Below are 57671 nucleotides of genomic sequence, written 5' to 3' on the forward strand. Positions count from 1 at the left end.
GTCAGTTGGACGAAGCCGCAGGATACCTGCTGCGCAAGGCGCTGACCGACAAAGGGATCACCGTCAAATGCAGCGCGAATTCCAAAGAGATTGTCGGCGAAGACGGCAAGGTCAAAGCCCTGATGCTGGACGATGGCACCGAGTTGCCCTGTGACCTGCTGGTCATGGCCGTGGGTATCCGCCCCAACGTTGGTCTGGCGCAGGAAAGCAATCTGGCGGTGGGCCGGGGCATTCAGGTCGACGACCAGATGGTCACCTCGGACGAAAACATCCTCGCCGTTGGCGAATGTGTCGAACATGACGGTCAGGTTTTTGGTCTGGTCGCACCTCTGTACGACCAAGCCAAAATCGTCGCGAAAACGTTGCAAGGTGAAGACGCCACATATGTCCAGAAATCGCTGTCGACCAAGCTGAAAGTCACCGGTTGTGACCTGTTCAGCGCAGGCGATTTTGCCGATGGCGAAGGCCGCGAAGACATCGTCTTCCGCGACCCGGCGCGCGGGGTCTATCGCCGTTTGGTCATCGAAGAGAACAAGATCATCGGTGCCGTGTTCTATGGCGACACCTCGGACAGTGCGTGGTTCTTCGGCCTGCTGAAAGACGGGACCGATATCTCGGACATGCGCGACACGCTGATCTTTGGACCGGCCTACCAAGGGGGTGCCGCTGCGGACCCTATGGCGGCCGTTGCAGCATTACCGGATGACGCAGAGATCTGCGGCTGCAACGGCATTTCCAAAGGCACAATTGTTGAGGCCATCAACAACGGTGCCACCGATCTGGCCGCGATCCGCGCCACGACCAAGGCGTCTGCCTCTTGCGGGACCTGCACGGGGTTGGTTGAACAGGTTCTCGGGGCCACTTTGGGCGACGATTTCGTCATCCCCGCCGCGCAATCGGTCTGTGGATGTACGGACCTAAGCCACGAGGACGTTCGCCGTCTGATCAAGTCGCAAGAGCTGAAGTCTCAGGCCGCTGTCTGGCAGGAACTGGGGTGGACCACGCCCAATGGCTGTCACGTCTGCCGCCCGGCGATCAACTATTACCTGCTGGCTGACTGGCCGGTAGAGTATCAGGACGACCCGCAGTCGCGTTTCGTGAACGAGCGTAAGCACGCCAACATCCAGAAAGACGGCACCTTCAGCGTTGTTCCGCGGATGTGGGGTGGGATCACCACCCCGAACGAATTACGCGCCATCGCGGATGCGGCGGACAAATACAACGTCCCGACCGTCAAGGTGACCGGTGGCCAGCGGATCGATCTGTTGGGCGTAAAGGGCGAAGACCTTCCTGCGATCTGGTACGACCTGAACCAGGCGGGCATGGTCTCCGGCCATGCGTATTCCAAAGGTCTGCGGACGGTGAAGACCTGTGTGGGCTCTGATCACTGCCGGTTCGGGACGCAGGATTCGACTGGTCTGGGCGTGAAGCTTGAAAAACTTCTGTGGGGCTCTTGGACACCGCACAAGGTGAAGCTGGGCGTCTCTGGCTGCCCGCGGAACTGCGCGGAAGCGACCTGTAAAGACGTGGGGATTGTCTGTGTGGACTCGGGCTATGAAGTCTCTGTCGCCGGTGCCGCTGGTATGGACGTGAAAGAGACCGAGCTTCTGGCCAAGGTCCCGACCGAGGAAGAAGCGATCGAGGTGACCACCGCCTTCATCCAGATCTACCGCGAAAACGCCAAGTATCTGGATCGTGGTTACAAATGGGTTGCCAAAGTGGGGCTGGACTGGGTCAAGGAGCAGGTCGTTGACGATCTGGAGCAGCGCAAAGCGCTGGTTGATCGGTTCGAACTGTCTCAATCAATCTATCGCAAAGACCCGTGGGCCGAGCATGCCCAACCCGAAAAGGCGCGCACCTATGCGCCGATGGCAGATCTGACACTGGAGGCGGCGGAATGAGCTGGCTTGATATTGGTTCCCTGAGTGACATCCCTGAACGCGGTGCCCGCATCGTCAAAACTGCTGTTGGCTGTGTCGCGGTGTTCCGCACCGCCGAGGACGAGGTCTTTGCCACAACCGACCGCTGCCCGCACAAGGGCGGGCCTCTGTCGGAAGGGATCGTTCACGGCAAGTCGGTGACCTGCCCGCTGCACAACTGGGTGTTCAGTCTGGAAACGGGCGAGGCGCAAGGCGCGGATGACGGTCATATCCGGACCTATCCGGTCTCGGTGCAGGACGGGCGCATTCTGATGGATGTCTCAGACCTGTCCAAGCTTTCGGCCGCCTGATGGATGGCGGAGCAGATCCAATCGTGACCCCAAAACCGGCGAATTTGGACGGGGTCACAACCCGAACAACCTGTGCCTACTGCGGGGTAGGTTGCGGTGTTCTGGCCACGACCGACAGCGCCGGTAGGGTCACCGTAAAGGGCGACCCTGACCACCCTGCCAACCTTGGGCGTTTGTGCTCGAAAGGGTCGGCCTTGGGGGAAACCATTTCGCTTGAGGGGCGCTTGTTACAGCCTCAGGTGGACGGCGTGGCCACTGATTGGGATCGTGCTGTCGCAACAGTCGCCGAAAGGTTCAAAGCCACCATCGCCGAGCATGGCCCCGACAGCGTGGCTTTCTATGTCTCTGGACAGTTGCTGACAGAGGACTACTACGTCGCCAATAAGCTGATGAAGGGCTTCATCGGGTCGGCCAATATCGACACGAATTCGCGGCTATGCATGGCTTCATCCGTTGCGGGTCACAAACGGGCTTTTGGTGCCGATACCGTGCCCGGCCAATACTCCGATCTGGAAGAGGCCGATCTGGTGGTGCTGGTAGGGTCGAATCTGGCGTGGTGCCACCCGGTTCTGTACCAACGTCTGGCCGCAGCCAAGGCGGCGCGTCCAGGCATGAAGGTCGTGAATGTCGACCCGCGTCGTACCGCGACCTCGGACCTTGCTGATATGCATCTGGCCTTGCGCCCCGGCAGTGATGTCGCGCTGTTCAACGGCTTGCTGGTGCAGATCGCCGAACAGGACGCGGTTAACACCGACTATGTGAATTCTTTTGTGAACGGTTTCGACGCGGCACTCGTCGAAGCCCGAATGGCGGACATTTCCGTCACCGGCCTGCAGCTGGAGGAGTTGCAGGCCTTTTATGACCTGTGGGTCGGGACAGAGAAAGTCGTCACGATCTATAGCCAAGGTGTGAATCAGTCCTCCGCCGGGGCCGACAAGGTGAATGCGATCCTGAACTGTCATCTGGCCACGGGCCGGATTGGCAAGCCGGGAATGGGGCCGCTGTCGGTCACCGGTCAGCCCAATGCGATGGGCGGACGCGAGGTGGGCGGTCTGGCCAATATGCTGGCCTGCCACCTTGATATCGAGAACCCCGCGCACCGCACCGCCGTGCACGAGTTCTGGGACAGCCCCGTCATCGCCGACAAGCCCGGCCTGAAGGCCGTTGATATGTTCAACGCCGTGGGCGAGGGCAAGATCAAGGCGCTGTGGGTGATGTGTACGAACCCCGTCGTCTCGATGCCCGAAGCCGACAAGGTGAAAGCCGCGATCAAGGGCTGCGACTTTGTCGTCGTCTCGGACATGTTCGCCGATACCGACACGGCAAAGCTGGCCGATATCGTCCTGCCCGCCACAGGGTGGGCGGAAAAAGATGGGACCGTCACGAACTCTGAACGCTGTATCAGCCGTCAGAAAGGCTTTCTGCCCGCCCCGGGCGAGGCGCGTCACGACTGGCAGATCATGTGCAACGTGGCCAAGGCCATGGGCTGGGCATCGGCCTTTGATTTCCATTCGCCGGCCGAGGTCTTCCGCGAGTATGCCGCTATGTCCGGCATCTCGGGCCGATTTGGACGGGACTTCGACATCTCGGGTCTGGCTGACGTGTCCGAGGCGGAATACCAGTCACTGAAACCCACCCATTGGCCGATTACCAAGACCCGCACCGGGGGGCGGTACTTTGCTGACGGCAGTTTTTTCACCGGTACTGGCAAGGCCAACATGCTGGCGGTGTCCTATCGCCCGCCGCAATCGATCCCGACAGAAGATGCACCTTATATCTTCAATACGGGCCGTGTGCGCGACCATTGGCACACGATGACCCGCACCGCGCGGTCTGCGCGTCTTAGCCAGCACTTGGCAGAGCCCTATCTTGAGGTTCATCCCGAAGACGCGCTGAAGCTGGGTCTGAAACCAGCCGATCTGGCCGAGGTCAGCAATGCTCACGGCCGCTCGATCCTGCGGGTGCTGGTGACAGACCGTGTCGCCCCGGGGCAGGTCTTTGCCCCCATGCACTGGACGGGTCAGACCTCATCCAGCGGGCGGATCGACACGCTGGTCACGGCGAATGTGGACCCTGTCTCGGGGCAGCCAGAAAGCAAAGCCGCCACCGTCGCCATCGCGCCCTACAAGGCCGGTTGGTACGGGTTTGCCGTCTGTGGCGATGCGCTGACCCCCAAAGCGGAATACTGGGCGCTTGCCAAGACAAAGTCCGGCTATCGGGCCGAACTTGCCGGCCGGAAAGCCCCCGCTGACTGGGAGGCTTACGCCCGCCAGATTTTTGACCTGCCCAATGCCCAAGTCGTCACTTACATCGACGAAGCGCGGGGTCTTGCACGGCTGGCGTTTTTGGAAGAGGGTGTCTTGCGCGCCGCCTTGTTCGCAGCGCGCGAACCGGTGGCATTGGCGCGTAGCTATGTGGCCGATCTGTTGGGGCAGGGCGCCAGTCCTGCGGTCCTGTCGGGCCGCCCCGGTGAAGATCAGCCCGATCCCGGCGCCACGGTTTGCGCTTGCTTTGATGTAGGGATCAACACCATTCTGACCGCCATCGAAACCAAGGGGCTGACCTCTGTCGATGCCATCGGCGAGGCGCTGAACGCGGGCACCAACTGCGGGTCGTGTAAGCCCGAGCTGGCCACGCTTCTGGTCAATGCCCTGACACCGAAAGCTGCCGCCGAGTGAGCCTTTCGAAATTTGTACATGCCATGGGGCGCGGTCCGGGCCGTGCCCGGTCTCTGACGCAGGAGGAGGCGTCAGAGGCCATGGCCTTGATCCTGTCCGGAGACGCCGACCCGCATGCGGTTGGCGCGCTCTTGATGCTCATGCGGTTTCGCGGTGAGATCGCGCCCGAGATTGCCGGGTTTGTCACCGCCATGCGCGCCGAGATCGCACCTTGGACGGGCACGCGTCCCGCCATCGACTGGCCCAGCTACGCGGCTGGTCGGACACGAGGGGTGCCATGGTTCCTGCTGGCGGCGAAGCTTGTTGCCCAGGCCGGGCATCCGGTGTTGTTGCATGGCTGGAACTCGCACCAAAACCCGATTGCCGATGTGCGTGGGGCGTTGCCCGAAGCGGGGATCAAGCAGGCCGGGTCTGTTGCGGACGCGGGTCAGATCATGGCCGCAGAAGGTATCGCCTATTTGCCGTTGGAAGCCTTCGCCCCAGAGCTTTTACGCCTTTTACGCCTGCGTGAAGTTCTAGGCCTGCGCTCGGCGGTCAACACGTGTCTGCGGGTGCTGAACCCCGGCGGGGCTGCGGTGTCGGTTCAAGGGGTGTTTCATCCGCCTTACCGAGAGTTGCAGATGGACGCCGGGGCGATCCTTGGCCAACCCGCCATGACCGTTATCAAGGGCGGTGGCGGAGAGTTCGAGCGTCACCCGTCCAAAATCATCGAATTGTTTGGTTTGAAGGACGGCACGCCGTGGCAGGCAACCGCTGCGCCGATCCTTGACGAAACACGCCGCCTTGCGGATGCCGAACACGCTCCCGCTGACTTGGCGCGCCTGTGGAGTGGCGATCTGGATGACCCATTCGCTGAAGCGGTCGTTCTGGGGACAGCCGCGCTGGCGCTGGAAGCCGCAGGAGAGCCGGAAGGGCTGGCCAAGGCGCGGAACCTTTGGCAAAACCGGCCCAAGGGCTAGGATATACCAGATGAAAACCTTTCCGATGTTTCTGCAAATGGCAGGCCGCCGCGTTGTTATCGCGGGTGGAGGCGAGCAAGCTGCCCAGAAAAGTCGCTTGATGCTGAAGACCGAAGCCGAGATCACATTGCTCGCGCCGGAATTGGACGATGAACTGGCGTCTTTGGTTGACCACAAACGCGCCAAACATGACGCGGGCCCGATCACCCCGGCCACTTTTGCGGATACCGCGCTGACCTTTATCGCAACAGGTTGCCCCGGCTGCGATGCGGCTTTGCACGCTTTGGCGAAAGAGGGCGGCGCGGTTGTGAATGTCGTCGACCAACCAGAGCTGTGCGATGCGGTCACGCCGTCGATCGTGGACCGCGATCCGGTGGTTGTCGCCATCGGGACCGAAGGCAATGCACCTGTGCTGGGCCGTCAAATCAAAACTCAGGTCGAAACGCTTCTGGAACCTGGCCTTGGCCAATTCGTAGCTTTGGCCGGGCGTCTGCGCGGTGCCGTAGCCGCCCGAGTGCCACGAGAACGTCGGCGCGAGTTCTGGCGCTGGGTTTTTGCAGAAACACCGCGTCGTCGCCATGCAGCAGGTGCAGAGCGTGAGGCAGCCATGATGGTGAAAGACGCCATTGCAGCCGGAGGCGCGCCAGATGATGCGGGGAAGGGAGTTTTGACCGTCATGGCCATCCCGCAAGCCGCTGATCTTCTGACCCTGCGCGCCGTTCAGCGCCTGCAAGAGGCCGACGTGATCTTCCACGACCCAGATGCCTCTGCAGCGCTTGAATTGGCGCGCCGGGACGCAGAGCGCATTGGGTCCGCTTTTGACACGCCGTCCAAGCGTACGGCTGCGCTTGCGATGTCACGCGCTGGTCAGCGCGTCGTCTGGCTGGGCGAAGGTGGCAGCTTGCGCGACGAAGACGGGGTTGAGGTTCTGTAGTCGTCGCTTTTCAACGCGGCCTGAACCTCTGGCGGCAATAGGGCCGCAGTCCGTTTGGACGGACCCAGCCCGAAGGTGCCACGTAAAACTTCACTCGCAGGCGCAAACCCGCCACGCAACGCCAACTGCAGCGCCTTGCCAATGCCGAACGCCTTGGCCCTCCAACTTGGACCCGATCCCCAGATTCGCAGGAACCGCATCCGGCTGCGATGAAGAAAATAGGCTGACAGTGGCGAGGGCATCCGCCCCGGAACAGCGGACCCAATCGCCGCGCCTGCGTGGTGCTCGACAGTGAACCCATCGCAGTACTCGATCGGGAAGGTTCCCCGCCGCATGGCCCAGTCACTTTCTTCGTAATACAGGAAGAAACCTTCATCCATCAGGCCCACGTCTTGGACAAATCGGCGAGATACAAGAAGGCTGGCGCCCGAGGCAAAGTCGATTTGCTCCGGATCAGGCGAGGGGCATCGCAGGGCTGAAAGGTTCTGGTGCAGGTTATGTGTCACGCCCGTCTTCCAGTTCACAGTGCCGCCGTCAGTCTGAATTCGATCCGATGGCTCTACATAAGCGACGCGTCCACCGGTTAGCCCGGCCCCCTTACCAGCCTCTAGAAATTGGATCAGGCGGCTGACTGTCCCGCCAGACACGATGCAATCTGGATTGAGCAGCCAGAAATGCGTGATCTCCCGATCCCGAAGCAGCTGTTGAAGCCCCAGATTAACGCCGCCCGCGAACCCTATGTTGCCCGAGGCCCGGATAAGGTCGATCTGGGGATTTTGCTCCGACAAACCCATCACAACATCCCGGGTTTCGTCGGTCGAACAATTGTCTACAATCACAATCCGCATCCGGCTGTCCGGACAGGGCAAAAGACTGTTCACGCAAGGCCCAACTGTCTGGGCTGCGTTATAGGTCACGATAACCACACCTATCTTCGGAGATAACATCGCAATGCTCCTTCCGGCAAAGCTTGTCGGACATTGGATTAATGTCGGATTAAGCCCGTAGCATCGAATGTGGAGAAATTTTTCACTGCAGCGCCGGATTCCCCCTTGACCCTGTTGGCGCGCTCCCTTAGCACACCGCTCACTTCTGGCGGAGTAGCTCAGTTGGTTAGAGCAGCGGAATCATAATCCGCGTGTCGGGGGTTCAAGTCCCTCCTCCGCTACCATTTCCCCGCAGGTCTGGTGAGAAATCGCCGGGCCTTTTGTTTGGGTAGGGTGGTGCTCAAACTGGTAGAAACGCCGCGTTATGGCCTTGTGCCACCTACAGCGGCGAATTCGACGGGAACCTCATAGCCGTCATCATCACATCGACAATTGGATAAACGTACTTGGGAGACAGTTCCAAGCAGTTCGTGGGGTCAAATGTCGTCTGGCGTTTGCTGTAGATCAATGCAGCATTCTGGATAAAGTTTAGTTTCGTATCAGTTTAGCCGATCTATTGACGAACCTTATTGGTTCTCCGCTGTGTGCCGAGAGCGGCTGGCTTACTGCAAACTAAATGCAAAACAGCAAGGGAGGAAAAGGTTATGGGAGAATTTGCAAATTCCGTGAGATTTTCGGTGAAACCCGACTGTGTTAGCGAGTTTCTGGCAGCGTTTGACCAAATGGAGAAGTGGACAGGACTGGAATCTCATCGGTTGGTTCAAACCGGCGAAACCTCTTTTGTGTCCTTCGGCGAGTGGGAAAGCGAAGCTGCGCTTGTGGCGGCTCGGCCATCCATGATTGCGTTTCTAGACACATTTCGAGGTTTCCTTGAGGAGATTTCTCCAGCGTTGGGCGTAACTGACCCCGTTTCTGGTGCAATAGTGAAGTCGCGGTAGTGGGCAGCCGCATCCGACCGGTCTAGTTTGATCGTTAGTGCATGATTTGTCTGAGGACGGTTACAACGAGCGGCCGCTCGACTGGTCGAACAGTTTTGCCTTTGACATGTCGACTTCAAAGCTGAAGGGGGTTCCCGGGTCGCGGGCGTCCTCTGGGCGAACTCGGGCAATCAGTTCAACTGACCCGATGCCAAAGACGATCATGGTATCTGGTCCAGTCGGTTCCACGACTTCGACGGGGCGCTCAAAGATGAACCGATCTGCGCCTGGCAGTTCGGTTCCAGCGGCAAAGATGGCTTCCGGTCGCAACCCCAATACGACTTCATGCCCATTGCCAACTTCAATCCGGTTGGCAATCGCGTCTGGCAGGGGAAAGCGAACTCTGGCTTCATCGTCCCCAGTTTCGACAAAGACTTCGTCGCCGGTTCTAAGCAACCGACCGGGCAGCATGTTCATCGGGGGAGAGCCCATGAAGCCAGCAACGAACAAGTCTACCGGGTTCTCATATATCTCTTCCGGAGGGCCGTATTGTCGTATTCGCCCTTCATCCATGACCGCGATCCGCGATGCCAGCGTCATGGCTTCAATCTGGTCATGGGTCACATAGACAACGGTCTTGCCCAATCGGAGATGCAGTTTCTTGATCTCGGTGCGCATGTCGATGCGGAGTTTTGCATCAAGGTTCGACAAGGGTTCGTCAAAAAGAAATACGTCGGGATCGCGTACCAGGGCACGGCCCATGGCAACACGCTGGCGCTGACCGCCGCTCAATTGCCCCGGTTTCCGATCTAGCAGGTGGTCGATTTGCAAAAGGCCACTAAAGGCGGCGACTGCGGCGTCCTGCTCGGCTTTTGGGACCCGCCGCGCCTGCATTCCGAAGGTGATATTGTCGCGCACGGTCTTGGTGGGGTAGAGCGCGTAGGACTGAAAGACCATGGCTATGTCTCGATCGCGCGGCGGGGTGTTGTTGACCACCTTTCCGCCGATTGTGACGTCTCCTCCGGACAGGGTCTCTAGGCCAGAGATTAGATTTAGCAACGTTGACTTTCCGCACCCAGACGGTCCAACCAGTACGACGAATTCTCCGGGTTCGATATTAAGATCTATGCCCTTGATGACCTCGGTGTTGCCGAAGGATTTCTGCACGTTTTTCAACTCTATCCCGGCCGCCATACTTTATCCTTTCATTGATCCCGCCGAGAGGCCGCGCACGAAATACGCACCGGCGACCACATATACGAGCATGGTTGGCAAAGCTGCGATGATCGCCGCCGCCATGTCGACGTTGTACTCTTTCACGCCTGTCGAGGTGTTGACGACGTTGTTCAGCGCGACGGTGACAGGGTTGCTGTCGCCGATGGTGAAGGCGACACCGAACAGGAAGTCGTTCCATATCTGGGTGAACTGCCAAATCACCGTGACAACGATCGCCGGGATCGACATCGGTAGCACGATCTTGAAAAAGATACCGAAGAACCCGGCCCCGTCGATCTGCGCTGCCTTCACGATCCCGTCCGAGACGCCAATGAAGAAGTTGCGGAAGAACAGCGTTGTGAAGGCCAGCCCATAGACCGTGTGAACCAAGATCAATCCCGGGACAGTGCCCGCCAACCCAAGTTGGCCGAGTGTGCGTGCCATTGGCAAAAGCACGACCTGAAAGGGAATAAATGCGCCAAAGAGGATCAGTGCGAAGATCCAGTTCGCCCCCGGAAACCGCCATTTCGTCAAAGCATAGCCATTTATCGCGCCAAGTGTGGTGGACAGCAGCACCGCAGGTACCGCCATGGCGATTGAGTTCCACATGAAGGGCTTCAGCCCGTCGCAGCGCACACCGACACACGCCGATTCCCAAGCTTTCGACCAGGCGTCAAAAGTGATCTCTCTCGGCAGGCTGATAAGCGTTCCCTCCCGGATCTCGGTCAGCGATTTCAGCGATGTTGAGATCATCACGATGAGAGGGATCAGGTAGTAGAGGCAAAACAGGCCAAGTACGAGGAAAAGGAGCCCGCGGAGCACGGAGCTTTGCAATGTCCGGGGGCGGACGATGCCGTTGGTTGTTCTAGGTCTCATTGGCCCGTCTTCCTGAGTTCCGAGTAAAGATAGGGGACAATGATCGCGGTGATCGTCATCAGCATGATCGTGGCGCTGGCCGCGGCGACCCCTAGTTCGCTTCGCTGGAAGGCGAAGGCGTACATGAAGGTCGCGGGCATGTCGGTTGCGTATCCTGGTCCCCCCCCAGTGAGTGCGACGACAAGGTCGAAGCTTTTGATCGCGAGGTGGGCAAGGATGATAACCGTCGACAGGAACACCGGACGCAAAATTGGCAGCACGATGCTGGTATAGGTCTTCCATGAGCTGGCCCCGTCGACGGCGGCGGCCTTCAGGATCTCGTCATCGACAGAGCGTAAGCCTGCCAGAAAAAGCGCCATCGCATAGCCCGAGCTTTGCCAGACAGCTGCAATGACCAGAGTGTAAATTGCGTAGTCCGAGTTGACGAGCCAGTCGAAAGTGAAGTCTTCGAATCCAGCCTTGCGAACAAGGTTCTCGATGCCAAGGCCGGGATTGAGTATCCATTTCCACACAGTCCCTGTCACAATGAAGCTAAGCGCCATGGGGTAAAGATATATGGTGCGGATCAGGCCCTCGGCCCGAACCCTCTGGTCGAGCAAGATCGCAAGAAGGATCCCGATAGCCATAGAGATGACAATGAACAGGCTGGTGAAGACAAAGAGGTTCGTGATGGCAACGTACCATCGCGGCGTGGCCCAGAGCCGTTCATACTGAGCGAACCCCTGCAACTCATAGTTCGGCATGATCCCGGACGGCGTCAGCGAGATATAGGCCGTCCAAGCGATGAAGCCGTAAACGAAGAACAGACTCAGCGCGAAGAGCGGCAGGACGACAATCTTGGGCAGATGCCGTTCGAACCAGTGGCCGGTTCTTAGACTGAAGGAAGGTGCATCAGACATCTCTGAAAACCGGCCCGGGCGGTGTCGCCCGGGCCTCTCGATCATTTACATTGCGCGAGCGACGGCTTCGGCCAGACGTCGCGTTGCGTCCTCTGAGGACATGTCCGAGTTGAAGAACTCGGTCACGAGATCAAGGAACTCTCCCCGCACCGAACGCGAGATCGCCATCTCATGCGCCATCGATGGGACGAGGGAGTTATTCTCAATCGCGGCGATCAGGTCGGCATGCGACCGCTGTGCGCACATATCGAACTCGTCAAGCGGCACGTCTGTCCGCGCCGGGATTGAGCCCTTCGCAAGGTTGAACGTTTTCTGGAATTCCGGCGACATGATCAGGCCTGCCAGAACCCGCTGGCCTTCTAGATTGTCCTCTCCCGAGACCTTGAAGAAGGTGAAGCTGTCAGAGTTCAGGACAAACCCGTTGCCGGGCGTCGGTGCGCAAACAAAGTCTTTGCCCGGCACTTTTCCAGCGGCCAGAAACTCGCCTTTTGCCCAGTCGCCCATGATCTGGAATGCCGCTTCGCCACGCATCACCATCGCGGTAGCCAGGTTCCAGTCTCTTCCGGGGAAGTTGGGATCGACATAGCCCCGCAGTTTGCGGAGTTGGTCGAAGGAGGCGACCATTGTCTCTGAGGTCAGCGCCTCTTGGTCAAGTTCGACGAGGGCTTTGCGGAAGAATTCGGCCCCGCCGATGCCAAGCACGACGTCTTCAAAAACTGTGGCGTCCTGCCAAGGCTGTCCGCCATGGGCAAGCGGTGTGATGCCTGCCGCCATCAGCTTGTCAGCAGCGGCGTTGAACTCGTCCCAAGTGGTCGGCATCTCGGTCACACCCGCCTGTTCCAGCAGCGCGGGATTGGCCCAAAACCAGTCAACCCGGTGAATGTTGACGGGCGCGGCCACGTAGTTGCCATCGAACTTCATGATACCAGCCAGCGCGGGCGGCAGGACGGCATCCCAGTTATCGCTTTCCGCGACACCCTGCACATCGTTAAGCGCACCCTGCTGGGCCCACTCCTGAATTCCTGGCCCTTTGAGCTGAACGGCAGTGGGTGGATTTCCGGCTACGACACGTGCGCGCAGCGCAGTCATCGCGGCATCACCGCCGCCGCCTGCAATGGGCGAGTCATTCCAGGTGCCACCCTGGTCTTCAAACGCAGACTTGAGCGTTCCGACCGCCTTTGCCTCGCCGCCCGATGTCCACCAATGCAGAACCTCCACGGTTCCGTCAGCCAGAGCGGAGTTGCTCAGCAGCGCTGCTCCCAATGCGCTAATTGCAGCGACTTTGCGAATCTTAATCATACTTAGTTCCTCCCAAATATAACGGTTGCAGATTGAACGGCTTGCCGAAGTCCGACGACGTCGCAACACCGAAAGGACCACTCAAAAATTGTGAGCTCGCAGGAACGTATATCGCTCCGCCTGTCATCGCGCCTTGATGAAGATCAATTGAGGAATTTTTGCGCGGCCGCCCTTCGTGGATGGCGACTAACTTTGTCCAGTTTCATGGGGTTTCCCGTTTACTGAAAGCACAAGACAAGTCCCGTCTTCAGAATGCGGTCAATCGCACTCGGACAGCTCTGTTCGCTCAGCAACCAATTACCTAGAAGGTGGTTCTGGTAGGCAATCCCTCCCATACAGTGATGATGGATGTATATGGCCCCCTGGTCGAGAGCCCGGAAAATGTTGTGGAGGTGTTCAAAAAGCTGGATAGTGATCCGCTGTTGGCTTGATTTCTCATGCTGAAGCACACCGGGGTTTCCAGTTTATGTTGCCACAATACAATTCGGAAACCCGAGAAGCAGGGGTAATCATAATCCGCGTGTCGGAGGGGCAAGTCCCTGCTCCGTTACTACTTCCCCTCAGCTATGGTGCCTCTTCGTTCTAAGGTGAGCGCCTGATCAAGCTTTAGGATCGGGCACTATTCCTTTCGGTGCGATTGTACGTCTTGGAGCATTTCGATGCGGGTCAATTATGGTCCCTACAGTCGAGAAAGTACTGCGGTCAGAACGCGCTCGGCTGCTTTGCTGAGAGAGCCAAACCGGTTTTCAATGATGAAGCAGGGCGAGACCGTCATTGGGGCCGCAACATCCAATATAGCAATTTCAGCCTGAAGCGGTCCGCTTGATAACAGTGTGGCGACTTCCTGAGTTTGCGGCGAAATCGTGTTTGGGCTTTCAAGAAGCGACAGGACCACAAGCAAGGACGACGAGTTTGTGACCCTTGGTGGTGTCGGAAGGCCTTGGTGTAGAAATGCGGACTCGACTGCCTGCCGAATGGGAGAGCCAAGCTCTTGGATGACCCAGTGGTAAGAAAGTGTTTCTTCCAGGGCAACGCTGGGCTTACCGACGAGTTCATGGTCGGGGTGCGCGAGAAGTGATACCTTCTCGCTGCGGGCGGGGTGAAGTTTGAAGTCGCGGCTGTCGTATTCGGGTGGAAGTCGGGCAATAACAAAGTCGAAGCGTCCTTCGCTTAATCCCCTGACAAGATCTGTAGAAGGCCCGACTTCAATGGTTAGTTCTATCTCTGGTGTCTCGGCTCTGATTTGACGCACTGCCGGCATCAGGCTGCCAACTGCTGGGCCGGTTACCGAGCCAATACGAACATGTCCAACGTCCCCCTTTGAAATTCGCGTGGCCTCGATCTCTAGTTCATCCAGAGTTTCAAGAATGACTTTTGCATGCCGAACGAAAACCTTGCCGATTTGGGTTGTTTCCATTCCTTTCGGATGGCGAATGAAAAGCGGATTACCTACCAGAGTCTCGACATCCGCAAGAATGCGGGACGCCGCCGGTTGCGACATAGCGGCTTTGTTCGCGGCAAGTTGAAGCTGTCCGGTTTCGGCGATTTTCACCAACAACCATAACTGATGCGGCTTAAGTCTTCGTGCAAAGTCCATGTCGGATGCATATCATAAATGGTATGCAAATTGCTAGAATTGCGAATTGAAAGATATGTTGACCAAGGGTTACCTCTTCCCCGAGTTCATCCGAGCTCATCAGGGAGGCCGCGCCATTACAAAATGGCGCATCCAATTGGAGGAAAATCATGAATTTCAAATCACTGCTGGCAACCGCCAGCACAGCCATTTTGCTGGCCTCTGGGGCCTATGCCGAAGGAACCGTAGGTATTGCAATGCCGACCAAGTCGTCTGCCCGCTGGATTTCTGACGGCGAGTCGATGGTCGAGCAATTCGCTGCGGCTGGTTACGAGACAGACCTGCAATATGCAGAAGACGACATTCCGAACCAGCTTGCCCAGATCGAGAACATGATCACGAAAGGCGTCGATGTACTTGTGATCGCCGCCATCGACGGCACGACCTTGTCGAACGCACTTGAAAATGCGGCAGCCTCAGGCATCAAAGTCATCGCATATGACCGTCTGATCCGCGACAGCGGGAACGTCGACTATTACGCCACATTCGACAATTTCAAGGTTGGCGTGCTGCAGGCGACCAACCTCGTCAACGGTTTGAAAGAGCGGTATGGCGATGTCAAACCTTGGAACGTCGAACTGTTTGGCGGTTCGCCGGACGATAACAACGCCTACTTCTTCTACAACGGTGCGATGAGCGTCATCCAGCCGCTGATCGACGTTGGATCGGTCAACATCGTGTCGGGCCAGATGGGCATGGACACCGTGGGCACTCTGCGTTGGGACGGTGCGGTTGCACAGGCGCGCATGGATAACCTTCTGTCGGCGCACTACACCGATAAGGAAGTACACGGCGTTCTGGCACCCTACGATGGCCTGTCCATTGGTATCCTGTCGTCGCTGAAAGGTGTCGGCTATGGGTCGGGCGACATGAAAATGCCAATCGTGACCGGTCAAGACGCCGAAGTTCCCTCGGTCAAGTCGATACTGGCTGGCGAGCAATATTCGACCATCTTCAAGGATACGCGAACACTTGCTGGTGTAACCGTCGGTATGGTGGACGCGGTCCTGAAAGGCGGCGAACCTGAGATCAACGACACGTCGACTTATGACAACGGCGTCAAAGTTGTTCCTTCATACCTGTTGGAGCCGCTGCCGGTGACGGCCGCCAACTGGGAAGAGCGTCTGATCGGGTCGGGTTACTACACCATCGACCAGATCAAGTAACCAAAGCTTCAATCTTCCTGGCTTGCCCGGACTGCGGTCCGGGCAGGTCCAGACTAACCACAGGGGTTGGCAATGTCCGCGCTTCTGGAAATGCGATCGATCACCAAGACCTTCCCGGGCGTCAAGGCGCTGGACGAGGTCAACCTGACCGTCAAGGAAGGTGAGATCCACGCGCTTGTCGGTGAAAACGGCGCCGGAAAATCCACACTTATGAAAGTCCTGTCCGGGGTCTATCCCGCAGGCAGCTATGACGGCGAAATCCACTATGATGGCCAGTTGGCAGAGTTCGGCGATATCGCGGATAGCGAACGGCGAGGGATCATCATTATTCATCAGGAACTGGCTTTGGTTCCGCTTTTGTCGATCGCCGAGAACCTGTTTTTGGGAAACGAACTTACCAAGGGCGGGATCATTGATTGGCAGGGTACCTTCAAGCGCACCGAAGAGCTTCTTAAGAAGGTCGGGCTCAGCGAGGCGCCCACAACTCTGGTAGATAAACTGGGGGTGGGCAAACAGCAGCTGGTCGAGATCGCCAAGGCGCTGTCCAAGGAAGTCCGCCTGCTTATCTTAGACGAGCCCACCGCGGCCTTGTCCGAGGCAGACAGTCAGGCGCTATTGAATCTGATGCTGGAACTGAAGTCGCATGGCGTGACCAGTATCATCATCAGTCACAAGCTGAACGAGGTTCGTCGTGTGGCGGACAGCGTGACGGTGATCCGCGATGGCACAACCGTGTCGACGATGGATGCCAAAACGCAGCCGATCACCGAAGATGCCATCGTGCGCGACATGGTCGGGAGGGATATGGCACACCGCTATCCGGACCGCGAACGGCGTGCTGGCGATATGTTGCTGGAGGTGACGGACTGGAACGTCTGGCACTCAGAGCATGTGGAACGTCAAGTCATCAAGAACGCCGCCTTCAATGTTCGCGCTGGAGAGGTCGTAGGCATCGCGGGCCTTATGGGCTCTGGCCGTACCGAATTGGCGATGAGCCTGTTTGGCCGATCTTATGGGCGCAATATCTCTGGCTCTGTCGCGATCAAGGGGCAGCCTGCCGATGTCTCTAGTGTGCCAAAGGCGATTGATGCGGGCTTAGCCTATGTCACTGAAGACCGTAAAAGTCTTGGGTTGATCCTGGAAGAGACCATTCAGCGCAATATTACCTTGGCAAATCTACCGGGAGTGTCCTCGGGCGGCATCTTGAATGAAAACGAGGAAACCGAGGTTTCCGAGAAATACCGCAACGCGATGAACATCCGCACACCAAGCGTGTTCCAGAAGGTGATGAACCTGTCTGGGGGGAACCAGCAGAAGGTCGTTTTGTCAAAATGGCTGTTTGCGCAGCCTGACGTTCTTATCCTAGACGAACCCACCCGCGGCATCGACGTTGGCGCGAAGTTTGAAATCTACGGGATCATCAATGATCTGTCCGCGCAGGGCAAAGGCGTTCTGATGATCTCGTCCGAGATGCCCGAGCTCTTGGGCATGTGCGACCGCATTTACGTAATGAACGAAGGGGCCCTTGTCGGTGAACTGACCGCCGAAGAGGCTAGCCAGGAGCGCATCATGTCGCTCATCGTGACCGAATAAGGAGACCCGGGGATGGCAATGGCTGAGACCACGGATATGGAAACCGAAACCAAAGGCATCGGCGAATACCTTAAAGCCCACCTGCGGGAATATGGCCTTCTGTTTGCGCTGATCGCAATCATGGCGTTCTTCCAGATCGTCACCGGCGGCACGCTGCTGCGCGCGGTGAACATCACCAACCTGCTGCTTCAAAACAGCTATATCATCATCATGGCTCTGGGGATGCTCGTCGTCATTGTCTCTGGCAATATTGACCTCTCGGTGGGCTCTGTAATGGGGTTCATCGGGGCCTTGGCGGCCGTGATGATCGTGAATTACGAGATCAACACCTACCTGACGATCCTTGTCTGTCTGGTGTGCGGGACGCTGATTGGCGCTGCGCAAGGCTACTGGGTGGCTTATTGGAAAATCCCATCCTTCATCGTGACTTTGGCGGGGATGCTGGTGTTCCGTGGCTTGTCCTTGTGGCTGCTGGAAGGTCAATCCGTCGGCCCTTTCCCGAAAGAGTTTCAGGTTCTCGCCAACGGCTTTGTCCCGGACCTTTTCCCGGCGAGCATCGGTGAAAGCCTCGCCCCTATCTTTGATGCTCGCAAGGTGAACGTTCTGGCGCTTTGCACCGGTCTTGTCGCGGCCTTCGTGATCGTCTGGATGGGAATGCGCAAACGAGCCCGCAACCGGGCCTATGGCATCGTGGACGAACCACGCAGCTTCTTTATTGCTCGGAACGCCATCGTCGGTCTGGCCCTGATCTTTATCATGTTCAAACTGTCCACCTTCCGCGGTTTGCCGAACGTTCTGATCACCATGGGCGTGTTGACCATCATCTACGCCTTTATCACCGAGAAAACGACGCTTGGTCGCCGCATCTATGCATTGGGCGGAAACGAGAAAGCCGCCAAGTTGTCAGGTATCAAGACAGAGCGCCTGACATTCCTGTCCTTTGCCAACATGGGCCTTCTGGCTGCGGCAGCAGGACTGGTCTTTGCGGCTCGCCTGAACACAGCGACCCCAAAAGCCGGTTTTGCGCTGGAACTTGATGTGATCGCAGCGGTCTTCATCGGCGGTGCCTCGATGTCTGGCGGTGTTGGCAAGATCGTCGGCGCCGTGGTCGGGGCCTTCCTGATGGGCGTACTGAACAACGGTATGTCAATTATGGGTATCGGCATTGACTATCAGCAGATGATCAAGGGACTTGTGCTGCTCGCAGCGGTGATCTTCGACGTTTACAATAAGTCGAAGCAGGGCTGAGCTATGACCTTCACCCCTGCAAAGTGGCCCCGGAAACTGCGTAGCCAGGAATGGTACGGCGGCACGTCGCGCGACACGATCTATCATCGTGGTTGGTTGAAAAACCAAGGCTACCCGAACGACCTGTTCGATGGCCGCCCGGTGATCGGGATCCTGAACACTTGGTCCGACCTGACCCCTTGCAACGGTCACCTGCGAGAGTTGGCCGAGAAGGTAAAGGCTGGCATTTGGGAGGCCGGGGGCTTCCCGGTCGAGGTGCCCGTCTTCTCTGCGTCGGAAAACACCTTCCGTCCTACGGCGATGATGTACCGCAATCTGGCGGCGTTAAGCATTGAAGAGCAGATGCGCGGCCAGCCCATCGACGGTGCAGTCCTGATGGTGGGCTGCGACAAAACCACCCCGTCGCTTATGATGGCTGCTGCGTCGACTGACATTCCGTCAATCGTAGTAACCGGCGGGCCGATGCTTAACGGGTATTTCCGAGGCGAACGTGTCGGATCTGGCACGCACTTGTGGAAGTTCTCGGAGGCGGTCAATGCCGGAGAAATGAGCCAGGAAGAATTCCTTGAGGCCGAACAATCCATGTCGCGCTCGACCGGCTCGTGCAACACGATGGGAACTGCCAGCACCATGGCCTCTATGGCAGAAGCACTTGGCATGGCCCTGTCCGGCAACGCTGCAATCCCGGCCGTCGACAGCCGCCGTCGGGTGATGGCGCAACTGTCCGGGCGTCGGATCGTTCAAATGGTGAAGGACGATCTGAAGCCTTCAGATATCATGTCCAAGGAAGCTTTCGAAAATGCGATCCGTACGAATGGCGCGATTGGAGGTTCGACCAACGCAGTTATCCACTTGCTTGCGATTGCCGGGCGAGTGGGTGTCGACTTGTCTCTTGATGATTGGGACCGATGTGGGCGCGATGTCGAAACCATCGTGAACCTGATGCCATCAGGTGAATATTTGATGGAAGAGTTCTTTTATGCCGGCGGCCTGCCAGTGGTTCTGAAGCGTCTTGGCGAGGCAGGTAAGCTGCACAAGGATGCCCTGACCGTGTCGGGCACCAGTATCTGGCAAGAGGTTAAAGATGTTCTGAACCACAATGAGGACGTCATCCGCCCTGTCGGGAAAGGATTGACCTCACAAGGTGGGATCGCCGTCTTGAAAGGGAACCTTGCCCCCAAAGGGGCGGTTCTGAAGCCTTCTGCCGCGTCGAAGCACTTGTTGAAGCATCGAGGCCGGGCAGTCGTGTTCGAAGACATTGATGACTACAAAGCCAAGATCAAAGACGACACGCTGGACATCGACGAGACCTGCATCATGGTTTTGAAGAACTGTGGGCCCAAGGGGTATCCCGGCATGGCAGAAGTTGGAAATATGGGTCTGCCGCCAAAGGTTCTGAAGAAGGGGATCACCGATATGATCCGCATCTCCGACGCCCGAATGTCTGGCACAGCTTATGGTACGGTCATTTTGCATACATCTCCTGAGGCAGCGGCGGGCGGGCCACTGGCGGTCGTGCGCAATGGCGATGTGATTGCGCTGGACGTAGAGAACCGCAGTCTACATCTGGATATTCCAGACGAAGAACTTGCCGCGCGACTGAAGGACTGGACCCCTCAGCATCCAGTGCTCAGCGGCGGTTATGAATGGCTGCACCAAGCCCACGTGGAAGGTGCTGACACCGGCGCTGATCTCGATTTCCTCAAAGGCTGTCGCGGGGCGGCGGTCGGAAAGGACTCGCATTGATGCAGATCGCTCTTGTTGGGATTGGAAAGATTGCATTGGACCAACACGTTCCCGCAATTACTGACAGCCCGGACTGGGAATTGGCAGCCACTGTTTCGCGTCAGGGTTCGGTCGGCGGTGTTCCTGCCTTTACCGACTTTGACAGGATGCTGGCAGAACGCCCCGATATCCGCGTGGTGTCGCTGTGCTTGCCACCTGTGCCACGTTTCGACTATGCCGCGCGCGCTATCCGCGCTGGGCGCCATGTGATGCTGGAAAAACCCCCTGGGGCGACGCTGTCAGAGTGTCATGCGCTGGCCGACATGGCGCGGGCGCAGCGCGTATCTCTCTATGCGACATGGCATTCGCGTCAGGCCGACAAGGTGCCCGGGGCAAAGGCTTGGCTGAAAGATAAAAACCTGCGGCGTGTGACGATCACATGGAAAGAAGACGTGCGACAATGGCACCCCGGTCAGGACTGGGTATTTGAGGCAGGCGGTCTGGGTGTTTTCGACCCCGGGATTAACGCGTTGTCGATCCTAACTGAAATTTTACCCGACCCAATCCATCTTTGCGCGGCAGAACTGCACTTCCCAGAAAACCGCGAAACCCCGATCGCCGCGAACTGCCGCTTCTATCATCCGCAAGGGGCCGAGGTGACGCTTGACCTCGATTGGCTGGAGCCCGGTTCGCCGACCTGGTCAATCGAGGTTGTTGCTGAAGAGGGGCACATGTTGATGGAAAATGGCGGTGGCAAGCTGACGATCGACGGTGCGCCCGACAAATGCGTGCCCGGGTTAAGCGGGGAATATCCCAGGCTTTATTCGCAAATGGCAGACCTGGTGAAAACCGGCACCGTTGACATTGATCTTGCGCCGATGCGCCACGTCGCGGATGCCTTCACCCTTGGCAAACGTGTAACCGTCGCGCCGTTCGAGTGGTGATGAAATGACCAAGCAGGCCTGCCCAAGTTTCACCAGTCGCGATCAGGTATCGTGGCACTTTTTTAGCTGCGGGCACTCTCCCCACTGACCCGGAACCGACAAGAGAATGACAATGAAAAAGCCATACACAGGTATCTGGCCAGTAGCGCCGACGCCGTTTCACAATGATGGGTCGCTTGACCATGAGGGGATGAAGCGGGTCTTGGATTGCTTGATTGATCAGGGCGCGGACGGGATCTGCATTCTGGCCAATTTTTCGGAGCAGTTTCTTCTATCAGACGCCGAGCGCGAGGTTCTGACGCGTCTTTCGCTGGAACATATCGCGGGTAGGGTGCCTGTGATCGTGACCATCAGCCATTACGCCACCCGGATCGTGGTTGAGCGAGCACAGTTTGCCAAGGAATTGGGCGCGGACATTGTGATGATGATGCCGCCCTATCACGGTGCGCTTCTGAAAGGCACTGGCCAGCAGACCTATGAACAATTCGCCGCTGTTGGTGAGGTGGGTATCCCGATCATGGTACAGGACGCGCCTTTGTCGGGTGTCGATCTGCCTGTGCCGCTTCTGGTGAAGATGGCGCAAGAGATCGAGATGGTGAAGCTGTTCAAGATCGAATGCCCGCGTGCCGCCAACAAACTGCGTGATCTTATCGCAGAAGGTGGCGATGCCATTGAGGCGCCCTTCGACGGCGAAGAGGCGATCACACTTCTGGCTGATTTGGACGCCGGTGCCACGGGGTCGATGACCTCGGGCATGATCGTCGACCAGATCAAACCGGTGCTGACACATTATCACGCGGGCCGCATCGACGACGCGACCGCCGCCTATGGCCGAGTGGCCATGGCCATCAATCACGAGAACCGCCAATGCGGCTGGCAGTCCTGTAAGGCGGCTATGGTCGAAGGTGGCGTGATCAAATCCGATTTCTGTCGCCACCCGATCCCGCCGCTGCACCCGGCGATCCGGTCGCGGCTGATTGACCTTTTGAAACCTCTGGACCCGGTGGTCCTGTCTTGGGGAAAGTAAATGATCCTTGGAAAAAATTTGATTGATGGCGCGTGGTTGGGCTCTGAAGAGGCGCATGCCTCAGCCGATCTGGACGGGCAGACATTTGCACAGGCGTCAGGCGCTCAGGTCGATGACGCTTGCAAAGCCGCGCGCAGGGATTTTCGCGCCTATGGAAATTCCAGCCGCGCGGACCGTGCCGCTTTCCTGAATGCCATCGCTGACGAAATCGATGTTCTGGGCGATGAAATCACTGCCACCGGCATGGCCGAAACCGGCCTGCCCGAGGCCCGCCTTGTGGGAGAGCGTGGCCGGACTACCGGACAGTTGCGCATGTTTGCAGAGCTGATCCAGAGCACCGAGTATCTTGATATCCGCAAAGACAAGGCGCTACCCGATCGGACGCCACTCCCCCGTCCCGATCTGCGCCTGACGCACAAACCCTTAGGCCCAGTTGTTGTGTTTGGTGCGTCGAATTTCCCGCTGGCCTTCTCGACCGCTGGTGGCGACACGGCGTCTGCTTTGGCCGCAGGTTGCCCCGTGATCGTCAAAGGCCACCACGCACATGCAGGAACCGCCGAACTGGTGGCACAAGCGATTGCCAAGGCGACACAAAGCTGCGGTATGCCCAAAGCTACCTTCCAGATGCTGCAGGGATCCGGTCGCAAGGTCGGCTCTGCCCTAATGCAACACCCCGAGATCGCTGCGGTGGGATTTACTGGCTCGCTGGCTGGAGGACGCGCTTTGTACGATCTGTGTCACTCTCGCCCGAACCCAATCCCGTTTTACGGCGAGCTTGGGTCAGTGAACCCTATGTTCTGTCTACCCGAGGCAGTCGCGGCCCGCGGCGCCGAGATTGGTACAGGCTGGGCCGGGTCGCTGACCATGGGGGCAGGGCAGTTCTGCACCAACCCTGGTGTGGCCGTGATGGTGGCAGGCGAGGGCACCATGGCGCTGGAAGAGGCCTGCGCTGTGGCATTGGCCGACGTGCCCGCCCAGAAAATGCTGACTGACGGCATCCATGATGCCTTTGAACAAGGTGTGGGCGACTTCCGTGACCTGATGCAAGAGGTCTCGTCCTGTGGGACGGCGACCACAGCTCGCCACGCTCTGCCCGCGCTGTTCAAGGTCTCGGCAGAAGAGTGGCTGGCCACGCCGAAGTTGCAACACGAAGTGTTCGGCGCCGCAGGGATAATCGTTCTGTGCGACGATGCGGCTGAAATGCAGGCTTTGGCCGACAGGATTGAAGGCCAATTGACCTGCACCCTTCATCTGGACGACGGCGATATAGGTTTGGCTCGCGACCTGTTGCCTGTGCTCGAAGAGAAGGCCGGTCGCATCCTGGCCAACGGCTTCCCCACTGGCGTCGAGGTCTGCTCTGCCATGATGCATGGTGGCCCATACCCGGCATCGACTGACGTCCGCGCAACTTCTGTCGGTACACTTGCCATCAGCCGATGGCTCCGACCCGTTAGTTATCAAAACCTTCCCGACGGACTATTGCCGAACGAGTTGAGAGGGTAAGAAATTCGGTCGAATTCTTGCCGGTTCAACTTGCACGGTTCTTGTTCACCAAGTGTCTGAGCCGGATTTATGAAGTCAGTGCGTCGCGGAGTTTATGGCTTGGTTCTAGCTTAAAGAGAGTGCAGCTAAAAAGGCAGACGCGAAGTGTCTCCCAAATCGGCGGGTCATCATCAGCGTGTCGGGGGGCAAGTCCCCGCTCCGCCACCATCCTCCACGCCGGTCTGGTTAGAATCCCCGGTCGTTTTTGTTTGGTTACTAAAAGTTTTTTGCAGACGCGTTGATCCGGTTGGTAACGATATGCATCTGGTTATTCGACCGTTTCACCACGTGTTCGTGCTTTCGTCGGGTCTTGCACCAGAAGCAACACAAGAGCTCCGGTCAAAAGGAAGCAAGCCACCACGACGATTCCAGCCCTTTGATTGCCGGTTGCAAGGATCACAGCACTTACAGCGGCGGGGCCGAATGGAGCGATCGCCCGGCCTGCAAGGGCGTAAAGCCCGAAAAGCTTGGCGCGCTGGTCTTCTGGCGCGAGGCGGGCCATCAGGCTTCGACTGGAAGACTGAACCGGACCGAAGAATAGTGCGAGGATACCGGTTATGCTCCAGAAGAGGATTTTCCCATCAACATTGGCGAGCGTCAGGGAAAGACCGACAATCGCCATGAGAGAAATCAACAAAAGCCGTTTCGCACCAATATGGTCGTCCAGCCAGCCTAGACCAAAGGCGCCCAGACCTGCTGCAAGGTAAACCGTGACCCCGAAGAGCAGTATTTCACTCTCCTCGAAGCCATAATATCCGACCGCGATCAGGGGCCCAAATACAAACAGCGTGTTGACGCCATCGATATAGAGCATGTGCGCCACAAGGAACCATGCAATCGAGGGGGTCCGGCGCAGGCCGCGAATGGTCTGCCACAACTCTTTTAGACCAGATCGGATAATAACTCCCGCAGGCTCATTTCTCGATCTTTCGGGTGGGCCGAAAAAGACCAGTGGAGCGGCAAACAAAAGAAACCAAAGGGCTGTGAAGAGCGCTGTCGCGCGAAGTGGTTCTTGCGCATCTAGATCTAGTCCGAAAAGCGGGGGATCTGGTTGGATGAAAAGAAGCATGACCACGCCAAGCGCTGCCAATGATCCAAGGTAACCAGCCCCCCAGCCGAAACCGGAAATTCGACCGAGTGTCTCTTCGGATGCGACACGCGGCAAGATCGCGTTGTAGAAGACATAGGCGAGCTCAAAGGCCGCATTTGCGATCGCGAGCAAGAACAGCGCCAACAACGCGGACTCCGGTGCAGGCATGACATTCCACATCGCGGCTGTCGCAAGGATGGCGACGAATGACGCAAGCCCAAGCCAAGGCCGCCGACGCCCACTGCGATCAGCGAAGGATCCAAATACGGGGCTAAGAAAGGCAACAATGATGGCCGAGGCAGAAATGGCGAAACCCCATTGTGCTTCACCCGAGATTGCATCTTCGGCGACATGGCTCAGAAAATAGGGGGCAAATACGAAAGAGAGAATGACAGCGGGGAAGCTTGAGTTCCCCCAGTCATACATGCACCAGAAAACGATATGGCGAAGTCGGGTCGGTTTCTTGGGGGCCTTTGATGACATCAAGCATCTCCATGACTTCGAAGGTCCGCGCCATTGTCTGCAGCAAGATCCAGCAGTTTCTGGCGCAGCTTGTTGGCAATAAATTGCTCGTCACTTTCCGAGCTCTTACTGCCTTGCTTAAATTCCTTAGGGTCAATTGGGCTCCCAAAGATGATGCGGACTGCCTTGGGGCGGGGGATACGCCGCTCGCGGGGGAGTGCCTCGAAGGTTCCTTTTATGATTACGGGAACTACGGGTACTTCGGATCGGGCAATGATGTGGCCAACTCCAACATGAAAAGGCAGAAGCTTACCATCTGGGGACAGCAGACCTTCTGGAAACCAGACCTGCACCATTCCACGGTTCAGCGCCTCGACTGCAATATCAATCGCGATCATCGGGGCTTCCTGATCCACAGGGAACATTCCGACCGAACGTGCAACCGCGCGCCGGAATCCTGTGCCAAATGCCGCTCCTCGCGATCCGCTCCACATAGTCCGGTGCCTGATCGAACTGGGCAGTGAGGCGGCCAAAACCAAGGCATCAAGGTCGCTTACATGGTTCGGGCAGATCAGGAACGGCGCATCACCCAGTTTCGAAAGGTTTTCACGACCCTCGGACCGCACACGAAAATAAACCCGCATTATCAGAGAATTGCAGAGATAGAGCAGCCAACCCAGGGCAGTCTCTGACCGGCTGCGTTGGGAAAGCCACTTCTCCACCGCTGCAGTACTGTCTGCTTGGGTGAAGGTATCGTCGGGCCCTGCTTCCAAGCGTTCTGCCACGACTGTGAACATGTCCCGGATCGTCGCGATTTTGGCGATATCCAGAAGCGAAAGACGGACTCCAGTCGACTTTTCTATCTCTAGTGACAAGTTCATCCAGCCAAAGGAGTCGAGGCCGAGTTCGTAGCTGACGTAGCCATCCAGACTTAGATCAGAGTCAGGAAACTCTTGCTGCAAGATTTTCCATAGGCTCTTCTGCGGTTCTTCCGCGATCCACGACTTGTCTTCAGGAGAAAGTGCTGTGGCTTTGGCTTCTTGGCCTGAAAGAAGATCGTCGTAGATCTTTGGCAGCATGAAACGTCGCAGCTTAAGCAACCGTGTTCGGGGAAGGGGTTCGCGTGACAACACGAAACCACTCAGCCTCCATGTGCTTGGCAGAGATTTCGCCGCCGAAGCCACGGCAATTGAGACAATTTCCTCGGGATTGATCAGCTTGCGTCTGGCGATCTCTGCCATGTCAGGGACGATCACGGCGACAAGAGTCCCGTCCTTTTCCAACACGCCGATTTCGGCAATGACGGGATCGGTGAGAAACTTGGCTTCCACGTCTTCCGGGAAGATGTTGTCACCGCCTGACAAGACGATAACCTCTTTGATCCGACCGGTTACAAAAAGAAAACCGTCGTCATCCATGCGCCCCAGATCGCCAGTCCGGAAGTATCCGTCATCTGTAAATGAGCTGGTATTTGCGTCCGGGTTGTTGATGTAGCCAGAGAAAACAACGGGACCACTAACCAGAATCTCACCGATACCCTCCGAGTTTGGATTGTCGATCCTCACGCTGCATCCTTCCACCGCACGACCAGTGGACCCAAGTCTTTTCCCGCCCAAAGGTGCGGTTACAGACGCTGATGTTTCGGCGAGCCCATATCCGCCGCGGACATCCCAACCCAAGGCTTCCATTTCTGCTTCAATGGATGGTTTCAGATGGGCGCCGCCAGAAACGACCATTCGAAGCTCGGCCGCGATCATTCGACGAATAGGTGCGAGCAGGAGGGAACCAATTGCCCCGCCCGACAGCCGCTTCAGTCTGATGGCTGTACCAAGCAAGCTTTCGTAGACTTGAACTGCCAGTGGGCTAATCCCGCGTAGACGAATTCGGATGGCATCCAGAAGTGCTTCGTACAGTCTGGGAACACCAATAAGGATCGTCGGCCTCGTAAGTTTCAAGGCCTCTGCGAGATGAGGACCTGTTGGGCTTTCTGGTAGGACGAGAGCCGCGCCCAAAGTCAGGCAGGGAAGAGTTGCGGAAATCCAAGGAAAGACGTGATGCATGGGTAGTGGCATAAGTATCCTGTCACGATCTGAGAACTCTCCACTTTCGCTCATGACGGCCACGTTCCAGCCTATGTTCTGCAAACTCAGGTGAAACTTCTTTGGCTTTCCAGTTGTGCCGGAAGTTCGAAATAAAGCGATCGGCATGTCCGCAGTTAAGGCGACATCGGGTATTGGCCGTTTGGAAGGCTCTACTGTTTCCAGCAAGATTGTAGGTGTATTTTGCCCGAGTGCTTGCACTGTTGCCTCGGCCACAAATGTGGTGGAGACGTTTGAGTCTTCGATCTGCTGTCGGGCTTCTTCAGCGGAAAGCATCGCATCAATGGGTGCCAGTATGACGCCGAGCAGGTGACAGGCAATTCCAGCCGAGACCCATGCCGCGGAATTCGGCGCCCAAATTGCAACCGTGTCTCCTCGACCGATATCGGCATCGGTCAACCTTGCGGCTGCCCCACGGATCAAGTCAGCGAGCTCTACACCAGAGTACTCCTTCACAACGCCGCTTGCGACGGCCTTGATCGTCGGCTGTTCTCCCATTCTGTCCAACTGTCCGAGCAGGTCGGTTGGAGTCCAGCGAAGCTGGTGATCGAATGCTCTTTCAGGATGCATGTCATAACTCCCAAAAAGCGCAGAATGGTCCAATTCTGGGCATTCCGGGAAAACTGGCGTTGATCTAAGTCAACGACATTACTGGTTCGTGGGCCTCGTTCTTCGCTTTCGGCAGAGAGCGGCAATTGACTCAGGTCATGGCCGGCGTCGCGGTTCTTTCCGCAGAATTCCCTATGAACTTACCTAAGATCATTGTGCGGAGAAGCCTGTAGCGAAGAGGGCCGCTCGCAAAAAGAGGAAGGGAATGGTTGATGCCACATAGTACCCTCAAGCCGATCGATATGCCTCATGATGACCTCGGCAGTTACCAGGGCTTTGACGATGAAATGCGTGCCGCCCTAACTCAACTCGTTGAAGATGCGTATGCCGCTGGGCGCTGGCGTACGCCGGAAGACATTCTATGGAACCCCCGTGACCCGGAGTTCATGGCATATTGGGCGCAAAAGTGCGTGAACCCAATCACGGAACCCATGAAAGGCGCGGGGCTTAAAGAATATTTCGAGCCTTTTCGAAAGGCGCGTTTCGACTTGAAGCCGGCAGGGTTCACCACCGAGACGGAATACCGCTTTAGTGCGGTAGGTGACCTGATGCCTGCCATTCACATTGAAGACTCAAAAGACGGCCTTTACCGGCATGTCGAAGACCTGATTTTTGGTGCCGATTGTGCCTTTGCCAACCTCGAATGCACGATTGCCCCGGGTGAATTACGGAACATTGGGGATTTTGAGGTCGGTGGGACGCCGATCCTCAATGTCACACGGGATCAATTCGAGGTTCTGACTCATCACAAGCAAAGTCGGTTCGACGTACTTCAACTTGCCAACAATCATGTTTTGGATGCTGGCGAAGCTGGGATTTTGGCAAGTTTGGAGGCGATGAAGCAAAGCGGCATTGAACACATTGGTGTGTTCGAAACCGAGGCGCTTGCGAATACACCAAAGGTCTTGGACGTTGGCAGCGTAAAAGTAGGATGGATTGCGCACACCTATTGCGTAAATGAAAAGCCTTTACCCGATGGGAAGCCTTGGATGGTGGACGTCACTCCTTTCCACGTGGAGCGGTCTCCTGACTTGTCGCGACTATTGAGTCAGATTGAGGATGCGCGGCAGGCGGGTTGCGACATTGTGATTGTTTGTCTTCATTGGGGGGCTGAGTGGGAGTTTTACCCGCTTCCTGTTCAGCTAGACTGGGCGCACCAGATCGCCGAGGCAGGCGCTGACGCCATCATCGGAACACATCCCCATGTAATACAGCCCGTCGAAATCTACCGACCAGAAAACGCTCCCTGGAAATCTGTTCCGATCCTATACAGTCTGGGCAATCTCACGCCGACGATGTCCGCGGCCTACACGACCCTCAGTATTGTCGCGAACTTAGCGATTGGTGAAGGTCACCTTGGGGGTGATCCGAAGAAGCTGGTCACGGCTTTGGAGCTTACACCGGTCGCTTTTTTGGGGGAAGAAGTGCAGGGGAAAACGCGGGCGGCATGTGTCCCCCTTCGGGACCTCAAAGGTCATCGGCTAGATAGTGCCATGCAAACCTATGTCGATGAGTTGAGCAGTTTTTCGGATTTAGTTCTCGGAACGGATTGGCGCTAGGCGCTCACTCACTGATTGGGCTCGCGCAGAGCTTACAGTTTTGGATTGCGCCGTTGAGAGTGCCTTTGGCGGGGTGGATGCCGAACTATTTTCGCTATCCCGATTGCCCGCAGCCTCAGGACACAGGCAATCATGGTTTCTGACCAATTCAGGCTAACCTGCCAATAGGGCGGCGTTGCCACCGGCTGCGGTCGTATCAACACACAGATGCCGTTCGTGCATGATGTGGGCTTTGTCGGGCATGGCAGAGATCAGCGGTACGATTGGCCCAGCCCGTCGTGCCAAGGCGCGCGCGTACTCTTCACCACCGCGCCCCCACCAGATCACCCCTTGGATCCGAGCGAGAGTGATCAAAACCTCGGGCGCAAGCGATCCGTTAGTTGTCACAGAGCAACCTCCAAGGTCGCGAACGGCCTTCGCCTGCGCTTCGGCGGCTTCGGGCCCCGGTCCCATACACAGGATCGGTCCACGCGACAGCACGTAGTACGTGTTGGCCTCGCCCGTCGGCCCGGGCAGGGAGCGGCTTGAAACATCAGTGGGGACAGCGGCTTCCTCTACCCGTTGGTTGAGGGTCTTCAGATTCGCTGGTTGCGACCAGTCGCCCGTTTTCGTTGCGGATTGTGGGCGAGCGAACCGAGGCAGGTAAAGCGGGCCACCCGCTTTTGGGCCAGTGCCGGACAGGCCTTCTCCGCCAAAGGGTTGTGATCCGACAACTGCACCAATCTGGTTCCGGTTTACATAGATGTTGCCTGCATGAACGCCGTCCGCAATTTCCTGCACTCGAGAGTCGATCCTCGTGTGCAACCCAAAGGTCAATCCGTAGCCAGAGTTGTTGATATCAGCGATGACCTGATGGATATCGCTGGACTTGAAAGTTGCGACATGCAGGACCGGCCCGAATATCTCGCGATCCAAGTCGGAAATGCCGCTCACAGATATCAAAGTCGGTGCAGCGAAAGTGCCTCGTTCCGGCACGTGCAATCGGTGCAGTACGCGCCCTTCATTTTCTGCCTGGCCGATGTGGTTTTGGATGGTCGCCAGTGCGTCGGTGTCGATCACGGGGCCAATGTCTGTCGATAGATCCCAAGGGTCGCCGATCCGAAGCTCGTCCATGGCGCCTTTGATCATTTCGATCAAGCTGGGGGCGATGTCTTCCTGAACATAGAGGCAACGCAGGGCAGAGCAGCGTTGACCTGCAGATTGGAAGGCTGAAGCAACGATGTCGCGGACCGCTTGTTCCGGCAGCGCAGTGCTGTCGACAATCATCGCGTTCAATCCACCGGTTTCAGCGATAAGCGGTGCTCCGGGAGCTAGGCGTTCAGCCATTGAGGCTTGAATCAACTTTGCTGTTTCGGTCGAGCCGGTGAAGACAACACCTGCGATCCGAGGATCATGGGTCAGGGCTGCTCCCACCGTTTGGCCGGGTCCCGGTAGCAGTTGCAGTGCGGAACGCGGCACGCCTGCCTCGTGCAACAGCCGTACGGCTATTGCGGCAATGACCGGTGTCTGCTCGGCCGGTTTAGCTAAGACACCATTCCCGGCGGCCAGCGCGGCAGAGATTTGCCCAGTAAAAATCGCCAGAGGGAAATTCCACGGGCTGATGGCGGCAAACACGCCGCGGGGCACTGGCCGGTCCCTTTCGGCTTGCGTTGCGTAGTAGCGCAGGAAATCGACTGCCTCGCGTAGCTCTCCAATCGCATCGAGCCATGTCTTGCCTGCTTCTTTCGCAAGCGCAGTGAAGATCGGGCCAAGGTTGGCCTCGTAGAGTTCCGCCGCGTGTCGCAAGACGCGGGCCCTCTCACTCACCGGCGCGTCCCATGTCGATGCATGGGCGATGGCTCGAGAGATGGTTTCCGAGTCCGAAACTGTCACAGCCGCTATCTGATCGCCGGTCGTCGGCGAGTTGACAGCTTCTAGGGCCCCTGTCGCTTGCCCCGCAGTAATTGGCTCCACATCTGGTAGCGCCGTTGGCCGCAGTTGCTTGATACGAGTAACCGTTTCAGCATCACTTAGGTCCGCGCCTTGGGAGTTCTTGCGCTCGTCTTCGAAAATGTCAGCAGGTTTTCGCAAACCCTGCGGGGGGCGGGCGGTTTGAAGCGCGAGAAAAGGGTCCCGCGCAATGTCAGCGGCAGAGACACATTCGTCCACAATTTGGTGTACGAAGCTAGAGTTCGCGCCGTTCTCCAGCAGGCGGCGGACCAAATAGGCCAGCAAGTCCTGATGTTCTCCGACAGGGGCATAGATGCGGCAACGTCCCTTAGTGTCTTTCAGTACGATTTCATGAAGCCGTTCGCCCATGCCATGCAGTCGCTGGAACTCGAACGGACGATCTTTGGCCATAGTCAGGATCGCCGCAACCGTATGTGCATTGTGGGTAGCAAATTGCGGGTAGATGCGGTCGCTATATTCAAAAAGCATCTTCGCATTTGCGATGTAGCTGACATCGGTCGCCGCTTTGGACGTGAACAGGGGGAAGTCCGGGTGGCCTTCGATTTGGGCCAGCTTCATTTCGGTGTCCCAATAGGCGCCTTTGACGAGCCGAACCATGATCCTGCGATCAAGCCGTGTAGCAGTTTCATAAAGCCAATCCAGTACCGATCCGGCTCGCTTGCTGTAGGCCTGTACCACGACGCCGAAGCCATCCCAGCCTTCCAGAGATGGGTCGGACAGGACGGCGTCGATCACTTTCAGGGACAGGACCAAGCGGTCTTGCTCTTCCGCGTCGATGTTAAAACCCATGCCAGCCGCTTTCGCCTGCTGAGCAAGCTGAAGCACAACCGGAACAAGTTCAGCCATGACGCGGTCTTCTTGAGAAACCTCATAGCGCGGGTGTAGCGCCGAAAGCTTGATGGAAATACCGGGGTTTTCGGCGACGGCGTCATTGGTGCAGGCAACGGCGATTGACGCAATAGCGTTGGAATAACTTTGAGCATAGCGTTCGGCGTCGGCCATGGTCATCGCCGCCTCGCCCAGCATGTCATAGCTATAAGTATAGCCGCGCGTTTCCAGATCGCGCGCCCGCTTCAGGGCCGCGTCGATGGTTTCTCCTAGTACAAACTGGCGCCCCATCTCTCGCATGGCCCGCCCTACGGCAGTTCGGATTACCGGTTCTCCGACCCGCTTGATCGCACCGCGCAGCACCCCGGCAACGCCAGGCTTTTCGTCGTCCAAGACACGGCCAGTCAACATCAAAGCCCAAGTAGACGCATTGACCAGCGATGAGGACGCCGCCCCAAGGTGTTTCCCCCAATCAGATGGCGCAATCTTATCTTCGATCAGCACATCGATGGTTTCTGCGTCCGGTACTCTCAGCATAGCCTCGGCCAAACACATCAAGGCCACACCTTCCTGAGTGGACAGTCCGTATTCCGCCAGGAAATACTCCATTAGGCTCGGCTTCACCTCTGACCGGATACGTTCGACCAGATCGGCAGCGTTGCGTGAAATGGAAGCACGCACCTCATCGCTCAATGCTGCAGTTTCAACAAGTTTTGACAGAAGCTCGTTCTCATTCTCAAACTTGGCGGTGGTGCTGAATCTTTGGTCCATGGCTTTGCCTCAGGGGGTGGGTGGGTTCTGTTGCGGCTTTTCATAATTTACGCCTGAAGCGCTGGTCTGTGTGCCTGCAGTTTGCTAAAATGATGGTCGTTTTGGCTAATAATGGGGTTACTTGCAGTCGATGGAGGTAGGTTTGGATGAAATTGATAGGAGAATCCTCAGCGAGCTCACTTCTGACGCCCGGATTTCAATCGTTGAGCTTGCGCGTCGCGTGAACCTGTCCAAAACGCCCGTTGCCGCCCGTGTCCGGCATCTGGAGGAGATTGGCCTGATCACAGGTTATCGCGCGATGCTTTCGCCGATCAAGCTGGGCCTTAGCCACGTAACATTCGTTGAGGTCCGTCTGGATGACACGCGTGAAGCCGCACTTCAGGCCTTCAACGACGCAGTTCGGGCCATCCCAGAGGTCGAAGAATGCTATATGATTGCTGGTGGCTTCGACTATCTTCTGAAGGTCCGATCTCGCACGATTGAGGACTATCGCCGGATCATGGCAGAGTCGCTTTCCGCTTTACCTTATGTGAGTTCTACTTCGACCTATGTCGCCATGGAGGCTGTGGTCGAGGAGAATGCTGTCCACGTTTAAGCTGAGTCGTATCCGCAGGGGCTTATTCCTTAGCTGGTCGTTTCGGGCCGAAAGGATTCCTGAGAAGGCTGCCAATCCTGTTGATGCGGTCGTGATCGCCGCAAACGCAACCTTGCTTCATATTAGCCTCTAAGTTGAACGCGGTGATCTGGCTTTTGGGGTTTTAGGACAAAGCTTGTTTCATTGGTCAGGCTCGGTATTCTGCTTTTATCCCAACAATTTTAGGTCTCTTGATAAATATTCAAAAAATTGCATATATTGACCTGTCCAGATGAATAGGAGCATCCAAGATGCTTAGAATGTTTCTCGCTATGATAATTTTTTTGATGCCAGCCGGTGGTTGGGCTGAGGAAGCTACGACAGTCCAAACTGTCGAGTTGACCGACTGGAAGGCTGTTTTCGGGCGAGTAGAGGCCCGGAACCGCGTGCCTGCCCGTGCCCGACTTGGGGGGACCATCCAAAGTGTGGGGGTCAGCGAGGGGTCTTTGGTCAATCAAGGCCAGAAAATCGCGACCATCTTTGACGAGAAGCTTACCCTACAACTTGGTGCGATCGACGCGAACCTGCGTGCATTGCAGGCGCAGTTGGAAAACGCCGAAGCTGAACTTGAACGTGGTGAAAACCTGCTAGAGCGCGGCGTGACGACGGTTCAACGGCTGGATCAGTTGCGTACGCAAGTAGATGTGCTGGTCGGTCAGATCGATACGGTAGAAGCAGAGCGCAGTGTATTGAAGCAGCGCGAGGCAGAAGGCGCTGTGCTGGCCCCGATTTCGGGCACCATTCTTAAGGTGCCGGTTACCGAAGGATCAGTAGTGGTTTCGGGTGAAGCCATTGCAGAGGTTGGCGGTGGAGGCTTCTACCTGCGACTGGCCGTACCAGAGCGCCATGCAGAGTTTCTGGACGAAGGCGCTGAAATTCGGATCGGAAGCGATGGTGCAGAAACCCTTGGCTCGATCGCCAAGGTCTATCCGCTGATTGAAAACGGCCGTGTTGTCGTTGATGTCGATGTCGAAGGTCTGGCCACCGATTTCGTGGATGCGCGAGTTCTTGTGCGCCTGCCTGTTGGGCAGACGACCGCGCTGATGGTCCCTTCAGAGGCTGTGGAAAGCCGCATGGGGCTGGATTTCGTGACTATCGCTGGTGATGCAGAGCCTGTTCAGCGCGCCGTTGTTTTGGGGCCGCTACGAGATGTGAACGGTCAAGCCATGGTCGAAATCCTATCCGGCGCGTCGGAAGGCGAGCAATTGGTGATCGGCCATGAGTGAGGAAAATTCGAACTCACCCCTCGGCATCGCCGGCGGGTTGACCAAAGCCTTCATCCAATCGGCGCTGACGCCTTTGATGATCCTTGCGGCATTGGCGGTTGGCCTTGTCGCACTTGTTAGTCTGCCACGCGAAGAGGAACCGCAAATTTCGGTTCCAATGGTGGATATCCATGTCCAAGCCCCGGGCTTGAAAGCTGAAGACGCGGCCAAGTTGGTAACCGAACCGTTGGAGTCCATTGTTCAGGGTATCAACGAGGTAGAGCACGTATATTCCCAGACCAGCGATGACTATGCGTTGGTGATGGCGCGCTTCTTGGTGGGAACACCTGCGGATACGGCGATCCTGCGCGTGCATGACAAAGTGCGGGCCAACATGGACCGGATCCCTGTTGGCATCGGGGAGCCCTTGATCGTGGGGCGCGGCATTGATGATGTGGCCATTGTATCGCTGACCCTGACGCCCCAACACGGGGCAGACAGCGTCACGGCAAACGACCTGACACGGGTCGCCAGAGAGCTTCAGGTCGAACTGTCCAAGATTCAGAATGTCGGCCTGACCTATCTGGTCGGAGAGTCCCCCGAAGCCATTCGAATTGCCCCGGACCCAGAGCGCCTTGCGCTTTATGGCGTTACCTTGCAGCAGCTTGTGGGCAAGGTGGAAGGCGCAAATCGCACTTTCAACACAGGGCTCATCCGCGACAACAGAGAGCAGATCGCACTTGTCGCAGGCGACACGCTACATGCGCCGTCAGAGGTCGCAAACCTGTTGCTGACCACACGTGACAATCGCCCCGTCTATGTGCGCGACGTTGCTGATGTCAGCTTTGTGCCCGACACATCGGACAAAATCGTTGCCAATGTCACCCGAAGTGAAGACGGAGAGATTTCGCGTAGACCAGCAGTTACTCTTGCCCTTGCCAAACGCGCCGGTGCCAATGCGGTCGACGTGGCCGAGCAGATCTTGCATCGGGTTCACGCGCTAGAGCACAAGCTGATCCCCGACACGATGGAAGTCGAAGTGACGCGCGACTATGGCGAAACAGCCAACGAAAAAGCCAACGAACTTCTGTTCCATCTTGGTTTGGCAACGGTTTCGATTGTTGCGCTGGTCCTGTTCACCATTGGTTGGCGGGAAAGCATCGTGGTGGCTGTGGTGATCCCCGTCACCATTTTGCTGACGCTCTTTGCCGCTTGGGTGATGGGCTACACGCTCAATCGCGTCTCGCTTTTCGCGCTGATTTTCTCGATCGGGATTCTAGTTGATGACGCCATCGTGGTGATCGAGAACATCGCCCGCCATTGGGGGATGCCCGACAAGGCAAACCGTGTGACCAAGGCGATCCGCGCCGTGGCCGAAGTTGGCAACCCAACCATCGTCGCGACGCTAACCGTTGTCGCAGCACTGCTTCCGATGTTGTTCGTGTCTGGTCTTATGGGCCCCTATATGAGCCCGATCCCAGCCAATGCCTCGGCTGCGATGATCTTTTCGTTTTTCGTGGCGGTGATCATTACACCTTGGCTGATGATCAAGATCGCAGGTGGCGCGCTGGCGCATGATCACGGATCCGATGGGCATCACGGTGGTGCTTTGGGTCGCATCTACAGCGCCGTCGCTCGTCCGTTGCTGCGTACGAAGACACGCAGCCTGATGTTCCTGTTGATCGCAGCGATGGTCTCTTTCGGCTCGCTTGGTCTGCTGTATTCACGCGATGTGACCGTCAAACTTCTGCCCTTCGACAATAAGTCTGAACTGGCCGTTGTGATTGACCTGCCCGAGGGCGCTTCGGTCGAAGATACCGATGCTGTTGCCCAAAGCGTGGCGCGCGAAGTTTTACAGCTGCACGAAGTCCATTCGGTTCAGACACATGCGGGCGCTGCCGCACCGTTTAACTTCAATGGTCTGGTGCGGCACTATTACTTGCGGACGCAGCCGCATATGGGTGACGTGCAGATCAACCTTGAACACAAGGAACATCGTGAACGCTCTAGCCATGAAATCGCGCTGGAAATCCGAGAGCGGATTTCGCAGCTGGATATCCCCGCAGGAGCCAGCCTGAAAACGGTAGAGCCGCCTCCCGGCCCGCCGGTCATCGCAACGCTGCTGGCCGAGGTCTATGGCCCGGATGGCGAGACACGTCGCGCCTCTGCCACCAAAATCCGCGAAGCGTTCGAATCCATTCCCTACGTTGTGGATGTTGACGACAGCTTCGGGGTTCAGCCGCGCAGGCTGCGGGCAACCATTTCCAGCGACCAGCTAGAGTTCTTCGGAGTGCAGGAGCAGGATGTCTTCACGACACTCGCACTTTTGAACCATGGCACCACGGTCGGCTATTCGCACCGCGGTGAAGGCCGGTACCCGATCCCGATCACCGTCGAACGGGACAAGGCGGATCGTGTGCTGGACGAGCGCTTCCTGTCGACACCGATCCCAGCCAACGTTCTGCCCGGCGCCAGAGGTGTCGTGGAACTGGGCGATGTGGTGGAGATCAGCCAAGAGACCGCGTCCTTCCCGATCTTCCGTCACAACGGTCGCGCCGCAGAGATGGTCATGGCCGAACTTGCAGGCGACTTCGAGGCCCCCCTCTATGGTATGCTTGCCGTGGCCGAGGCTTTGGACGCCATGGACTGGGAAGAAGGGACCAAGCCCGTCATCCGCCTGAACGGGCAGCCCGAAGATGAAAGCGCGGTGACCTTGCTTTGGGATGGAGAGTGGGAAGTCACCCGGATCACGTTCCGAGACATGGGCGCGGCCTTTGCCGTGGCACTTCTTGGCATCTATATCCTTGTCGTGGCCCAGTTCGGGTCCTTCAAGTTGCCGTTGGTGATCCTGACGCCCATTCCGCTGACCTTCATGGGTATCATGGGTGGGCACTGGCTGTTTGGGGCGCCGTTCTCTGCGCCTTCCATGATCGGGTTCATCGCTCTTGCCGGCATCATCGTCCGAAACTCGATCCTTCTGGTGGATTTCATCCGCCACGCCGATCCAGAGAAGGACAAGATTGAAACCCTGATCGAAGCAGGTGCAATTCGGTTCAAGCCAATTCTGCTGACCGCCGTTGCTGCGATGATTGGTGCTGCCGTGATCTTGGCTGACCCCATCTTCCAAGGTTTGGCGTTGTCACTTCTGTTCGGGCTACTGAGTTCCACTTTGCTAACCGTTCTGGTGATCCCGGCTATCTACAGGGTGTTCAGAACCTGAAGACGCTTTGCGCCTTCGGGGATTGCTAAATAGCTGGTCAGAGGAGGGTGTTTATCCTCCTCTGACAAACTGCCCGTAGGTCTATTTAGACAACGCCTTTCAGGTGGGTGCATTGCTTGACTGAGTAAGTACTCTGAGACCCGCCCGAACCTTAAAGTTGGTCCGGCCCTAGTTGATTTGCGTCAAGGCCTATTTATCTGACATCTTCATATTGAACGTGTTCCAATTGGAAGGTGCCGAACCTCTTAGCAGACCCCAATCGGCAATTTGAAATGAGAGCTTTTGTAACCGATACTTGAGGTAGATCTCGTTTTGCCTGCGCTGGTAACAGGTTCTTAAACAAGGCGGTAAGTGTTGATCGAATGGTAAGAGCTCTTTTTCTCATTCAGGTAATCGGTCTGGCGTGCCAAATTGGCTTGTCGCAGGGCGCTCTCGCGCAATCTCAGCCGGATCCGTTGGTTGCGTCTGAAGCTTTGCGCGCGGGGTGGACAGCCAAGCTTGACGAGATTGCCGAAAAACTGGACCAGCCAGATAATAGCGACGAGGCCCTTTCGCAAATCCGTGACGAATTGGACGCGACACGGGATGAGGCGCGAGAATGGATTTCGGCCACGACCCCGGCGCTTGAGGGCATCCAGCAACAAATTGATGCGATGGGACCAGCCCCAGCAGAAGGGGAAGAGCCTGAACCCGATACCGTCGCCGCCAAGAGGGAAGAACTGAAAGACTCTCTGGATGCGATCGCAGGGCCCCTTCTGGAGGCCGACTTGGTGCTGACACGCGTCGCTTTGCTAACGTCCAACTTGGCGCAAATCAGGCGTTCGCGCTTTGCCGCAAGGATATTCGCGCGCGGCCCATCCCCAGTCTCGCCCGAGGTTTGGAAAAACGCGAAGCCGGAAATAACTGCGATTGGCACGAGGCTGATCCGGTCGACGAAGAGCTATGTAGCGTCACCGCAATTCGAAGCGCGCGTGCGAGAATCTCTATTCGCATTGGTGGCGGCAGTGGTTTTCGCCGCTCTTCTTGTCTGGCCTGTCCACAACTGGTTGCTGCGGCGATACGGTCGAGATCCGTCGATCACAAAACCGAATTACATGCAGGCGTTACGCGCGACCCTTGTCGTCGGCGCTACAGACGCATTGGCGCCGACACTTGCCGCGTTGCTGGTATATGTCGCGATCGTCAGCGCCGGTCTGTTAACCGAAACAGCAGAAAGTATCGTGTGGGCGATCGTGCTAGGGATTGTGCTGTTCTCATGGACCGTTGCGTTCTTCCGGGCCTCTTTGGCCCCAAGGCGACCGAACTGGCGCATTGTGGCTGTCCCGACAAATCTTGCGCGGGGGATCTGGTGGATCGTCGTCGCAATGGCCGTGGCATTTGCGGTTGATGTGGTGATCACTGAGATCGTCGTGGCCTTCAGCGCGCGCCTTTCGGTTACAGCGCTACAGGACTTTGGGCTAAGCCTGACTCTGGGGGGGCTGCTTCTCGTCCTAATGTTACGTCAGAAACTTTGGCGGCTGGAGGACGGCGTTGGCCCGCCGCGCTGGCAAGGGCTGCGCATCCTTGCGGCGGTTCTGATCGCCGGCCTGTTGATCGCCGGGGCTTTTGGCTATGTCGCGCTGGCGCGGTATGTGCTTACGCAAGTCGTCCTGACGTCCGGGCTTCTGATCCTGATCCTAATTCTGCATCGATTGGGGCGCGAATTCATTCACCAGGCGCTGGTCCAAGAGAACTGGCTAAGTGAATGGATGCATAAATCACTGGAGATGGATGAGGCCAGCACCTTACGCACCAATTTCTGGCTTGGCCTTGCCTATGACATCATGCTCGGCATGCTGGGCATTTTGGTTGGCCTGTTCCTGTGGGGGGCTGATCGTAAGGATGTCGCGGAATTGCTTTATCAGGCCGTGTTCGGTTTCCAGGTTGGCAATTTCACCTTCTCGCTATCGAACCTGTTCATCGCAGTCGTTCTGTTCGTCGGTCTGGTCTTTGTCTCTCGTTTTGTTCAGCGCCTATTGGCGGAACGGGTCCTGCCACAAACCCAGCTTGATTCAGGAATTCGACAGTCCGTCAAAACCGCTGTGGGGTATGTCGGCATTATCATCGCGGCTGCTGCTGGATTTTCTGCCCTAGGCTTGGATCTTTCTAACCTTGCGATCGTGGCAGGGGCCCTGTCAGTCGGGATCGGTTTCGGTCTGCAGAACGTCGTGAACAATTTCGTTTCGGGTCTTATCCTATTGGTGGAGCGCCCCGTACAGGTCGGAGACTGGGTGGTCGTTGGAGGCACCCAAGGCTATGTGAAGCGGATCAAGGTGCGCGCCACTGAAATTCAAACATTTGATCGCGCAAGCGTGTTTGTTCCCAATTCTCAGCTGATCTCGGACGCGGTCACAAACTGGACATATGCGGACAAGATGGGACGGGTCATTATCCCGGTCGGCGTCGCCTATGGCTCTAACCTTCGAAAGATCCGTGACATTCTAACCGATATCGCCCATGCGAATCCGGAAGTGCTGAAGCAACCGGAACCAGTCGCCGTCTTCCGTGGGTTTGGCGATAGCGCTCTCAATTTTGAGCTGCGCTGCTTCTTGGCGGATATCGAAGCAACCATCGCGGTTACCAGTGATCTGTGCCTTGCAATTGATGATGCGTTTCGTGAAGCAGAGATCGAAATTCCGTTTCCACAGCGGGACATTCACATCAAGCAATTTGGACCAGAGCAGGCAGCGGGCACGAAACCAATCGCGCCGGGTTCAGGTCCTGTCGGCACTGACTGAAGCTTTGGTTAAGGTGCTGCTGGAAACTCTGAAGGGCCACGCGCAAAAGGCAACGGACCTCTTCGGAAAGTTGTTACAAGTCTAAACGTCTAGGAAGCGAGATCCAGCGCTGCGCGTATTTCCCGACATTTGACGGCAGGTGCTGCCAAGCTTTGAGAGCTGAGGGATTCAAGCTCAGGGAACAGTTGCAGCAACTCGGCCAAAGCCAATCGCGAAAACCCATCGAGACCACTACCACTTGGATGAAAGCTTTCGCTGGCGACACCCTCGCCGAAAATGATCTGATGGTCGTCAAACAACAGATGGTAATACACGACTCCGCATTCTGGCTGAACTTGGACTATGTCGTCGTCGTTGATCAGTGATTTCGCTGGTGCAAGAACACTCTGGCAACCGAAATGCAGCTCGACCCTCCAATCATTGACCAGCATTCTATGCTGCGGTGAAACCATAAGAGGCGCCGAATTTCCCCGGCTACCAGGTTTAAACAAAATCGGCGCAAGATTTGGATGCTGCTCGAGTTCTTGAGCGCTGAGATTCCGATGACCAATCCAACGCAGTGGCTGATATCCGTGGTCCAGAGTTTTGATAAGGTCGCCGACTTTCAATTCTTCAACGCATTTATCACCCTCTTTCGTGGTGATGCGCGTGCCGCGGGTGAAACAGGCTATTGAATCGAATGGAATGGCTTGCCCATCGAATTCTCCGGAAACGGCTTCGGGGTCTATTGTATATGTTGTGCCCGGGTCTGGTTGTGTCGTGCCCAAAATCCCGACATTAACTCCATCAATCCTAAGAAAATAAAAGCTTTCTCCGGAGTCCGTGTCGATGCGAAACTCTAGCTCCACAACGTCACCAGTATTATAGGTTGTCCCGTTAATAGTGATGGGATTCACCAGCGTTTGCGAAGCTGCGCCCTGCGGGTCAATATACCCATCGTGAAAAATGTCATCGTCATCATTGACGGTAATGTCTGTGAGCACCGCACCGGAGTTCACAGTAAAAGAACCACCAACCGCGACGGTATCAGTCAAATAGTTTGCATCAAGCCCGGAAGTATCGATTTGATCGAACGCGTAAAATGCGAAACTGTACTCTACCATGTTTTTACCTGTATTCACGATTCATGTTTGCAATTCGATAATGAATGTGGCGAAACTTGGGCGGCTGACCTTCAGGTAAAGAAGGTGGCTAAATAACGTGGCGTCAAATGGATGTGTGAAGGCATTCGACTTGGATGAGGCAGTGATTGTTGAGCTAAAGTATCCCCAGACTTAAGGGGTTATCTGAAGTTCTGGTTCAGCTCTAAACTTCGAAATGGGATTGTTTCCGTGTTTGCCCCATGACACTCAAACCTAAGATATTCATTGTTGAAATCGGACTGTCCCCTTGGATCTGGTAAGAAAGACCGGGCCCCATTGTTTTTTGGAAGGGGGTGGGGAGGGGATGCTAAGTTGCGTAGACAAGCTTAGTGAATACAGCAAGCTTGACGCTTTCCCCCACATCGTGCTGGATCACCTGTAAAACTCAGGCTTTGAATGTCCTTCGGCGACGCGCAGCGCTGTGCCCATCCCCGACAGGCCAAGCCAGTGACAACTTCTATGGGGCCCCGCGCATGCCAGACCGCAAACAACCCAACATCCTGATCTTTATGGTTGACCAGTTAACTGGCACCCTGTTTCCGGATGGTCCGGCAGATTGGTTGCATACACCGAACCTTAGGAAGCTGGCACAAAGATCGACGCGATTTGCCAACAGCTACACACCCTCTCCGCTGTGCTCGCCGGCGCGGGCAAGCTTTATGACCGGGCAATTGCCATCGGGGACGGGTGTCTATGACAACGCGGCTCCGCTTTCGGCGGATATGCCAACCTATGCGCATCACCTGCGCAGCGCGGGCTATCACACCTGCCTTTCCGGCAAGATGCATTTCGTCGGACCGGACCAGCTGCACGGGTTCGAAGAGCGCCTGACCACCGATATCTACCCCGGCGACTTTGGCTGGACGCCAGACTATCGCAAGCCCGGAGAGCGTATCGACTGGTGGTACCACAATATGGGCTCCGTCACCGGGGCTGGGGTCGCCGAGATTTCCAACCAAATGGAATATGATGACGAGGTTGCCTATAACGCGACCCGCAAGATCTATGATCTTGCCCGAGGGAAGGACGAACGCCCTTGGTGTTTGACGGTTAGTTTCACTCATCCGCACGACCCGTATGTCGCGCGCAAAAAGTACTGGGACCTTTACGAAGATTGCGAGCATCTTCTGCCTAATATTGGCGATCTTGGATATGACGCGCATGACGCCCATTCCAAACGGATTTTCGATGCCAACGACTGGCGCAACTTCGATATCTCGGAAGAGGATATTCGCCGGTCGCGGCGCGCCTATTTCGCCAATGTCAGCTATCTCGACGACAAAATCGGTGACGTGATGGAGGCGCTTCGCGGCACGCGGCAAGAAGAAGACACGATTATCCTGTTCACCTCTGACCATGGTGACATGCTTGGAGAACGCGGTCTTTGGTTCAAGATGAGCTTTTTCGAGGGGTCATCGCGTGTTCCCCTGATGATTTCGGCCCCGCAGATGAAGCCGGGGTTGGTCGAAGATCCGGTCAGTCTGATCGATATCTGCCCGACGCTCTGCGATCTGGGTGGGGTAGAGATGGACAATGTTCTGCCTTGGACCACGGGCGAAAGCATCGTGCCGCTTGGGCAGGGGGCGACGCGCACCACCCCGGTGGCGATGGAATACGCGGCCGAAGCGTCTTTCGCGCCGATGGTCTCGCTGCGTCAGGGTCGGTACAAGTACAATGCCTGTGTGCTAGACCCGGAACAGCTGTTTGACCTCGAAGCGGACCCGAACGAGTTGACCAACCTTGCCGATGATCCGTCCTATTCAGAAACGTTGGATCAGTTCCGTTCCTTGGCGGGGCAGATGTGGGACTTGAATCAATTCGACGTTGATGTTCGTGCCAGCCAAGCCCGGCGTTGGGTGGTTTACGATGCGTTGCGCAAAGGAAACTACCAAGCTTGGGACTTTCAGCCATTTCAGGATGCCAGTACCAGATATATGCGGAACCACATGGATCTGAATGTTGTGGAAGAAGACGCCCGCTTCCCCCGGGGCGAATGACGAAAAGAACACGGAAGAGGTTTTTCGAGATGATCGACGCGGCACCCATCGCGAGCCATTTCATCAATGGCGAATATGTCGAGGATAAAGACGGCACGCCGATCCCCGTGGTCTATCCGGCCACCGGAGAGGTGATCGCAACGGTCTATTCCGCGACGCCCACGATCATTGAAAAGGCATTGGCTGCCGCAAAGGCGGCTCAGGCAGAGTGGGCGGCGATGACGGGTACCGAACGCGGCCGTATCCTGCGCCGGGCCGCTGACATCATGCGCCAAAGAAACCACGACCTGTCTGTCCTGGAAACACTGGACACGGGCAAACCCTACCAAGAGACCAGCTTGGCGGATGCGACGTCAGGCGCCGATGCACTGGAATATTTCGGTGGGCTGTCAGGCAGCCTGACCGGAGAGCATATTCCGTTGGCCGACGGAGATTTCGTCTATACCCGTCGCGAGGCTTTAGGGGTTTGTGTGGGTATCGGTGCGTGGAATTATCCGACGCAGATCGCCTGCTGGAAGGCCGCGCCTGCGCTTGCCTGTGGGAACACCTCTGTTTTTAAACCTTCAGAGACCACACCGCTTTGTGCCCTGAAGGTCGCCGAAATCCTTGTTGAAGCGGGTGCGCCCCCGGGCGTCTTCAACGTGATTCAGGGACTGGGTGAAGTGGGTGCCGCGCTGGTAACAGACCCCCGTGTCGCCAAGGTGTCGCTGACCGGATCGGTGCCGACTGGCAAAAAGGTCTATGCCGCGGCCGCCGCTGAAATGAAGCACGTGACCATGGAGTTGGGTGGCAAATCCCCCTTGATCATCTTCGACGACGCCGATGTCGAGGCGGCCGTCTCGGGTGCGATCCTTGGGAATTTCTATTCCTCGGGTCAGGTTTGCTCGAACGGCACGCGCGTCTTCGTGCAGAAAGGTATCAAGGCGGCTTTCCTGAAGCGTCTTTCCGAACGATTGGCCAATGCCGTTATCGGCGATCCCATGGATCCCGAAACGTCCTTTGGGCCGATGGTCTCCGAGGCCCAGAGGGCCATCGTCGAAAGCTATATCGAAAAGGGCAAAGCCGAAGGGGCCACGCTGTCTTACGGGGGCAATCGTCTGGACCGGAAAGGTTTCTTTCTGGAGCCCACGGTGTTTTCCGATGTGACCGACGACATGACGATTGCGCGCGAAGAGATCTTTGGGCCTGTCCTGTCTGTGCTGGATTTCGACACCGAAGCAGAGGTCATGGCCCGCGCCAACGCGACAGAGTTCGGCTTGGCCGCCGGTGTTTTCACCAAAGACCTGACCCGTGCCCACCGCGTCGTGGCCGGGTTCGAGGCCGGAACCTGTTACATCAACACCTACAATGACGCCCCTGTCGAGGCGCCGTTCGGAGGTTCAAAGCTTTCGGGTGTCGGGCGCGAAAACTCCAAAGCCGCGATAGAGCATTACAGCGAACTGAAAACCGTCTACGTCCGGTTATCCCAGCTAGAAGCTCCGTTCTAAGGGGGACACCATGCGCGCAGATTATGTCATCGTTGGCGCGGGCTCTGCCGGTTGCGCTATGGCGTACCGTTTGGCCGAGGCGGGCAAGTCCGTCTTGGTGATCGAATACGGCGGGACCGATGCAGGTCCTTTGATCCAGATGCCAGCTGCCCTGTCTTACCCGATGAACATGGCGCGCTATGACTGGGGCTTTATGTCAGAACCTGAACCGCATCTTGGGGGGCGCACCCTTGTCACCCCGCGCGGCAAGGTGATCGGAGGATCAAGCTCTATCAACGGGATGGTCTATGTGCGTGGACATGCGCGCGACTATGACCATTGGGCCGAAAGCGGTGCGGATGGCTGGGCTTACGCCGATGTGCTGCCGTACTTCAAACGCATGGAAAGTTGGCATGACGGCGGGCATGGTGGGGACCCAAGCTGGCGTGGCACGGATGGCCCCTTGCACGTGACCCGAGGGCCGCGCAACAACCCGCTTCATGCAGCGTTTGTCAAAGCGGGACATGAGGCCGGGTATCAGGTGACGGATGACTACAACGGCGCGCAGCAAGAAGGCTTTGGCCCGATGGAGCAGACCGTCTGGAAGGGCCGTCGCTGGTCCGCAGCCAATGCTTATCTGAAGCCTGCCCTGAAACGCGACAACTGCGATCTGGTCCGCGGGTTCGTCCGTAAGGTGGTGATCAGGGACGGTCGTGCCGTGGGGGTCGAAATCGAACGAGGTGGCAAGATCGAGGTGATCCACGCCAATGCCGAGGTGATCATCTCGGCAAGCTCTATCAACTCGCCAAAAATCCTGATGTTGTCCGGTATCGGTCCGGCCTCTCACCTTTCTGAACACGAAATTGAGGTTGTGGCTGATCGCCCCGGTGTCGGGCAGAACCTGCAAGACCATCTAGAGGTCTATTTTCAGTTCGCGGCCAAGCAACCGATCACGCTTTATCGCTATTGGAACCTGTTCTGGAAAGGGATGATCGGTGCCCAATGGCTGCTCACCAAGACAGGTTTGGGTGCCTCGAACCAATTCGAGAGTGCGGCGTTCATTCGTTCCGATGCGGGGGTGGAATATCCCGACATCCAATACCATTTCCTGCCGATCGCCGTGCGATATGATGGGCAGGCCGCAGCGGAAGGCCACGGGTTTCAGGCCCATACCGGCCCGATGCGCGCCAGTTCCCGCGGGGAAATCACCCTGACAAGCGCCGACCCCAAAGAGGCGCCTAGAATTGCCTTTAACTATATGTCGACCGAGCAGGATTGGATCGACTTCCGGAAGTGCCTGCGTCTTACCCGCGAGATTTTCGGGCAAGAGGCAATGGCAGAGCATGTAAAGCACGAGATCCAGCCCGGTGTGGACCTGCAATCTGATGATGAATTGGATGGCTTTATCAGAGAGCACGCAGAAAGTGCCTATCACCCATGTGGAACCTGCCGGATGGGGCGCCGGGACGATCCGGGTGCCGTCGTGGACCCCACTCTGCGCGTGATCGGTGTTGATGGTTTGCGGCTTGCAGACAGTTCGATCTTCCCGCGGATAACAAACGGCAACCTGAATGGGCCGTCTATATTGGTTGGCGAAAAGGCCTCCGATCACATTCTGGGCCGGGACCCGCTGCCCGCGGCTAACGAACAACCGTGGCTTCACCCCGAGTGGCAGGTAAAGCAGCGATAAGTTTGCCTATTGCGACCCTGCTACCTGTTAGCAGGGTGGTTTTTGGAAGTGTTTTCTAAAGCCCAAAAGCTGAAATAACGCCGTTCCCCACCGTCATTGATTTGAATCATTGTTCGCCACCATGTCTCGCCGCCAAACTTTTGGTGGGAGGACATAGCTATGGGCATCATCGGAAAAACACCCGAAGATCGCGCGTCTGCATGCTGGCAATTGGACCGAGAGGTCTCAGACCAATCAGCGCATGACCTTGGTCGCGAGCTTCTGACGGGCTTGCCGGACGGCGCTATCAACATCGGTTTCGAGGCTGTCGATCGACATGTGGAAGAGGGGCACGGCGATCAGCCTGCCTTGATTTGGCATTCAAAGGAAGGCGAACGCGAGACGCTAAGCTACCATGATCTGGCGGCTGCGTCTTCCAAGTTTGCCAATCTGCTTCAAAGTCACGGGCTGAAAAAGGGTGCCCGCGTGTTTGTTGCAATGGGCCGGCGGCCAGAGCTTTACGCCGCAGCGCTTGGCACCTTGAAGGCAGGAATGGTGTTCACCCCACTTTTCGCGGCCTTCGGGCCGGAACCCCTGAAGACCCGAATGGAAATTGGCGACGCCAATGTGCTGTTGACGACAAAGTCCATGTACAAGCGAAAGATTGCGTCGTGGCGGGCAGAGATTCCGTCCCTCGAATTGGTGCTGATTGTCGGCGACGAGGCACCAGATGACTGCGTCGCCCTTGGCCCGGCCATGCAAGCGGCGTCAGACACCTTTCAAGCGGTGCATACCCAGCCGGAAGACCCCGCGCTTGTTCATTTCACCTCGGGCACCACGGGGCGCCCAAAGGGGGCGGTTCACGTGCATGGCGCCGTTCTCTATCACGCCCTGTCAGGTCGCTACGCATTAGAGCTTCAGCCCGGCCTCACCTATTGGTGTACCGCCGATCCGGGGTGGGTCACGGGAACGACCTATGGGATCATCTCGCCTCTGGTGAACCGTGTCACGATGATCATCGACGAGGCCGAGTTCAATCTGGAACGCTGGTACGGCATTCTGGAGAAAGAGCGTGTGGCGATATGGTATTCAGCGCCAACCGCGATCCGGATGATGATGCGCGCGGGTAAGGAGGCGACCGAAGGGTTCGATTTCAGCGCGCTAGAGTTTCTGGCAAGTGTCGGCGAACCCCTAAACCCCGAGGCGGTGATCTGGTCGAATGAGGTGTTCGGCAAGCCATTCCATGACAACTGGTGGCAAACGGAAACCGGCGGCATCATGATCGCCAATACCCGGGCGCGCGATATCAAACCGGGGTCGATGGGCAAGCCGCTGCCGGGGATCGAGGCCGGGATCGTGGAAGCCGAAGATGGTGGCCTGCGAGAGCTGCCAGATGGCGAGATTGGCGAACTTGCTCTGCGGCCCGGCTGGCCCTCGATGATGCGGGCATATCTGCATGAACAGGCGCGCTACGATAAATGTTTTAAAGACGGCTGGTACCTGTCCGGTGACCTCGCGATGCGGGATGCGGACGGGTATTTCTGGTTCGTCGGACGCGCGGATGACCTGATCAAATCCTCGGGTCACCTGATCGGTCCGTTCGAGGTCGAAAGCGCCCTCATCGAACACGATGCCGTCGCGGAGGCTGCGGTAATTGGCATCCCCGACGAAACCGCCGGCGAGATCGTCAAAGCCTTTGTAACTTTGAACCCCGGGCAATCCCCAAGCGAAGACCTAGAGCGCGACATTCGCGGTCTGGCGCGCAAACGGCTCGGCGCGGCAGTCGCCCCGCGTGAGATCGTGTTCCGCCAAACCCTGCCCAAGACGCGATCCGGCAAGATCATGAGGCGCCTTTTGAAAGCGCGCGCTTTGGGCTTGCCGGAAGGGGATATCTCGACATTGGAGACGGATGAGACATGACAGCTAACAAACCCAAACTGGACCACGACCACGTACGCCAGCTGTTGCAGGATATGATCCGCATCCGGCGCTTCGAGGACAAATGCGCAGAGCTTTACACACAGGAAAAGATCCGCGGTTTCCTTCATCTGTATGACGGAGAAGAAGCGATCGCAGCGGGGATAATCCCGTTGCTGTCAGGGGCTGACCGCGTGGTCGCCACCTATCGCGAGCACGGCCACGCCCTGATGCGCGGCGTTTCGATGTCATCGGTCATGGCGGAAATGTACGGCAAGGCCGAAGGCTGTTCGGGCGGGCGCGGCGGGTCGATGCATCTGTTTGATGCCGCTACGAATTTCTACGGTGGGAACGCGATTGTTGGCGGTGGGTTGCCGTTGGCTGCAGGTCTGGCCCTTGCGGACCGAATGCGCGGGGACAAATCGGTGACAACCTGTTTCTTTGGCGAAGGTGCGGTGGCCGAGGGCGAGTTTCACGAGTCCATGAACCTTGCGGCCTTGTGGGATTTGCCCGTGCTCTTTGTCTGCGAAAACAACGGGTATGCGATGGGAACGGCCCTCAGCCGGTCAGAGTCCGAGGTCGACATCAGTCGGAAAGCCGCCGCTTACGGTGTCGAAGCGCGTGTGGTGGATGGCATGGACATTGTGGCTGTCGAGGCCGCCGCAATGAAAGCGATCACCGAAATTCGCGAAACTGGAAAGCCGGTATTCCTTGAATGCCGGACCTACCGGTTCCGTCCGCATTCGATGTTTGATGCCCAGCTTTATCGGGACAAACAAGAGGTCGAGGAATGGCGTCAGAAAGGACCCATTCTGCGGTTCCAATCCTGGTTGCTGGAAAATGGGCTGATCCGGGACGAAGATATCGCAGAGATCGAAACACAAGTTGCAGCCGAAATCGAAGAGGCTGTCGCCTTTGCCGAGGCCGGAACATGGGAACCCTTAGCCACGCTCACAAAAGATGTCATGGCGGCCGAGGTCCCGCCGGTTGAGGTGGCAGAAAGCTCAGGTGAACTGGTCGAGACGACCTACCGAGAAGCTGTGCGCGCGGCGATTTCAGATGCGATGACACGTGATCCGAACGTGTTCTTGATGGGCGAGGACGTGGGGGCCTATGGCGGGTGCTACGCGGTTTCCAAAGGGTTGATGGCAGAGTTCGGGCCGGATCGCATCCGGGATACACCCCTGTCGGAATCGGGTTTTACCGGGGCCGGGATTGGGGCCGCCTGCGCGGGGATGCGACCGATCGTTGAACTGATGACCGTGAACTTTAGCCTCTTGGCGTTGGATCAGATTATGAATACCGCAGCCACCCTGCGGCACATGTCCGGCGGGCAGTTCGGTGTTCCGGTTGTCATCCGGATGGCCACGGGGGCCGGCAAGCAACTGGCCGCCCAACACTCGCACAGCCTTGAAGGTTGGTACGCGCATATCCCGGGGCTTAAGGTTCTGGCGCCCGCAACGCTGGAAGACGCTCGCGGGATGCTGTGGACTGCGCTGCAAGACCCCGACCCTGTGCTGATTTTCGAAAACGTCATGCTGTACAACCAAGCCGGCAAGATCGATGCCAATGCCGGGCCTGTCGACATATCCAAAGCTGCGGTCCGCAGGCAGGGATTGGACCTGACGCTGATCACCTATGGCGGCTCTTTGCACAAGACGCTTCAGGCCGCGGATGAGCTGGCAGATCTGGGCATAGATGCCGAGGTGATTGACCTTCGCTCGCTGCGCCCATTGGACGATGAAACCATTATCGGGTCCGTTGCCCGAACCCGACGGGCGGTTATCGTGGATGAGGGATGGCGGTCTGGATCTTTGGCAGCCGAAATCTCGGCCAGGATCACCGAACAAGGGTTCTGGACACTGGATGCCCCAGTGGAAAGGGTCTGCGCAGCAGAAGTTCCGATCCCCTATCCGAAACATCTGGAAGAGGCGTCCATCCCGCAGGTGCCGTCAATCATTGCGGCGGCCAAAGCAGTGATGGGGCGGGCGTGACATGAGTGTTTTCAGGATGCCATCCTTGGGGGCCGACATGGAGGCGGGCACATTGGTCGAGTGGCTGGTGAAACCCGGAGACGAGGTCAGCCGTGGCGACATCGTTGCCGTTGTCGAGACGCAGAAAGGCGCGATAGAGATCGAATGTTTCGAGGCGGGAAAGGTGTCTGAGCTGATGGCGCAAGTCGGTCAGACAGTTCCTGTTGGCGAGCCCCTTGCCCAAATTGGCGACGCGGAAGAGCCGTCGTTGACCACACCGGAACCATCGCCTGAGCCCGCCGCGCGCCCTGAAAAGGTTGCCGCCAAGACCCCCCCGAAACCCGCTGTGGCAGCGCCCGCGATGTCTGGTCTTCGTGCAAGCCCCGCGGCGCGACGCGCTGCACAAGACGCAGGCCTCGACCTGTCAGGTGTCACGGGCAGCGGTCCGGATGGGGCGATCGTTCTGGACGATGTGCTGGCCGCAGCAAAGGCGCCGGCCAGCAGCCCGAAACCTGGCGGGGCCATGTCGGAGATGCGAAAAGCTGTTGCTGCCGCCATGAGCCGTTCCAAAAGAGAAATCCCCCATTTTTCTGTCACGCATACCATCGACACCCAAGGTGTCTCTGAATGGCTGGCGACCCAGAACGAGGGCCGATCGCCTGCGGATCGGGTCTTGCTGGGCGCGGTTTTCGTGAAAGCAGCGGCGATCGCAGCGCGGTCCGTGAAGGCGCTGAACGGGCACTATGAAGATGACGCTTTTCTTCCGTCTGATGAGGTGAATACCGGGGTCGCCATTGCCTTGCGCGGCGGCGGGCTGGTCGCGCCCGCGCTGCTTCAAACCGACCAGATGACACTGGCCGAGGTCATGCAAGGCATGCGGGATCTTGTCTCTCGGGCCAGGGCTGGCCGACTGAAAGGGTCCGAGATGACCCGTGGAACGCTGACAATCTCCAGCCTAGGCGAAAGCGGGGCTGAGAAGATGACAGGCGTGATCTTCCCACCACAGGTAGCTTTGCTGACAGTGGGTGCGCCCCAAATCCGACCGTGGGTTGTCGACCAAAAGGTCGTTCCCCGAGAGGTCACGCGTTTCGTCCTATCTGCCGATCATCGGGTCTGCGATGGGCGGCAAGCCTCCAAATTTCTAACCATACTGGCCGACAAGCTTTCCAAGCCGGAGGAACTATGACCGACAAAGAGATCAGAGAAATATTCTTGAAAGAGCTCAACAAAATCGCACCTGATATCGGGCCCGACGATGTGTCTGATGATGATCACATTCAAGACGATCTGGAGCTGGATTCGATGGATGTCTTGAACCTTGTCACAGCTCTGGATGAGGCTTTGGGCGTTTCGATACCCGAGGTCGACTATCCCCAAATCGAAACCTTGGCCAAAGCGGTTCAATATTTATCGTCTAAACTTCAGTAGCTTACGTCAAAGCTGCTTGGGTGCAGCGAAGGCAATCATCTGAAATTCCAGCGTCGGCCCTGCGGTCCCAGCGCTGTTGCCTCGACGCATTCTGAACCCCAGATCGAAAAAGGGGGCTTGAGGCTTGTCGATCCGCACTTCTGACAGTTCCTGCCCCTAGTTTTTGACCTCTGGAAAGTCGATTTTGAGCCATAGCTTTTCTGAAGTTCAATTGATTTCGATCAAAGAGCGCCCCCCAAATTCCTTCTTAGTCTAAGAAACCGCGTTCAGTCGGAAACGCTCGGCAGAGCAATTTCTAGGTTAACCAGTCGACTCCCTACCAGTTACGCGGCCCGGATTTGATCCAAAGGGGGGTGGAAATGAATAAAGTATTACAAGATAGTTATCAGACCTATCGTCCAAGACCTTTCAAAAAGGACGAGCGGGAGAACGTTACCTTACTCTTCGGTGGCCTGACCTGGCGAGCCGAACGGGCGCTGGTCGGATTGTTCGAAGGCGCTGGTTACAAGGCGGAAAGCCTGCCGCCAGCGACGCGGTCGGACCTGTTGTTTGGACGGTCCTTGGTCGACGTGGGGCAATGCTGCCCAACAGCCTTTACGACCGGAAACCTTGCGCGAACCCTGAAAGACAAAGCAGACAAGATCGGCCCCGATCGCGTGGCCGATGAGTATGTGTTTGTAACGGCCGGGGCCTGTGGTGCCTGCCGGTTCGGGCAATACCACTACAGCTATGAACTGGCGCTGCGGAATATTGGCATGGAGGCGTTTCGGCTGTTTTTGGTCGAACAGCACGAGATCGACCAATCCAAGGACGATGACGAGGGGTTCCAGACCGATACGCACCTTCTTCTTGGTGCGATCCTTTCGGTCATGATGACGGACGTGATCCAAGACCTCGAGTATCAGATCAGACCCTACGAAGTCGAATTCGGCGCGACCGACGCGGCAATCAAGAAAGCCGTCGAGGATATCTATGACGCCGTCAGAAACCGTCCGCAAAACAAGGGCAAGCTGGGAACGATCCTGTGGCACCTGACAACTGATCACTACGCAAAAGCGCTGCGCAAGGCGAAGTCGCATTTCGAAGGGATCAAACTGGACCGACTTCGCATTAAACCAAAAGTGAAGATCACTGGCGAGTTCTATGTTTCGACCGTCGAAGGGGATGCCAACCATAGTATCCACGCTTGGCTAGAGCAGGAAGGCGCCGAGGTCTTACCAGCGCCTGTGGCGGTTTGGTTCGACTATCTGATGCGCTTTGCGCGTCGCAAGCAGCAGGATCGTATTGGCATTCACAAAGGCGCCCGGAAGAAACAATTGATGATCGAGCTTGCTCGGCGTTTGTATCGGGGCCGCTATCATAGCCTTTGCAAAGCCCTGGGGGATATCCCGCGTCACCTGCCGGATCAGAATGAATTGGCACGGCTTGCTCAACCCTTCTACGACAACCGCCTGAACGGTGGTGAGGGGGACTTGTTGGTGGGCAAGGCGCTATATGCGCATTTGCACAAGGTCGCCCATATGGTCTGCGAACTGTCCCCCTACGGATGTTTGCCGAACACCATGTCGATCGGCGCAATGGCCGCAGCACAGGGTAAGTATCCAGACCTTCTTTATGCGCCGCTTGAGATCAAGGGGGATAGCGAGGTGCACGTCATCTCGCGCTGCCAGATGGTGCTGACGGAAGCCAAGGCGCGCGCCCGGTCCGAATTTGACGCGGCGCTGAAGGCGGCTGGTTTGACACTGGAAGAAGCGCGCGCCCGGTATGAGGCCCACCCGGAGATGCACGACCCGTTTTGGCAAGTGCCCAAGCGCGGCGCAGTTGGAACCGCCGCCAATGTGGTTCTGGAACTTGGGGGGGCGTCACTGTGAAAATCGCGGGGATCGACATCGGGTCTACGACCGTCAAAGGCATTGTTTTTGAAAACGGAAAGGTCCTTTGGGAAAGCTATTGGCGGCACAACACCCGTCAGGCTGAAAAGACGCTTGAACTGCTGGAACAGATGGAGTCAGAGGCCGCGTTTCAGCCACAACAGGATCAGATCGTTTTCACCGGCTCCGGTGCCGAACTGATCGCCCCACTTGCGGGCGGCAAAGTCGTTCAAGAAGTGGTCGCCGTTGCTGCGGCCGTGGACGCGTTGCACCCAAACGTCCGTTTCGTATCGGAGATCGGCGGCGAGGACATGAAGACCTTGTTTTTCACCGAAAGCGAGGCTGGAAAATCCAAGCAGGTCTATATGCAATCGGCCTGCAGCGGGGGGACCGGAACCTTCATCGAGAAATCGGCCCGAAAGCTGAAAGTCTCGTCGGAAAGGCTGTGCGCGCTTCCCTACATGGGCAAAACGCTTCATCGGATCAGTGCCAAGTGCGGAATATTTGCCGAGACGGACGCCAACAGTCTGGTCAAAGCTGGGGTGCCCGAGGATGAGATCATCGCCAGCCTTTTCGAGGCCGTGGTCCATCAAAATCTTGCCACGCTGACGAAGGGCAACACACCCATCCCCGAAGTACTGTTACTTGGCGGACCCAATATGTTCTTCAAAGGGCTTCAAGAAGCCTGGGTGGCGCATCTGACAAAACTCTGGGCCGAACGCGGTGTGGAATTGCCGGCAGACAAAGCCCCGGAGGACTTGATCACCGTACCAAAGGACGCGCTTTACTATGCGTGCCGGGGTTGCGTAGAGGTCGCGCTTGCCGACCCCGAAACCGCCCAAAACTACACCGGTACGGAAAAGCTGCGCTGGTGGATCGAAGAAGGTCAGCACGAGGCCAAAAGCAAAGAAGGCGCGACGGCGCTGGCCGGGGGCGCACCCGAGCTGAAATCCTTCAAAGAACGCTATGGGAAACCCTCGCCGGGTGTTGTTGCCTCGGTTCCAACGAATGGGCCGGTATTCGTCGGTTGTGACTTTGGATCAACCACCGTCAAAGCGGTCGCCTTGGATGGTGATGCGAATGTAGTGGCCTCGTGCTACCGACCGTCGGACGGAAACCCAATTGAAGACGCGCGGGCGATTTTCGGGGCGCTGCATCAGGCCGGTGTCAGCAATGTTGGCGGTCTTGGGGTGACGGGCTACGGCAAGGATCTTCTCAAGGACATTATCGGCGCGGATGTCCCGGTGGTCGAAACCGTCGCCCATGCAACGGCGGCCCTGCATTTTGTCCCCGATGCGGATGCGATTTGCGATGTCGGCGGCTGCGACGTGAAGATTATGTTGTTGCGGCAGAACACCGTGTCGGACTTTCGCCTGAACTCTCAGTGTTCGTCGGGCAACGGGGCCTTCTTGCAAGGGGTGGCAGAGCGCTATGATATCCCGCTAAACGACTATGCCGAAACGGCCTTCTCGGCCAAACAGATGCCAGCCCTGATGATGGGGTGCGGCGTTTTTCTTCAGTCAGACATTGTAAACCAACAGCGCAAAGGTTGGTCCGCCGAAGAAATCATGGCCAGCCTTGCCTCGGTGTTGCCACTGAATGTCTGGGTTTATGCCGGGCAATTTCAGAACTTGAAGGCCGCCGGGAAGAAGTTCGTTCTGCAAGGCGGCACGCATCGAAATCTTGCCGTTGTGAAGGCGCAGGTCGATTTCATCGAAAGCCGCGTACCCGGGGCCAAAGTTATCGTGCACCCGTATTCCGGAGAGGCCGGTGCGATCGGCGCGGCTTTGCTGGCCAAGGAACACGGAGAGGCCGGACTGCCCACGCAATTCCGGGGGTGGGACACGATCGAAGGGCTGACCTATGTCAGCACGACCAACGACAAGACCACCTGTCGCTGGTGCACGATGAACTGCAAGCGCGCTTTCATCGACGTGGAGCTTCCAGATGCCCTCGGTCGTTCTGACAGCGCTGTTCCTCTTGCCCCGGGTTGGGCACGGGTCATCACCGGCAACTCTTGTCCAAAGGGACTTGTCGAAGACAAGGCTGCGCTGCGCAGCAAGTTAACTCAGATGGAGGACGCCAAGCATGACGCTCCTGACATTTCCGAAACTGTTCGCGAAACCGCGTTCCGCTGAAGTCGTCCGACCCGAGAGAAAGCTCCGGATCGGGATTCCACGTGTTCTGAACATGTGGTCGACGCATCGCTTCTGGACCACGTTCTTCGTAGAGCTTGGGGTCAACCGTCGCAGTGTTGTCTATTCCTCGGAAACATCCGAGGCGCGTCAGCGTGAATTCGGGCAGGGACGTGCCGCTGTGGATTGCTGTTACCCGGTGAAATGCATGACCGGACACTACGGGGAATTGCTGCACGGGCTTAAGAAGCCGATCAACGTCCTGTTCAGCCCCAAGATCACGACGCTGCCTTCGATCCTGCAGGGAGAAGTCAGAAATACGATGTCCTGCCCAAGGGTCCTTGCCGGAGCCGAAAGCACTAAAGCCGGGTTCCTGAGAGAGGGGAATGCCTTTGCAGATGCGGGCGTCATCTATGTCGATCCGGTTGTGCATCTGGATGAACCAAAGCTGGCGGCGCGGGAATTGTTCGAGGCGCTTGATCCCGTTCTCGAAGATTTGACCCCCGAAGAAGTCGAGGCAGCGATCGAAGCGGGTTTCGCCGCCTTGGAAGAGTTCGACACTTCTTTGCGCAAACAAAGTCTGAATGTCCTGCGAAACTGTGCTGCGGATAGCCGTCCGGCGGTTCTGGCGCTGGGCCGTCCCTATCACATGGACCCCGGAATTGGGCATGGTATCGCGACGGAGTTGCAAGAGGCAGGCTATCCGGTTCTTTGGGGACAATATCTACCCCTTGAGGAAGACCTTCTTGATTGGCTGTATCGTGACCTCTTGTCCGCTGGCAGAATTCGAACCCCCTTTGATATTTCGGATATCTGGCCAAGCTCGCACAGTTCGAACACCAATGAATTGCTCTGGGCTGCGCGCTATGCGTCCTTGATGCCCTGGATCGCCTGCGTCATCCGCTTTTCAAGCTATGAATGCGGGATGGATCAACCGACCTATACCCCGGTTCAAGAAACTGTCGAGGCGCTGGGCACGCTCTTCTTCGCCTTTCAGGATCTTGATGCAACAAACCCTGCGGGTTCTGTTCGTATCCGGGTCGAGACGATTGACTACTATCTCAAGCGCCGCGCGCAGAAGATCATCGAACAGA

38 protein-coding genes and 1 tRNA gene (2 of these 39 cut by a window edge) are annotated in these 57671 nt (G+C 57.2%); 29 read left to right on the forward strand and 10 right to left on the reverse strand.

All coding sequences use genetic code 11. The features are described from left to right. The 5 genes in view from nirB to CLM58_RS05605 are tightly spaced (at most 10 nt apart) and all read left to right on the forward strand, a layout consistent with a single transcriptional unit that may run on beyond the window. A protein-coding gene (nirB, locus tag CLM58_RS05585) for a nitrite reductase large subunit NirB (RefSeq protein ID WP_095594949.1) crosses the window boundary here: on the forward strand, nucleotides 1-1901 show its 3' portion. 538 nt of this gene lie to the left of the window's left edge; 1901 of the gene's 2439 nt are visible here — the last part of the coding sequence; its start codon lies off the left edge, out of view; the stop codon is at nucleotides 1899-1901. Further along, entirely contained in the window at nucleotides 1898-2230 is a 333-nt protein-coding gene (gene nirD / locus CLM58_RS05590) for a nitrite reductase small subunit NirD (RefSeq protein ID WP_095594950.1), read from the forward strand. Before nirB ends, nirD begins: the two co-directional genes overlap by 4 nt. Next, nucleotides 2230-4908, forward strand: coding sequence for a nitrate reductase (locus CLM58_RS05595; protein ID WP_095594951.1), 2679 nt, complete (start codon nucleotides 2230-2232; stop codon nucleotides 4906-4908). Before nirD ends, CLM58_RS05595 begins: the two co-directional genes overlap by 1 nt. Then, on the forward strand, nucleotides 4905-5867 hold the full coding sequence (locus CLM58_RS05600; protein ID WP_095594952.1) for a glycosyl transferase family protein: 963 nt from the start codon (nucleotides 4905-4907) through the stop codon (nucleotides 5865-5867). The genes CLM58_RS05595 and CLM58_RS05600 overlap by 4 nt, the downstream gene beginning before the upstream one ends. A gap of 10 nt (nucleotides 5868-5877) precedes the next feature. Beyond that, nucleotides 5878-6801, forward strand: coding sequence for an NAD(P)-dependent oxidoreductase (locus CLM58_RS05605; protein WP_095594953.1), 924 nt, complete (start codon nucleotides 5878-5880; stop codon nucleotides 6799-6801). Here the strand turns inward: CLM58_RS05605 and CLM58_RS05610 are convergent. Next, a complete protein-coding gene (locus tag CLM58_RS05610) occupies nucleotides 6735-7748 on the reverse strand; it encodes a glycosyltransferase family 2 protein (RefSeq protein ID WP_095594954.1) in 1014 nt (337 codons plus the stop codon). The genes CLM58_RS05605 and CLM58_RS05610 overlap by 67 nt on opposite strands. Nucleotides 7749-7895: 147 nt before the next feature. Here CLM58_RS05610 and CLM58_RS05615 point away from each other — a divergent pair. Together CLM58_RS05615 and CLM58_RS05620 are read left to right on the forward strand one after the other, a co-directional pair. Further along, nucleotides 7896-7972 (forward strand) — tRNA-Met (locus CLM58_RS05615). A gap of 360 nt (nucleotides 7973-8332) precedes the next feature. Next, the gene (locus CLM58_RS05620; RefSeq protein WP_095595214.1) at nucleotides 8333-8626 is read left to right on the forward strand and encodes a putative quinol monooxygenase; all 294 of its coding nucleotides are present in this window, start codon (nucleotides 8333-8335) and stop codon (nucleotides 8624-8626) included. A 60-nt stretch (nucleotides 8627-8686) separates the two neighbouring features. Here the strand turns inward: CLM58_RS05620 and CLM58_RS05625 are convergent, their stop codons facing one another. The 5 genes from CLM58_RS05625 to CLM58_RS05650 all read right to left on the reverse strand — a co-directional run bounded on the left by CLM58_RS05625 (nucleotide 8687) and on the right by CLM58_RS05650 (nucleotide 14491). Next, nucleotides 8687-9799 (reverse strand): ABC transporter ATP-binding protein, encoded by a 1113-nt coding sequence (locus tag CLM58_RS05625; RefSeq protein ID WP_095594955.1) that lies wholly within the window; start codon nucleotides 9797-9799, stop codon nucleotides 8687-8689. Between the two features lie 3 nt (nucleotides 9800-9802). After that, nucleotides 9803-10696: a carbohydrate ABC transporter permease gene (locus CLM58_RS05630; protein ID WP_095594956.1), complete on the reverse strand. Its 894-nt coding sequence runs from the start codon at nucleotides 10694-10696 to the stop codon at nucleotides 9803-9805. After that, entirely contained in the window at nucleotides 10693-11595 is a 903-nt protein-coding gene (locus CLM58_RS05635; protein ID WP_095594957.1) for a carbohydrate ABC transporter permease, read from the reverse strand. Before CLM58_RS05635 ends, CLM58_RS05630 begins: the two co-directional genes overlap by 4 nt. Nucleotides 11596-11640: 45 nt before the next feature. Then, the gene (locus CLM58_RS05640; RefSeq protein ID WP_095594958.1) at nucleotides 11641-12894 is read right to left on the reverse strand and encodes an ABC transporter substrate-binding protein; all 1254 of its coding nucleotides are present in this window, start codon (nucleotides 12892-12894) and stop codon (nucleotides 11641-11643) included. A 679-nt stretch (nucleotides 12895-13573) separates the two neighbouring features. Then, nucleotides 13574-14491, reverse strand: a complete 918-nt coding sequence (locus CLM58_RS05650; RefSeq protein ID WP_095594960.1) for a LysR family transcriptional regulator — start codon at nucleotides 14489-14491, stop codon at nucleotides 13574-13576. A gap of 149 nt (nucleotides 14492-14640) precedes the next feature. Here CLM58_RS05650 and chvE point away from each other — a divergent pair, with 149 nt between their 5' ends. The 7 genes from chvE (at nucleotide 14641) to CLM58_RS05685 (ending at nucleotide 23736) form a co-directional block, all read left to right on the forward strand. Beyond that, on the forward strand, nucleotides 14641-15696 hold the full coding sequence (gene chvE / locus CLM58_RS05655; RefSeq protein WP_095594961.1) for a multiple monosaccharide ABC transporter substrate-binding protein: 1056 nt from the start codon (nucleotides 14641-14643) through the stop codon (nucleotides 15694-15696). A gap of 72 nt (nucleotides 15697-15768) precedes the next feature. Continuing rightward, on the forward strand, nucleotides 15769-17289 hold the full coding sequence (mmsA, locus tag CLM58_RS05660; RefSeq protein WP_095594962.1) for a multiple monosaccharide ABC transporter ATP-binding protein: 1521 nt from the start codon (nucleotides 15769-15771) through the stop codon (nucleotides 17287-17289). 12 nt (nucleotides 17290-17301) lie between these two features. Beyond that, nucleotides 17302-18537, forward strand: coding sequence for a multiple monosaccharide ABC transporter permease (gene mmsB / locus CLM58_RS05665; protein WP_095594963.1), 1236 nt, complete (start codon nucleotides 17302-17304; stop codon nucleotides 18535-18537). Between the two features lie 3 nt (nucleotides 18538-18540). Then, a complete protein-coding gene (gene araD, locus CLM58_RS05670; protein ID WP_095594964.1) occupies nucleotides 18541-20283 on the forward strand; it encodes an L-arabinonate dehydratase in 1743 nt (580 codons plus the stop codon). Next, complete coding sequence (locus CLM58_RS05675) at nucleotides 20283-21206, forward strand: Gfo/Idh/MocA family protein (RefSeq protein WP_095594965.1); 924 nt, start codon at nucleotides 20283-20285, stop codon at nucleotides 21204-21206. The genes araD and CLM58_RS05675 overlap by 1 nt, the downstream gene beginning before the upstream one ends. Before the next feature lie 112 nt (nucleotides 21207-21318). After that, nucleotides 21319-22233, forward strand: coding sequence for a dihydrodipicolinate synthase family protein (locus CLM58_RS05680; RefSeq protein ID WP_095594966.1), 915 nt, complete (start codon nucleotides 21319-21321; stop codon nucleotides 22231-22233). Then, nucleotides 22234-23736 carry an aldehyde dehydrogenase (NADP(+)) gene (locus CLM58_RS05685; protein WP_095594967.1) on the forward strand — a complete coding sequence of 501 codons (1503 nt, stop codon included), beginning with the start codon at nucleotides 22234-22236 and terminating at the stop codon, nucleotides 23734-23736. It abuts the gene before it with no gap. Between the two features lie 307 nt (nucleotides 23737-24043). Here CLM58_RS05685 and CLM58_RS05690 read toward each other — a convergent pair whose 3' ends face one another. After that, nucleotides 24044-25348 (reverse strand): MFS transporter, encoded by a 1305-nt coding sequence (locus CLM58_RS05690; protein WP_095594968.1) that lies wholly within the window; start codon nucleotides 25346-25348, stop codon nucleotides 24044-24046. Continuing rightward, nucleotides 25348-28029 carry an AMP-binding protein gene (locus CLM58_RS05695; RefSeq protein ID WP_158221860.1) on the reverse strand — a complete coding sequence of 894 codons (2682 nt, stop codon included), beginning with the start codon at nucleotides 28027-28029 and terminating at the stop codon, nucleotides 25348-25350. The genes CLM58_RS05690 and CLM58_RS05695 overlap by 1 nt, the downstream gene beginning before the upstream one ends. Nucleotides 28030-28247: 218 nt before the next feature. On the opposite strand from CLM58_RS05695, the gene CLM58_RS05700 reads away from it, so the two are divergent. After that, nucleotides 28248-29594, forward strand: coding sequence for a CapA family protein (locus tag CLM58_RS05700; RefSeq protein ID WP_095594970.1), 1347 nt, complete (start codon nucleotides 28248-28250; stop codon nucleotides 29592-29594). A gap of 153 nt (nucleotides 29595-29747) precedes the next feature. Here CLM58_RS05700 and putA read toward each other — a convergent pair whose 3' ends face one another. Next, nucleotides 29748-33143 carry a bifunctional proline dehydrogenase/L-glutamate gamma-semialdehyde dehydrogenase PutA gene (gene putA / locus CLM58_RS05705; RefSeq protein ID WP_095594971.1) on the reverse strand — a complete coding sequence of 1132 codons (3396 nt, stop codon included), beginning with the start codon at nucleotides 33141-33143 and terminating at the stop codon, nucleotides 29748-29750. Nucleotides 33144-33273: 130 nt separating this feature from the next. Here putA and CLM58_RS05710 point away from each other — a divergent pair, with 130 nt between their 5' ends. The 4 genes from CLM58_RS05710 (at nucleotide 33274) to CLM58_RS05725 (ending at nucleotide 40979) form a co-directional block, all read left to right on the forward strand. After that, entirely contained in the window at nucleotides 33274-33738 is a 465-nt protein-coding gene (locus tag CLM58_RS05710) for an Lrp/AsnC family transcriptional regulator (protein ID WP_095594972.1), read from the forward strand. A gap of 311 nt (nucleotides 33739-34049) precedes the next feature. Continuing rightward, nucleotides 34050-35003 (forward strand): efflux RND transporter periplasmic adaptor subunit, encoded by a 954-nt coding sequence (locus CLM58_RS05715; protein WP_229666154.1) that lies wholly within the window; start codon nucleotides 34050-34052, stop codon nucleotides 35001-35003. Continuing rightward, on the forward strand, nucleotides 34996-38202 hold the full coding sequence (locus tag CLM58_RS05720) for an efflux RND transporter permease subunit (protein WP_095594974.1): 3207 nt from the start codon (nucleotides 34996-34998) through the stop codon (nucleotides 38200-38202). Before CLM58_RS05715 ends, CLM58_RS05720 begins: the two co-directional genes overlap by 8 nt. A gap of 362 nt (nucleotides 38203-38564) precedes the next feature. After that, on the forward strand, nucleotides 38565-40979 hold the full coding sequence (locus CLM58_RS05725; protein WP_095594975.1) for a DUF3772 domain-containing protein: 2415 nt from the start codon (nucleotides 38565-38567) through the stop codon (nucleotides 40977-40979). Between the two features lie 89 nt (nucleotides 40980-41068). Here CLM58_RS05725 and CLM58_RS05730 read toward each other — a convergent pair whose 3' ends face one another. Continuing rightward, nucleotides 41069-42100, reverse strand: a complete 1032-nt coding sequence (locus CLM58_RS05730) for a Hint domain-containing protein (protein ID WP_158221861.1) — start codon at nucleotides 42098-42100, stop codon at nucleotides 41069-41071. Between the two features lie 494 nt (nucleotides 42101-42594). Between CLM58_RS05730 and betC the strand changes: the two genes are divergently transcribed. The 10 genes from betC to CLM58_RS05780 all read left to right on the forward strand — a co-directional run. Further along, nucleotides 42595-44118, forward strand: a complete 1524-nt coding sequence (betC, locus tag CLM58_RS05735; protein ID WP_095594977.1) for a choline-sulfatase — start codon at nucleotides 42595-42597, stop codon at nucleotides 44116-44118. A gap of 29 nt (nucleotides 44119-44147) precedes the next feature. Beyond that, nucleotides 44148-45605 carry a betaine-aldehyde dehydrogenase gene (gene betB / locus CLM58_RS05740; protein ID WP_095594978.1) on the forward strand — a complete coding sequence of 486 codons (1458 nt, stop codon included), beginning with the start codon at nucleotides 44148-44150 and terminating at the stop codon, nucleotides 45603-45605. 10 nt (nucleotides 45606-45615) lie between these two features. After that, entirely contained in the window at nucleotides 45616-47274 is a 1659-nt protein-coding gene (gene betA / locus CLM58_RS05745) for a choline dehydrogenase (RefSeq protein ID WP_095594979.1), read from the forward strand. A 159-nt stretch (nucleotides 47275-47433) separates the two neighbouring features. Then, nucleotides 47434-49173, forward strand: coding sequence for an acetate--CoA ligase (gene acsA, locus CLM58_RS05750; protein WP_095594980.1), 1740 nt, complete (start codon nucleotides 47434-47436; stop codon nucleotides 49171-49173). Continuing rightward, nucleotides 49170-51164: a pyruvate dehydrogenase (acetyl-transferring) E1 component subunit alpha gene (gene pdhA, locus CLM58_RS05755; protein ID WP_095594981.1), complete on the forward strand. Its 1995-nt coding sequence runs from the start codon at nucleotides 49170-49172 to the stop codon at nucleotides 51162-51164. The genes acsA and pdhA overlap by 4 nt, the downstream gene beginning before the upstream one ends. Before the next feature lies 1 nt (nucleotide 51165). After that, nucleotides 51166-52329, forward strand: coding sequence for a dihydrolipoamide acetyltransferase family protein (locus CLM58_RS05760; RefSeq protein WP_095594982.1), 1164 nt, complete (start codon nucleotides 51166-51168; stop codon nucleotides 52327-52329). Next, entirely contained in the window at nucleotides 52326-52571 is a 246-nt protein-coding gene (locus CLM58_RS05765; RefSeq protein ID WP_095594983.1) for an acyl carrier protein, read from the forward strand. The genes CLM58_RS05760 and CLM58_RS05765 overlap by 4 nt, the downstream gene beginning before the upstream one ends. A 359-nt stretch (nucleotides 52572-52930) precedes the next feature. Further along, entirely contained in the window at nucleotides 52931-54442 is a 1512-nt protein-coding gene (locus CLM58_RS05770) for a hypothetical protein (RefSeq protein ID WP_095594984.1), read from the forward strand. Then, entirely contained in the window at nucleotides 54439-56580 is a 2142-nt protein-coding gene (locus CLM58_RS05775) for a BadF/BadG/BcrA/BcrD ATPase family protein (RefSeq protein ID WP_095594985.1), read from the forward strand. The genes CLM58_RS05770 and CLM58_RS05775 overlap by 4 nt, the downstream gene beginning before the upstream one ends. Then, nucleotides 56531-57671: the 5' portion of an acyl-CoA dehydratase activase-related protein gene (locus CLM58_RS05780; protein ID WP_095594986.1), read on the forward strand. The gene runs 71 nt beyond the window's last position; only the first 1141 of its 1212 coding nucleotides appear in the window; it begins with the start codon at nucleotides 56531-56533; its stop codon lies beyond the right edge, outside the window. Before CLM58_RS05775 ends, CLM58_RS05780 begins: the two co-directional genes overlap by 50 nt.

The organism is Actibacterium pelagium, from assembly GCF_002285415.1.
In the GTDB taxonomy this organism is placed as follows: domain Bacteria; phylum Pseudomonadota; class Alphaproteobacteria; order Rhodobacterales; family Rhodobacteraceae; genus Actibacterium_B; species Actibacterium_B pelagium.

Coding starts and splice junctions, on each gene's coding strand:
- CLM58_RS05690 (WP_095594968.1), bottom strand. CDS start 25,348: ATGTCATCAAAGGCCCCCAAGAAACCGACCCGACTTCGCCATATCGTT.
- CLM58_RS05640 (WP_095594958.1), bottom strand. CDS start 12,894: ATGATTAAGATTCGCAAAGTCGCTGCAATTAGCGCATTGGGAGCAGCG.
- CLM58_RS05630 (WP_095594956.1), bottom strand. CDS start 10,696: ATGAGACCTAGAACAACCAACGGCATCGTCCGCCCCCGGACATTGCAA.
- chvE (WP_095594961.1), top strand. CDS start 14,641: ATGAATTTCAAATCACTGCTGGCAACCGCCAGCACAGCCATTTTGCTG.
- CLM58_RS05595 (WP_095594951.1), top strand. CDS start 2,230: ATGGATGGCGGAGCAGATCCAATCGTGACCCCAAAACCGGCGAATTTG.
- betC (WP_095594977.1), top strand. CDS start 42,595: ATGCCAGACCGCAAACAACCCAACATCCTGATCTTTATGGTTGACCAG.
- CLM58_RS05675 (WP_095594965.1), top strand. CDS start 20,283: ATGCAGATCGCTCTTGTTGGGATTGGAAAGATTGCATTGGACCAACAC.
- CLM58_RS05720 (WP_095594974.1), top strand. CDS start 34,996: ATGAGTGAGGAAAATTCGAACTCACCCCTCGGCATCGCCGGCGGGTTG.
- CLM58_RS05680 (WP_095594966.1), top strand. CDS start 21,319: ATGAAAAAGCCATACACAGGTATCTGGCCAGTAGCGCCGACGCCGTTT.
- CLM58_RS05620 (WP_095595214.1), top strand. CDS start 8,333: ATGGGAGAATTTGCAAATTCCGTGAGATTTTCGGTGAAACCCGACTGT.
- CLM58_RS05610 (WP_095594954.1), bottom strand. CDS start 7,748: ATGTTATCTCCGAAGATAGGTGTGGTTATCGTGACCTATAACGCAGCC.
- acsA (WP_095594980.1), top strand. CDS start 47,434: ATGGGCATCATCGGAAAAACACCCGAAGATCGCGCGTCTGCATGCTGG.
- CLM58_RS05625 (WP_095594955.1), bottom strand. CDS start 9,799: ATGGCGGCCGGGATAGAGTTGAAAAACGTGCAGAAATCCTTCGGCAAC.
- araD (WP_095594964.1), top strand. CDS start 18,541: ATGACCTTCACCCCTGCAAAGTGGCCCCGGAAACTGCGTAGCCAGGAA.
- nirD (WP_095594950.1), top strand. CDS start 1,898: ATGAGCTGGCTTGATATTGGTTCCCTGAGTGACATCCCTGAACGCGGT.
- CLM58_RS05725 (WP_095594975.1), top strand. CDS start 38,565: ATGGTAAGAGCTCTTTTTCTCATTCAGGTAATCGGTCTGGCGTGCCAA.
- CLM58_RS05685 (WP_095594967.1), top strand. CDS start 22,234: ATGATCCTTGGAAAAAATTTGATTGATGGCGCGTGGTTGGGCTCTGAA.
- CLM58_RS05650 (WP_095594960.1), bottom strand. CDS start 14,491: ATGGACTTTGCACGAAGACTTAAGCCGCATCAGTTATGGTTGTTGGTG.
- CLM58_RS05715 (WP_229666154.1), top strand. CDS start 34,050: ATGATAATTTTTTTGATGCCAGCCGGTGGTTGGGCTGAGGAAGCTACG.
- putA (WP_095594971.1), bottom strand. CDS start 33,143: ATGGACCAAAGATTCAGCACCACCGCCAAGTTTGAGAATGAGAACGAG.
- mmsA (WP_095594962.1), top strand. CDS start 15,769: ATGTCCGCGCTTCTGGAAATGCGATCGATCACCAAGACCTTCCCGGGC.
- CLM58_RS05635 (WP_095594957.1), bottom strand. CDS start 11,595: ATGTCTGATGCACCTTCCTTCAGTCTAAGAACCGGCCACTGGTTCGAA.
- mmsB (WP_095594963.1), top strand. CDS start 17,302: ATGGCAATGGCTGAGACCACGGATATGGAAACCGAAACCAAAGGCATC.
- CLM58_RS05710 (WP_095594972.1), top strand. CDS start 33,274: ATGGAGGTAGGTTTGGATGAAATTGATAGGAGAATCCTCAGCGAGCTC.
- CLM58_RS05770 (WP_095594984.1), top strand. CDS start 52,931: ATGAATAAAGTATTACAAGATAGTTATCAGACCTATCGTCCAAGACCT.
- betA (WP_095594979.1), top strand. CDS start 45,616: ATGCGCGCAGATTATGTCATCGTTGGCGCGGGCTCTGCCGGTTGCGCT.
- pdhA (WP_095594981.1), top strand. CDS start 49,170: ATGACAGCTAACAAACCCAAACTGGACCACGACCACGTACGCCAGCTG.
- CLM58_RS05765 (WP_095594983.1), top strand. CDS start 52,326: ATGACCGACAAAGAGATCAGAGAAATATTCTTGAAAGAGCTCAACAAA.
- CLM58_RS05760 (WP_095594982.1), top strand. CDS start 51,166: ATGAGTGTTTTCAGGATGCCATCCTTGGGGGCCGACATGGAGGCGGGC.
- betB (WP_095594978.1), top strand. CDS start 44,148: ATGATCGACGCGGCACCCATCGCGAGCCATTTCATCAATGGCGAATAT.
- CLM58_RS05700 (WP_095594970.1), top strand. CDS start 28,248: ATGCCACATAGTACCCTCAAGCCGATCGATATGCCTCATGATGACCTC.
- CLM58_RS05605 (WP_095594953.1), top strand. CDS start 5,878: ATGAAAACCTTTCCGATGTTTCTGCAAATGGCAGGCCGCCGCGTTGTT.